Annotated in this window: 44 protein-coding genes and 2 pseudogenes (1 of these 46 running past the window's edge); 12 read left to right on the top strand and 34 right to left on the bottom strand. The window is 74.8% G+C overall.

Annotated features, from left to right (window positions below; translation table 11 throughout):
* Window positions 1-2,396: the 5' portion of a LuxR C-terminal-related transcriptional regulator gene (locus tag OF117_RS16560; protein WP_263553944.1), read on the bottom strand. It extends 313 nt beyond the left edge of the window; 2,396 of the gene's 2,709 nt are visible here — the first part of the coding sequence; its start codon is at window positions 2,394-2,396; its stop codon lies off the left edge, out of view.
* 467 nt (window positions 2,397-2,863) lie between these two features.
* On the opposite strand from OF117_RS16560, the gene OF117_RS16555 reads away from it, so the two are divergent.
* On the top strand, window positions 2,864-3,325 hold the full coding sequence (locus tag OF117_RS16555) for a hypothetical protein (protein WP_263553943.1): 462 nt from the start codon (window positions 2,864-2,866) through the stop codon (window positions 3,323-3,325).
* A 67-nt stretch (window positions 3,326-3,392) separates the two neighbouring features.
* Here OF117_RS16555 and OF117_RS16550 read toward each other — a convergent pair whose 3' ends face one another.
* The 3 genes from OF117_RS16550 to OF117_RS16540 all read right to left on the bottom strand — a co-directional run bounded on the left by OF117_RS16550 (window position 3,393) and on the right by OF117_RS16540 (window position 7,238).
* A complete protein-coding gene (locus OF117_RS16550) occupies window positions 3,393-4,361 on the bottom strand; it encodes a LysR family transcriptional regulator (RefSeq protein ID WP_263553942.1) in 969 nt (322 codons plus the stop codon).
* Entirely contained in the window at window positions 4,361-5,890 is a 1,530-nt protein-coding gene (locus OF117_RS16545; protein WP_263553941.1) for an aldehyde dehydrogenase family protein, read from the bottom strand. Before OF117_RS16545 ends, OF117_RS16550 begins: the two co-directional genes overlap by 1 nt.
* A 184-nt stretch (window positions 5,891-6,074) precedes the next feature.
* Window positions 6,075-7,238: an NAD(P)/FAD-dependent oxidoreductase gene (locus OF117_RS16540; RefSeq protein WP_263553940.1), complete on the bottom strand. Its 1,164-nt coding sequence runs from the start codon at window positions 7,236-7,238 to the stop codon at window positions 6,075-6,077.
* A 105-nt stretch (window positions 7,239-7,343) separates the two neighbouring features.
* On the opposite strand from OF117_RS16540, the gene OF117_RS16535 reads away from it, so the two are divergent.
* Window positions 7,344-8,258 (top strand): LysR family transcriptional regulator, encoded by a 915-nt coding sequence (locus tag OF117_RS16535; RefSeq protein WP_263553939.1) that lies wholly within the window; start codon window positions 7,344-7,346, stop codon window positions 8,256-8,258.
* A gap of 44 nt (window positions 8,259-8,302) precedes the next feature.
* On the opposite strand, the gene OF117_RS16530 is transcribed toward OF117_RS16535, so the two are convergent.
* The 8 genes from OF117_RS16530 to OF117_RS16495 all read right to left on the bottom strand — a co-directional run bounded on the left by OF117_RS16530 (window position 8,303) and on the right by OF117_RS16495 (window position 18,553).
* Window positions 8,303-9,745, bottom strand: coding sequence for a VOC family protein (locus tag OF117_RS16530; protein ID WP_263553938.1), 1,443 nt, complete (start codon window positions 9,743-9,745; stop codon window positions 8,303-8,305).
* On the bottom strand, window positions 9,742-10,908 hold the full coding sequence (locus OF117_RS16525) for a Glu/Leu/Phe/Val family dehydrogenase (protein WP_263553937.1): 1,167 nt from the start codon (window positions 10,906-10,908) through the stop codon (window positions 9,742-9,744). The genes OF117_RS16530 and OF117_RS16525 overlap by 4 nt, the downstream gene beginning before the upstream one ends.
* Before the next feature lie 217 nt (window positions 10,909-11,125).
* A complete protein-coding gene (locus OF117_RS16520; RefSeq protein ID WP_263553936.1) occupies window positions 11,126-12,421 on the bottom strand; it encodes an MFS transporter in 1,296 nt (431 codons plus the stop codon).
* 54 nt (window positions 12,422-12,475) lie between these two features.
* The gene (locus OF117_RS16515) at window positions 12,476-13,072 is read right to left on the bottom strand and encodes a TetR/AcrR family transcriptional regulator (RefSeq protein WP_263553935.1); all 597 of its coding nucleotides are present in this window, start codon (window positions 13,070-13,072) and stop codon (window positions 12,476-12,478) included.
* Window positions 13,073-13,103: 31 nt separating this feature from the next.
* Window positions 13,104-13,730, bottom strand: a complete 627-nt coding sequence (locus tag OF117_RS16510) for a sugar O-acetyltransferase (RefSeq protein ID WP_263553934.1) — start codon at window positions 13,728-13,730, stop codon at window positions 13,104-13,106.
* Between the two features lie 74 nt (window positions 13,731-13,804).
* Entirely contained in the window at window positions 13,805-13,999 is a 195-nt protein-coding gene (locus tag OF117_RS16505; protein WP_263553933.1) for a hypothetical protein, read from the bottom strand.
* Between the two features lie 152 nt (window positions 14,000-14,151).
* Window positions 14,152-14,883: an alpha/beta fold hydrolase gene (locus OF117_RS16500; protein ID WP_263553932.1), complete on the bottom strand. Its 732-nt coding sequence runs from the start codon at window positions 14,881-14,883 to the stop codon at window positions 14,152-14,154.
* Between the two features lie 829 nt (window positions 14,884-15,712).
* Entirely contained in the window at window positions 15,713-18,553 is a 2,841-nt protein-coding gene (locus tag OF117_RS16495; protein WP_263553931.1) for an ATP-binding protein, read from the bottom strand.
* A gap of 199 nt (window positions 18,554-18,752) precedes the next feature.
* Here OF117_RS16495 and OF117_RS16490 point away from each other — a divergent pair, with 199 nt between their 5' ends.
* Both OF117_RS16490 and OF117_RS16485 read left to right on the top strand, forming a co-directional pair.
* The gene (locus OF117_RS16490; protein WP_263553930.1) at window positions 18,753-19,511 is read left to right on the top strand and encodes an SDR family oxidoreductase; all 759 of its coding nucleotides are present in this window, start codon (window positions 18,753-18,755) and stop codon (window positions 19,509-19,511) included.
* Between the two features lie 94 nt (window positions 19,512-19,605).
* The gene (locus tag OF117_RS16485) at window positions 19,606-21,000 is read left to right on the top strand and encodes a helix-turn-helix domain-containing protein (protein ID WP_263553929.1); all 1,395 of its coding nucleotides are present in this window, start codon (window positions 19,606-19,608) and stop codon (window positions 20,998-21,000) included.
* A gap of 75 nt (window positions 21,001-21,075) precedes the next feature.
* On the opposite strand, the gene OF117_RS16480 is transcribed toward OF117_RS16485, so the two are convergent.
* From OF117_RS16480 to OF117_RS22160, 6 genes and pseudogenes are all read right to left on the bottom strand, one after another.
* The gene (locus OF117_RS16480) at window positions 21,076-22,023 is read right to left on the bottom strand and encodes an alpha/beta hydrolase (protein WP_263553928.1); all 948 of its coding nucleotides are present in this window, start codon (window positions 22,021-22,023) and stop codon (window positions 21,076-21,078) included.
* A gap of 40 nt (window positions 22,024-22,063) precedes the next feature.
* Window positions 22,064-23,014 (bottom strand): alpha/beta hydrolase, encoded by a 951-nt coding sequence (locus tag OF117_RS16475; protein ID WP_263553927.1) that lies wholly within the window; start codon window positions 23,012-23,014, stop codon window positions 22,064-22,066.
* Between the two features lie 298 nt (window positions 23,015-23,312).
* The gene (locus tag OF117_RS22295) at window positions 23,313-23,483 is read right to left on the bottom strand and encodes an aldo/keto reductase (RefSeq protein WP_411969463.1); all 171 of its coding nucleotides are present in this window, start codon (window positions 23,481-23,483) and stop codon (window positions 23,313-23,315) included.
* Between the two features lie 182 nt (window positions 23,484-23,665).
* The gene (locus OF117_RS16470) at window positions 23,666-24,685 is read right to left on the bottom strand and encodes a zinc-binding dehydrogenase (protein WP_263553926.1); all 1,020 of its coding nucleotides are present in this window, start codon (window positions 24,683-24,685) and stop codon (window positions 23,666-23,668) included.
* A 173-nt stretch (window positions 24,686-24,858) separates the two neighbouring features.
* On the bottom strand, window positions 24,859-25,344 hold the full coding sequence (locus tag OF117_RS22165; RefSeq protein WP_318014265.1) for an aldo/keto reductase: 486 nt from the start codon (window positions 25,342-25,344) through the stop codon (window positions 24,859-24,861).
* 130 nt (window positions 25,345-25,474) lie between these two features.
* Window positions 25,475-25,744, bottom strand: a pseudogene (locus tag OF117_RS22160) (aldo/keto reductase); the annotation flags it as partial.
* 102 nt (window positions 25,745-25,846) lie between these two features.
* On the opposite strand from OF117_RS22160, the gene OF117_RS16460 reads away from it, so the two are divergent.
* On the top strand, window positions 25,847-26,743 hold the full coding sequence (locus OF117_RS16460; protein ID WP_263553925.1) for a helix-turn-helix transcriptional regulator: 897 nt from the start codon (window positions 25,847-25,849) through the stop codon (window positions 26,741-26,743).
* Between the two features lie 55 nt (window positions 26,744-26,798).
* Here the strand turns inward: OF117_RS16460 and helR are convergent, their stop codons facing one another.
* The 9 genes and pseudogenes from helR to OF117_RS16415 form a co-directional block, all read right to left on the bottom strand.
* The gene (helR, locus tag OF117_RS16455) at window positions 26,799-28,958 is read right to left on the bottom strand and encodes an RNA polymerase recycling motor ATPase HelR (RefSeq protein ID WP_263553924.1); all 2,160 of its coding nucleotides are present in this window, start codon (window positions 28,956-28,958) and stop codon (window positions 26,799-26,801) included.
* A 272-nt stretch (window positions 28,959-29,230) separates the two neighbouring features.
* Window positions 29,231-29,365 (bottom strand): hypothetical protein, encoded by a 135-nt coding sequence (locus OF117_RS16450; RefSeq protein ID WP_263553923.1) that lies wholly within the window; start codon window positions 29,363-29,365, stop codon window positions 29,231-29,233.
* 129 nt (window positions 29,366-29,494) lie between these two features.
* A complete protein-coding gene (locus OF117_RS16445) occupies window positions 29,495-31,882 on the bottom strand; it encodes an excinuclease ABC subunit UvrA (protein ID WP_263553922.1) in 2,388 nt (795 codons plus the stop codon).
* 191 nt (window positions 31,883-32,073) lie between these two features.
* A complete protein-coding gene (locus OF117_RS16440) occupies window positions 32,074-32,484 on the bottom strand; it encodes a VOC family protein (protein ID WP_263553921.1) in 411 nt (136 codons plus the stop codon).
* Window positions 32,485-32,489: 5 nt separating this feature from the next.
* On the bottom strand, window positions 32,490-32,939 hold the full coding sequence (locus OF117_RS16435) for a helix-turn-helix transcriptional regulator (RefSeq protein ID WP_263553920.1): 450 nt from the start codon (window positions 32,937-32,939) through the stop codon (window positions 32,490-32,492).
* Window positions 32,940-33,032: 93 nt separating this feature from the next.
* Window positions 33,033-35,333 (bottom strand): M28 family peptidase, encoded by a 2,301-nt coding sequence (locus OF117_RS16430; protein ID WP_263553919.1) that lies wholly within the window; start codon window positions 35,331-35,333, stop codon window positions 33,033-33,035.
* A gap of 550 nt (window positions 35,334-35,883) precedes the next feature.
* Window positions 35,884-36,768: pseudogene (locus OF117_RS22290) on the bottom strand (flavin-containing monooxygenase); the annotation flags it as partial.
* A gap of 40 nt (window positions 36,769-36,808) precedes the next feature.
* The gene (locus OF117_RS16420) at window positions 36,809-37,921 is read right to left on the bottom strand and encodes a class I SAM-dependent methyltransferase (RefSeq protein WP_263553917.1); all 1,113 of its coding nucleotides are present in this window, start codon (window positions 37,919-37,921) and stop codon (window positions 36,809-36,811) included.
* A 34-nt stretch (window positions 37,922-37,955) separates the two neighbouring features.
* Window positions 37,956-40,865 (bottom strand): ATP-binding protein, encoded by a 2,910-nt coding sequence (locus OF117_RS16415; RefSeq protein WP_263553916.1) that lies wholly within the window; start codon window positions 40,863-40,865, stop codon window positions 37,956-37,958.
* A gap of 179 nt (window positions 40,866-41,044) precedes the next feature.
* On the opposite strand from OF117_RS16415, the gene OF117_RS16410 reads away from it, so the two are divergent.
* The 3 genes from OF117_RS16410 (at window position 41,045) to OF117_RS16400 (ending at window position 43,998) form a co-directional block, all read left to right on the top strand.
* Window positions 41,045-42,076: a hypothetical protein gene (locus OF117_RS16410; protein WP_263553915.1), complete on the top strand. Its 1,032-nt coding sequence runs from the start codon at window positions 41,045-41,047 to the stop codon at window positions 42,074-42,076.
* 114 nt (window positions 42,077-42,190) lie between these two features.
* Window positions 42,191-43,054 carry an MEDS domain-containing protein gene (locus OF117_RS16405; protein WP_263553914.1) on the top strand — a complete coding sequence of 288 codons (864 nt, stop codon included), beginning with the start codon at window positions 42,191-42,193 and terminating at the stop codon, window positions 43,052-43,054.
* Window positions 43,051-43,998, top strand: a complete 948-nt coding sequence (locus OF117_RS16400; RefSeq protein ID WP_263553913.1) for a sensor histidine kinase — start codon at window positions 43,051-43,053, stop codon at window positions 43,996-43,998. Before OF117_RS16405 ends, OF117_RS16400 begins: the two co-directional genes overlap by 4 nt.
* Before the next feature lie 21 nt (window positions 43,999-44,019).
* Here OF117_RS16400 and OF117_RS16395 read toward each other — a convergent pair whose 3' ends face one another.
* The 3 genes from OF117_RS16395 to OF117_RS16385 all read right to left on the bottom strand — a co-directional run bounded on the left by OF117_RS16395 (window position 44,020) and on the right by OF117_RS16385 (window position 46,040).
* Complete coding sequence (locus tag OF117_RS16395; protein ID WP_263553912.1) at window positions 44,020-44,460, bottom strand: hypothetical protein; 441 nt, start codon at window positions 44,458-44,460, stop codon at window positions 44,020-44,022.
* A 143-nt stretch (window positions 44,461-44,603) separates the two neighbouring features.
* A complete protein-coding gene (locus OF117_RS16390; protein WP_263553911.1) occupies window positions 44,604-44,984 on the bottom strand; it encodes a VOC family protein in 381 nt (126 codons plus the stop codon).
* 57 nt (window positions 44,985-45,041) lie between these two features.
* Window positions 45,042-46,040 carry a sigma-70 family RNA polymerase sigma factor gene (locus OF117_RS16385; protein ID WP_263553910.1) on the bottom strand — a complete coding sequence of 333 codons (999 nt, stop codon included), beginning with the start codon at window positions 46,038-46,040 and terminating at the stop codon, window positions 45,042-45,044.
* Window positions 46,041-46,278: 238 nt separating this feature from the next.
* Between OF117_RS16385 and OF117_RS16380 the strand changes: the two genes are divergently transcribed.
* Window positions 46,279-47,679 carry an FAD-binding oxidoreductase gene (locus OF117_RS16380; RefSeq protein ID WP_263553909.1) on the top strand — a complete coding sequence of 467 codons (1,401 nt, stop codon included), beginning with the start codon at window positions 46,279-46,281 and terminating at the stop codon, window positions 47,677-47,679.
* Here OF117_RS16380 and OF117_RS16375 read toward each other — a convergent pair.
* Window positions 47,666-49,435, bottom strand: a complete 1,770-nt coding sequence (locus OF117_RS16375) for a hypothetical protein (protein WP_263553908.1) — start codon at window positions 49,433-49,435, stop codon at window positions 47,666-47,668. The two genes, OF117_RS16380 and OF117_RS16375, sit on opposite strands and share 14 nt — an antisense overlap.
* 223 nt (window positions 49,436-49,658) lie before the next feature.
* Here OF117_RS16375 and OF117_RS16370 point away from each other — a divergent pair, with 223 nt between their 5' ends.
* Window positions 49,659-50,900 carry a GNAT family N-acetyltransferase gene (locus tag OF117_RS16370; RefSeq protein ID WP_263553907.1) on the top strand — a complete coding sequence of 414 codons (1,242 nt, stop codon included), beginning with the start codon at window positions 49,659-49,661 and terminating at the stop codon, window positions 50,898-50,900.
* A gap of 241 nt (window positions 50,901-51,141) precedes the next feature.
* Here OF117_RS16370 and OF117_RS16365 read toward each other — a convergent pair whose 3' ends face one another.
* Window positions 51,142-51,636 carry a ribose-5-phosphate isomerase gene (locus OF117_RS16365; protein ID WP_263553906.1) on the bottom strand — a complete coding sequence of 165 codons (495 nt, stop codon included), beginning with the start codon at window positions 51,634-51,636 and terminating at the stop codon, window positions 51,142-51,144.
* A gap of 26 nt (window positions 51,637-51,662) precedes the next feature.
* Between OF117_RS16365 and OF117_RS16360 the strand changes: the two genes are divergently transcribed.
* Complete coding sequence (locus tag OF117_RS16360) at window positions 51,663-52,340, top strand: DUF429 domain-containing protein (protein ID WP_263553905.1); 678 nt, start codon at window positions 51,663-51,665, stop codon at window positions 52,338-52,340.
* 39 nt (window positions 52,341-52,379) lie between these two features.
* On the opposite strand, the gene OF117_RS16355 is transcribed toward OF117_RS16360, so the two are convergent.
* Together OF117_RS16355 and OF117_RS16350 are read right to left on the bottom strand one after the other, a co-directional pair.
* Window positions 52,380-54,146, bottom strand: coding sequence for a glycoside hydrolase family 13 protein (locus tag OF117_RS16355; protein ID WP_263553904.1), 1,767 nt, complete (start codon window positions 54,144-54,146; stop codon window positions 52,380-52,382).
* A complete protein-coding gene (locus OF117_RS16350; RefSeq protein ID WP_263553903.1) occupies window positions 54,143-54,808 on the bottom strand; it encodes a DsbA family protein in 666 nt (221 codons plus the stop codon). Before OF117_RS16350 ends, OF117_RS16355 begins: the two co-directional genes overlap by 4 nt.
* Window positions 54,809-55,058: 250 nt before the next feature.
* Here OF117_RS16350 and pepN point away from each other — a divergent pair, with 250 nt between their 5' ends.
* Window positions 55,059-57,611 (top strand): aminopeptidase N, encoded by a 2,553-nt coding sequence (pepN, locus tag OF117_RS16345; protein ID WP_263553902.1) that lies wholly within the window; start codon window positions 55,059-55,061, stop codon window positions 57,609-57,611.
* Window positions 57,612-57,671: the final 60 nt, after the last annotated feature.

The raw sequence follows: 57,671 nt of genomic DNA, 5'->3' as shown, positions 1-57,671 counted from the left end.
CGGAGCAGGGAGGCCATGGGCAGGCCCTCGTCGACGAAGATCCGGACGTAGCCCTCCGGCTCCGCCAACGTCAGAGCGCGTCGCAGGGCCGCCTCTGCGGCTGGGACGTCGGCCAGGGCTTGGCAGGCGAGCGCCTGCAGCACCAGGATCTCGAGGACGCTGCCTGTCCGGCCACCGTCCTGCGCCGCGTGCAGGAGTCGCTCCAGAAGTCCGGTCGCCTGATCGACCGGGTCGAGGTCGCGTGACGCAGCGTGCTGCGCCAGGAGCGCCCGGGCCAGGGTGATGTGCTCGTACTCGCCCACGTAGTCGAGGTCGTCGTCGGCGGACAAGCCATGCTCACGCGCCCAGTGGAGAGCGCTCTCGAGCCTGCCGTGGGCGATCCACATCCGTGCTCTGACCGCGGGGATGGGCTGAACATCCGGAGAGAAGTCGCTGTTGTACCAGCGCTCCGCCTCATCGAGCAGCTCCAGCGCACCCTCGATGTCGCCGTCCAGCTGGTGAAGCCGGGCCATGGCGAGGCGGCGGCGGTAGGGGTTCTTCGGCAGGCCGCCGTGATCGCCCAGTTCCTGGCTCCGCCGCAGATGGTGCCGGGCGGCCTCGAGATCGTTGCGCTCCAGAAGCAGCTGGCTCATGCCGACGTGCATGTCCGCCGCTCCCCTCAGCGGCGGGTCGCACTGCTGGGCGCGCTGCAATCCCTGCTGGTAGGTGCGCATGGCCTCGCGCAGCCGACCCTGGGCGATGCGGATGTCGGCCAGAGTGATGGCGCCGCCGATCACGTCCGAGCGGTACCCACCCTCGTCCAGGCTCGCCATGCCCTCGGCGTACCAGCGATGCGCCGCATCGAGGTCCCCGGTCGTCCAGTACGCCAGGCCCAGGATGGCGGCCGGTCCTCCGCGCCCGAGATGGTCGTCCGGGCCGGCGAGTTCGAGCGCCCGTCGGGCGTGCCCCATGCTGCCGGCCACGTCTCCGTGGACCAGCGCGTGCCCGGCGCGGTACATGGCGATCTGAGCGGGCAGGCGGCCCCAGGCCTCGTCATCCGCGACGATCATGTCCGCGGAGGGTGCTGTCCTGTCCAGCCACCGCTCGGCGTCTCGCAGCCGCGCCTCGACGCCTTCCACGTCTCCCGTGGACATGAGGGCCCCGACGTACCCGGCGCTCAACACGGGTCGGGCCTCGAACAGTTCCTCGGGGAGGGCCTCCATCCAGCGGCGCAGCGTGGCTTCCTGGCGCCCCTGGCCCAGCTCGGGGATGGCCAGCTCGACGAGGTCGGCTGCGCGCGCGTGGTCAGCGGCGGCCAGCGCGTGCCGGATGGCCTCGGACCGTTCGCCGTTCCGTTCGAACCACGCGCTCGCCCGCCGGTGGAGGTCCGCGATCTGATCGGGCCACTCGTCCCGTAGATGGGCCTGCAAGACGTCGGCGAACAGGTGGTGGTAGCGGTACCAGTGGCGGCGATCGTCGAGCCGGACCAGGAACAGGTTCTCCCCGTCGAGGGCCTGCAGGGTGGCCTTGCCGCCGTCCCCGCCCGTGACGGCGTCGCACAGCGACCCGCTGAGCCGTTCCAGGACGGAGGTCTGCAACAGGAAGCGCCGGACGTGCTCGGGCTGACGCTGCAGGACCTCCTGGATCAGGTAGTCGACGATGTACCGGTCGTCACCGGCGAAGCCGGCGATGAAGCCCGCGACGTCGTCCCGGCCCTTCAGCGAGAGCGCCGCCAGCTGCAGCGCGGCGATCCAGCCCTCCGTGCGCGCCTCCAGCGCGACGACCTGTTCGGCCGTCAGCGCCAGCCCCATCGCCTCGTTCAGGTACGCCGCGGCCTCGTCGGCCGTGAAGCGCAGGTCATCGGCACGGACCTCGACGAGCTCGCCACGTGCCCGCAACCGGCTCAACGGCAGCGCCGGATCGGCGCGGGTGGCGATCACCAGGTGCATCCGGGAAGGCGAGTGCTCGAGCAGGAAGGTCATCGCTTCGTGCACGTCGCGCGCCGAGACGACGTGGTAGTCGTCCAGGACCAGGACGATGTCGTCCTCGAGGGCGTCGAGCTCGTTGACCAGGATCGCCAGCACCTCGTCGATCGACGCGTGGGGCTCCTGCAGGCGGGTCAGGGCCTTTCCACCCACCTCCTGCGCCGCCCTCTGCAGCGCGGAGAGGAGGTAGGTCAAGAACAGGACCGGGTCGTCGTCCCGCTGGTCGAGCGCGAGCCAGGCCGTCGACGGTCTCCCAGCGGCGGCCAGCCACTCCGTCAGCAGAGTGGTCTTCCCGAACCCAGCAGGCGCCGAGACCAGTGTCAGGACCGCCTCGTCGCCGCGGCTGAGCTGCTCGAGGAGCCGGGCGCGGGCCACCAGGCCGCGCCGCCGCCGGGGCGCATGCAGCTTGGTCGTGAGCAGAGGCCCCACCACGACCACCTCCCTGGAGGGGCCAGGCCCCGGCGTCGACGACTCTCGTCACCGGCCACACCGTCGGCTCCGGAGACGCATCGTGGCAGCCGCGCCGCGCGGTGTCGACGGCCCGTGGCGCCGGCTACCTGTGTGGTCAGGTGCTGTCGGCGGTGCGGCGGGGCGCGGCACGGACGCGGATGCGTTCGCCCTGCGGGCCCAGCAAGCTGAGGATCCCTCGTGGGTGCGCAGTTCCGGGTCACCGGGCTCGGGCGAGATGATCGTCTTCCAGGCCTGGATGCCTCCGGGGTTGCGGGTCAGGTCATCGGCGCGCCAGCCCACCCGGTGATCTCCGACGGGACGCCTGCCCCGCGCCGGGCGACGTCACCACCCCGATCACATCCTCTGGTGATCTCCGGTCACCACGTCGCTTCCTATCGTCAGCCCCAGCCGCGGCGCCGCCGCAGCCACCGGGAACGAGGGACACCGCCATGACCGTCCACAGCACTCATCTCGCCCCCACCGCCGATCGTGGCGTTTCGGAGGATCTGCCGCTCTGGCGGCTGAACCTGATGCGGATCGGATACGCCGTGATGGGAATCGGTCTCGCGGTGGTGCGGTGGCCGGACGTCATCGCCTACGACCGATCCATGCCGCTGTACGAGGGAGTCGTCGCCGTCCTGCTCACCGCCATGTCCGTTCTGGCGTTCCTCGGGCTGCGCTACCCCGTTCGACTGCTGCCGATCCTGCTCTTCGAGTCCCTGTGGAAGCTGATCTGGCTGTCCGTCGTCGCCCTACCCGCGGGGTTGGCCGGTGCAGTGGACGCCGCCATGAGCGAGATCATCGTCAACTGCTCCCTGGTCGTCATCATTCTGGCGGTCGTTCCGTGGCGATACGTCCGGGCGCGGTACGTCACCGCGCAGGGCGAGCGCTGGCGCGGAGCAGCTGCCTGACCGATCACGGCGATGCCCCCGTCGGGCGACGGGCTGTAGGTGCCCCGAGGGGCGATCGGGGCCCTCGTCACCCCGAGACCGCCCGTCCCGTACCGGTCGAGGCAGCGGACGCCTCCAGGACCACGCTCGCCGCCGGGTCGTGCAGGGCGCGGGCGGAGCGGTGCAGGGCGGTGACGACCCGGTGCACGGCCGGGTCGTGGCGGCCGGTGCGGGTCAGCACCTCGACGTGCCGGTGGGCCTCGACACCCACGAGCCGCGCCGGAACCACCCCGGTATCGGGGACGTGCGCCAGGGCCGGCACGATCGCGATGCCCAGGCCGGAGCGGACGAAGCCGCGGACGACGTCGTAGTCGTTGCTGCGGTACGACACCCGCGGCTCGAAGTCCGCCTCGGCGCACATCCGCCGGAGGCAGGTGGCGCCGTCGGTGCCGTGGCGGGTGCCGACCCACGTCGCGTCCGCCAGCTCGTCGAGCCGCACCTCCCCCGCTCCGGCCAGCCGGTGTCCGGCGGGCAGCAGCAGGACCAGGTCCTCGCGGAGCAGGGGGGTCACCGACAGGGCGCTCGGTGGCCGCCGGGGCACCCGGCTGTAGCGGTGGACCAGCGCGGCGTCGAGGTCGCCGTCCCGGACCCGTGGCGCGAGCTCGTCGGGTTCCCCCTCGTCGAGGACGATCTCCACGGCGGGAGACGCGGAGCCGAGCGCGGCCAGCGCTGCGGGCAGCAGGCGCCGGCCGGCCGTCGGGAAGCTGCCGAGCCGGACCGTCCCGACGATCCCGTCGGCCCACGCGCGGAGGTCGTCCTGCAGGAAACCGAGCGCGCTCAGCACCTCCTGGCCGCGGGTGGCCAGGAACGCCGCGGCCGGCGTGGGGCGGATGCTGCGGGCGTCCCGCTCGAACAGCGGCAGGCGCACCGCTCGTTCGAGGGTGGCGATCTGCTGGGACACGGCCGAGGGGGTGTACCCCAGCTGCCGCGCGGCCACGGCGAAGGACCCGGTCTCCAGCACCCTGCCCAGGGTGCGCAGGTGCAGGGGGTTGAGCATCAGACGGAGAACTCGACGCCCTGGGCCAGGGGCAGCTCGCCGGAGTAGTTGATCGTGTTGGTGGCGCGGCGCATGTAGCCGCGCCAGGCGTCCGAGCCGGATTCCCGCCCGCCCCCGGTCTGCTTCTCCCCGCCGAAGGCGCCGCCGATCTCGGCCCCCGACGTCCCGATGTTGACGTTGGCGATGCCGCAGTCGGAGCCGTCGGCGGCGAGGAAGCGCTCGGCCTCGGCCTGGTCGGAGGTGAAGATGCTCGACGACAGCCCCTGGGGGACGTCGTTGTTCAGCGCGATCGCCTCCTCCAGCGTCCGGTAGGGCAGCACGTAGAGGACCGGCGCGAAGGTCTCCTGGCGCACGATGTCGGTCTGCTCCGGCATCCGCACGATCGCCGGCTCGACGTAGTAGGCGTCCGGCGCCTCGTCGGCGAGCCGGCGCTGCCCGCCCACGACGAGCTCGCCGCCCTGCTGCCGCGCGGCCGCCAACGCGTCCTGCATCGCCTTGAAGGCGGCGTCGTGGATCAGCGGGCCCACCAGCGTCCCCTCCGCGATCGGCGAACCGATGGGCAGCCGGCGGTAGGCGGCGGTGAGCCGGTCGGTGAGCTCGTCGACGACGTCGACGGAGGCGATGACCCGGCGCATCGTGGTGCAGCGCTGGCCGGCGGTGCCGGCGGCGGAGAAGACGATGCCGCGGGTGGCGAGGTCGAGGTCCGCCGACGGGGTCACGATCGCGGCGTTGTTGCCGCCGAGCTCGAGCAGGGAGCGGCCGAAGCGATCGGCCACCCGCGGGCCCACCGCCCGACCCATGCGGGTCGACCCGGTGGCGCTGAGCAGTGCGACGCCCGGGTGGTCCACGAGGGCCTCCCCCACGTCGCCGCCGCCGAGCACCACCTGGCTCAGGTCGGCCGGAGCGCCGGTCTCCGCGACGGCGCGGTCGAGCAGGGCGGTCGAGGCGAGGGCCGACAGCGGCGCGAGCTCGGAGGGCTTCCACACCACCGGGTCGCCGCAGACGAGGGCGATCGCGGTGTTCCACGACCACACCGCCACCGGGAAGTTGAAGGCGCTGATCACCCCGACGACGCCGAGCGGGTGCCAGGTCTCCATGAGCCGGTGGCCGGGTCGTTCGGAGCTGATCGTCCGCCCGTGGAGCTGCCGCGACAGCCCCACGGCGAACTCGCAGATGTCGATCATCTCCTGGACCTCCCCCCGGGCCTCCGAGGTGATCTTGCCGACCTCGAGGCTGACCAGGGTGGCCAGGTCGTCCTGGTGCTCGCGCAGCAGTTCGCCGAGGCGGCGCACGAGGCCGCCGCGGACCGGCGCGGGCACCGTCCGCCAGACCCGGAACGCCTCGCCGGCGCGGGTGACCGCGTCGTGCACGTCGGCCGCCTGTTGCCACCGCACGGAGGCGATCGGCCGGCCGTTGACCGGGGACGTGACAGGGCGGTCCCCGGCGACGGAGTCGAGGTCGACACCGCAGCGGGCGGCGGCCTCCCGCGCCGAGCGGGCCAGGTCGTCGGCGGTGGGCAGGGTGGTCACGAGCGGCTCCTCGGGATAGCAACGGCGGCCCCCGTGCGGGACCCGCCGCCGGCCCCGTCCCGGGCACCGCCCCGAGCGTGCGAGGGGCGGGGAGGACAGGGTCCTTTCACGGTGGGGGGCAGGTGGCCCTCCTGCAGGGTCCCGCCGCGAGCGTGCGAGTGGCGGGGGGCAGGAGGGTCCTTCATCAGACGATGTTGAGTTCGGGGCGGGCGTCCGCGCGGGCGAAGCGCGCGGCGCCCAGGCCGGAGACGTCCACGAAGGGCTCGTCCCCGATGTACAGGTCACGCACCACCTCGCCCACGGCGGGTCCCATGAGGAAGCCGTGCCCGGAGAAGCCGGTGGCGTACAGGAATCCCTCCACGGTGTCGGCGCGGCCGATCAGGGCGTTGTGATCGGGGCTCATCTCGTACAGCCCGGCCCATCCGCTCGCGATGCCGACCTCGGCCAGCGCCGGGGTGCGCCGCTCGATCGCCGCGCCCAGGCGCGGCAGCCACCCGTCGGACCGGGCCTGCTCGAAGCCGGGGACCTCGTCGGGATCGGACAGGCCGAGCAGCAGCCCCTCCCCCTCCCGGTGGAAGTAGAACGACGTCTCGAAGTCGATGGTGAAGGGGGTGTGCGGGTCGAGGCCGGCGACCGGCTCGGTGACCAGGATCTGCCGCCGCAGCGGCGTGACGGGCAGGTCGACCCCGGCCCAGGAGCCGACCTCGGCCGACCAGGCACCGGCGGCGCAGACGACGGTGTCGGTCCGGATCGTGCCGCCCTCGGTGCGCACCCCGTCGATCCGTCCGTCCCGGACGTCGATGCTGGTGGCCGCGCAGTGCGGCAGCAGCGTGGCCCCGGCCCGGCGGGCGGCCGACGCGTAGCCGGCCACGACCGACTCGGGGGTGCAGTGCCCGTCGGTCGGCGAGTACGCCGCGGCGAGCAGCCCCTCGGGAGAGACGAGCGGCGACAGGCGCCGGGCCTCGTCCACGTCGATCATGCGGCTGGGGACGCCGAGGTCGTTCTGCAGGGCGACGTTGGCCTCGAAGGCCGCCACGGATCCCGGCGTCCCGAGCAGGAACAGGTACCCGACCTGGGCGAAGTCGATCTCCTGGCCGAAGAGCCGCGGGAAGTCGCGGAAGGTCTCCAGGCTGCGCGCCCCGAGCGCGATGTTGACCGGATCGGAGAACTGCGCCCGGACACCGCCGGCCGCCTTGCAGGTCGAGCCGGACCCGAGGGTGCCCCTGTCCAGCAGGACGACGTCCCGCACACCGTGCCGGGCGAGGTGGTAGGCCGAGCTGAGGCCGACCACACCGCCGCCGATGACGACGACCGAGGCGGAGGACGGGAGGTGTCGGGAGGTGGTCATCGCGGTCCTCGGGGCTGGCGGGGCGCTGGACGTGCTGTCATCGTGGTCGCGACGACCGTGCAGCACAATCGACGTCCAGGCAGCTGTTCTGTTTAGCTCTGCTGCATGGACGTGGATCTGGACCTGGTCAAGCTGCGGACCCTGGTCGAGATCCGGGCCACGGGCAGCATGACCGCGGCAGCGGCGGCCCTTGGGTACACGACCGGCGCGGTGTCCCAGCAGATGGCCGCCCTGCAGCGGTCGGTCCGGGTCGAGCTCGTCGCCCAGGTCGGGCGCCACGTGCGGCTGACCGACGCCGGCCATCTCCTCGCCGACCACGCAGCGGGCCTGCTGTCGCTGGCCCGGCAGGCGGAACAGGCGCTGGCGGGCCTGCCCGGGCGCCCGCAGGCGCGCGTCGTGGTGGGCGTGTTCGGCACGGCCGCCGCCGCGTTGCTGCCCCCGGCCCTGGTGCGGGTGCGCGAGCAGACCCCCGGGGTCACGCTGCGGTCGGTCGAGGTCGACGTGGACGACGCCACGTCCGCCGTCGCCGCCGGGCGGGTCGACCTCGCCTTCGGCGTGGACTACCCGCAGGCCCCCATCCCCCGGGCGTCGGACGTCGCACTCGTCGCGCTCGGCACCGAGCGGTTCTCGATCGCCACGCCCGCCGGTTCCACGGCACGGGAGGGCCCGTCCTCGCTGCTCGACTTCGCCGGCGAGCCGTGGATCCTCCCCCCGGAGCACACCTCCTACGGCCGCGCCGTCCGCATGGCCTGCCGCAGGCTGGGCTTCGAGCCGCGGGTCGACCACACCGTCACCGACACCGCCTCGACGCTGTCCCTGGTCGCCGCCGGCCTCGGTGTCGCGCCGGTCACCGACCTCATGCTCGAGCTGCGGCGGGCGGGCCTGGTCGCGGTGCCGCTGACCGACCGCGTCGAGCGGACGCTGGTGCTGGCCCACCGGCGCGAGCCGGCGCCGCAGCCCGGGGTCCGCGCGGTCGTCGACGCCATCCGGGCCTCGGTGCCGGGCGGCCGGCCCGGCTGACCGAGCCGCGGCGGTGCGACCGGCGCACCGGCGGTGGTCCCGCGTCAGCGGACGCCGCCGCCGGCCACCGCCCCGACGGCCGGTTCCGGGCCGAGGACGATGCCCCCGGTGATGCCCAGCGCGGCCGCGGCACGGGCCAGCGACTCCGCCCGCTGCTCGGCGTACAGCTGCTCGGGAACCCGGATCCGACGGCCGATCGCCTCGGACAGCCACTCGGCGTCGCGGGGTGCCCCGCCCTGCGCCGCGTCCATCTCTCCCCGGCCGCTGAGGTTGGAGGCGAAGATGCCGGCCGCCGACCGGGGCAGGAAATCCTCGTAGACGATCGGCTCGGCCGACAGCCAGCCGCCGGCCAGCAGATCGGGCAGGTGCCGCGGCGGCTCGGTCCCGTCCGGGACGCGCTCCGCTGGTGCGAAGGTGAAGAACACCAGGTCCCGGCGCGCCAGTTCCGCCTCCGAGTCGGGCAGCCCGGCGGCCCACACCTCGGCGGCGACCTCCTGCCGCGGCCGGCCGGGGGCCCCGGCCGCGCGCCGGTCGACCTCGGCGACGAGCCGGTCGTAGAGCTCCCGCCCCCGGGGGGTCAGGGCTATGCCGCGCGCCTCCACCTCGCCGAAGCGCACCCGGAGCTCGCCCTGCGCGATGCCGCCGTCCGCCTCGCGGAAGGTCCGCGGTTCGGCGAGGGCCCGGAAGGAGGTCTGGCGCAGCAGGACGTCGGGCCCGTGCCACCGGGGCGGGCCCTGGATCTCGTCGATCATCCGGACGCCGCGGGCCGTCATGCTGGCGTAGAGGTCGTCGATGTCCAGGACGCGAGGCGTCAGGTGGTTGACGTGCGTGGTCGTCGTGCCGCCGATGTCGGCGGCCACCGCGGAGACGCGCTCCAGCTCGGTGTACCAGGCGCGGTCCACCGGGTCGGCGGACAGCGCGAAGGCGCCGGCGGCGAGGTCGAGGAACCGGGCGGCGTCGACCTCGCCCGGCTGCCCCTCCTGCTCGGCCCGGTCGGCGAGGCCGAGCAGCTCGTCGGGGAAGAGCCGGCGGGCGGCGAGGAAACGGGCGAGCCGCGCCTCGAGGTCCTCGTCGAAGAAGCGGCGGTCCTGCGGCACGAGCATCGAGGTGAAGCCCCGGAACGGGTTGCGGGCCAGCTCGGCGCGGTCGACCGGCCGGAACGCGGTGGAGACCACGGGGATCGGTTGGGGGTGGGCGTCGCGCAGGTCGTAGAAGCCCGTCGGGTGCATGCCCAGGGCACCGAAGACCCGGGCCACCTGGGCCAGCTCCTCCGGCGTCCCGATCCGGATGGCCGCGTGCCGCTCGGCGGTCACCCGGTCCACGGAGCCCAGGCGCTCGGCGGCCGCACCGTCGCGCTCCAGCACCCGCCGGTTCACCTCGTGCGACACCTCGACCAGCGTGGTGTAGGCGGGGACCTCCCGGCCGTAGAGCTCGGAGAGGCGGGCGGCGAAGCGTGCCCGGAGCTCGGGGGTGGCGACGGCGGTCATGGCAGCGGCTCCGGGGTGGGGTGGGCGGGCAGTCGCCGGCGCAGCCGCATCGCGGCCAGCACGCGGCGCTGGGCCAGCTGCCGGGCGGCCGCGTGCGGGGTCTCCTCCGTGCGCTCCGCCTCGGCCAGCACGGCGCCCGCGTTGGCCCGCAGCTTGGCCGAGATCATCGTGAAGACGTCGTCCGGGTCGACGCGGAACGGGGAGCGGCGCATGTCCATCGAGTGCGCCGCGGCGACGATCCCCCCGGCGTTGGCGATGAAGTCGGGCACGACCGGGATCCCGCGCTTCGCCAGGATCTCGCGGGCGCCGGCGGTGGTCGGCAGGTTGGCGCCCTCGACGACCAGCCGGGCGGTGGTGGCCAGCGCGACGCCGTCGTCGATGACGTCCTCCCGGGCGGCGGGCACCAGGACATCGGTGGGCACGGCGAGCGCGATGTCCGCGGGCTGCATCCCCCCGTATCCGCGCACGCAGTCGTCCCCCACGTCGTCCCGCAGCCGGGACAGCCGGGCGACGTCGAGACCGTCCGGGTCCGCCACGGCGCCGACGGCGGTGGAGACGGCGACCACGACCGCGCCCAGCTCGACGAACCGCCGCGCGGCCGCCTCCCCCACCGCACCGAACCCCTGGACCACCACGCGTGCACCCGCGAGCGGCCACCCCGACTCGGTCGCCGCGGCGTCCGCGGCCTCGGCGACGCCGAAGCCGGTCACGCCCAGCTCGTCGTAGGGCAGGCCGCCCAGCGCCCGGGGCAGTCCGACGGCCGCGCCGCGGTCCCCCAGCTCGTCCAGGAGGACGGCCGCGTCCTGCTCGGTCAGGCCCATGTCCAGCCCGAAGACGTACTCGGCCGGGACCTCGTTGCGCAGCGCCCGGGCGAAGGCCCGCAGCACCGCCTCCTTGTCCGGCGCGGTGGGGTCGCCCAGGATCCCCGCCTTCGCTCCTCCGTGGAACAGGTCGACCGCCGCCCACTTCCACGTCATGGTGCGGGCGAGCCGCGCGACCTCCCGCACGGTGAGCGTCGGGCTCATCCGGGTGCCGCCCTTGCCCATCCCCCGGGCCGTGTTGTCCAGCACCAGGACGCCGCGCATGCCGGACCGACGGTCCGACACGCAGACGACCTTCTCCGGGCCCCACTCGTCCACGAGCGAGAACAGGTCCTCCGTCACGACCGCCCCTCCTTCCGTGCTCCGGGGACGACGGCACCCGAGTCTGGGCTGCCGCACGCGCGGCAGGGAGCGCTGGAGCACAGGCACTCCTCGCCCTGGCACCAGCACTTCTGGTGCTCCCCTCGCCGGCGCCACGTCGGGGTGATCGGCCGCTATGACCCCATCCCGGCCGCCCGGCTCGCACTGCGGGCGCCCCGGGTCGCCGGACGGGGCGTGCTCACGGCTGGGTCGTCCCCGGGGCGGCCGCCGGCGTGCCGGGCGTGATCACGTCTCCGGCGCCGGCCTCGGGCTCGGGCGTGTGGGTGGGGGCCAGGACGCGCCCGAGCAACAGGACGACGACCCCGGCCAGGACGACGCCGACCAGCGCGACGCGCAGGCTGCTCGCGTCCGCGACGATGCCGATGACCGACGGGGAGACCAGGAAGCCCACGCGCAGCAGCCAGGTGACGACGGTCAGGCCGACACCGTGCGGCAGACCGGGCAGCTCGTCGGCGGTGTGCATGACCGCCGGGACGAGCGTCGCGACGCCGAGGCCGGCCAGGGCGAAGCCGACGATCGCGGTGCCGACGGACGGGACCGCGAGGGCGAGGCCCATGCCGGCCGCCGTGACGACTCCGCCGACGCGGACGACGCGGCGCTGCCCGAAGCGGTCGACGACCCGGTCGCCGACGAGCCGGCCGGCGGTCATCGCGACCTGCAGGGCTACGAAGGCGAGGCCGCCGACGGCGGCGCCGGCGCCGACCTCGCCGCGCATGTAGAGCGCGCCCCAGGTCGAGCCGGCGTCCTGGACGAACGCCTCGCACGAGGCGAGCAGGCCCAGCACGCCGAGCAGCACGAGGGTGCGGCCGGAGACGTGCCCGAGCAGTCGGCGGCGAGGGGCGGCCGGGTCGGGCTCGATGTCGACCGGGCTGGTGCGCTCGGCGTCCTCCGGGCCCGGGAGGAGGAACCGGTAGGCCACCACCGCGAGGACGCTGAACACGGCCGCGGACGCGGCCAGGTGCACGCCCAGCGGTACGGACAGCCCGGCGGCGGCGGACCCGAGCAGCCCACCGACCACCGCGCCGATGCTCCACAGCGCGTGGAAGGCGTTGACGATCGAGCGACCGTAGGCCCGCTGCACCCGGAAACCGTGCGCGTTCTGCGCGACGTCGACGACCGCGTCGAGCGCTCCGACGACGAGCATCAGTGCCGCGAACACGATCCACGCGGGGGCCAGTGGTAGGCCGGCCACGGCCACCGCCAGCACGACCAGTCCGAGCGCGGCGACCTTCGCCGAGCCCAGGCGCTGGATGAGCACCGGCGCGAGCAGCCCGGCCAGCAGCGCCCCGAGCGGCATGGCGGCGATGGCGCTGCCGAGCGCGGCGTTGCTCAGGTCCAGCCGGTCCTTGATGTCGGGCAACCGCGGGACCAGGTTGGCGTACAGGACCGCGTTGAGGAAGAACACCGCCGACACCGCCGCGCGGGCGCGGCGGAGACGCGGCTCGACGGCAGGAGCAGCGGACGAGGACGGCATGACGGAGGGCTCCTGGACGGTCGGGCGCAGGGGCGCGAGGCGACGACGGTCGCGTCAGCGGGTGATGCGGAACAGCGCGTGGCGGACCTGCTCCGGCGTCATGGGATCCGTCGAGAGGAACTGGTGCAGGACGAGCCCCTCGACGAGGGCGTCGAGCTCGCGGGCGGTCACCGGATCGAAGTGCAGTTCCAGCGCCCGCCGGCTGCGCAGCATCCAGTCCTGGGTCACCGCGCGCAGCGCCGGGCGCCGCGCAGCGGCGAGGTACAGCTCCACCGCCAGCACCAGTGCTCGCTCGTTGCCCAGGAGGTCGTCGGCCAGGTGCCGGGCGAGCGCGTCCAGGGCGGCCCGCTGGTCCGGCACGTCCCGCATCCACCCCTCGAGCGCCCCGGCGACGCGCTCGGCGTGCACGGTGAAGGCGGCCGCCAGCAGCTCGTCGAGCGAGGAGAAGTGGTAGGTCGTCGACCCCAGCGGCACGTCGGCGGCTGCCGCGATGGCGCGATGGGTGGCGCCGGCGACACCGTGCTCGGCGATGACGTCCAACGCCGTGGCGACGAGCCGCTCGCGCCGGTCGGGGTCGTAGCGGCGCGGACGGCGAGCCGGCTCGCCGGCCGGCGGGACGCCGAGGGCCTCCCCGGCCGCCTCGGCGCTCACGGCGGGTCCCGCTGCGCGGCACGGACCACCGTCAGGCCTCCTCGACGCCGGCGACGGCCTCGTCGCGCGCGGCGGGCTCCTCGATCGTGCGGACCACGCGGGCCGGGTTGCCGACGGCCACGACGTTCGCCGGCAGGTCCCTGCTGACGACCGCCCCCGCGCCGACGACGGTGTTCTCCCCGATGGTCACGCCGGGGAGCACGATGACGCCGCCGCCGAGCCAGACGTTGTCGCCGATGGTGATCGGTTCGGCCGCCTCCCACTTGTCGCGGCGGGGGCCGGCCTCGACCGGGTGGGTGGGGGTCAGCAGCTGCACGTTGGGACCGATCTGCACGTCGTCGCCGATGGTGATCGCGGCCACGTCGAGCGCGACGAGCCCGTAGTTGGCGAAGCAGCGTGCCCCGATGCTGATGTGGACCCCGTAGTCGACGTGCAGCGGCGGTCTGATCGCCGTGTCCTCGCCGACGGCGCCGAGCAACCGCTCCAGGAGCGCGCGGCGCAGCGGCTCCTGCCGCACGGTCGTCGCGTTGTACGCCGCCGTCAGGTCCAACGCCGCGGCGTTGGCCTCGGCCAGCTCCGGGTCGTCGGCGATATACAGGTCTCCGGCCAGCATCCGTTCACGCATCGAGCGCGGGTCTGCGTCCTGCTGCGGTATCACGTGGACAAGCGTACACATCGTCTGCCGGGCGGCCCGGCGCTGAGCTGCTCGTCGCCCGGCAGGCCGGCCGTCGGTCAGGGGCTCCCACCCATCCGGTCGGTGAGCGTGTCCAACTCGACGCCGACGGATTCGAAGGCGGCGGCGGCCTCGTTGAACGCGACCGGATAGTGGAGAGCGAGCAACCGCGCTTCCTGCTCCGGGCTCAGTCCCATGATCGGCAGCAGGTCCACGACGTGCTGGCGGGTGATCAGCAACCGGGTCAGGTCCATCGGTGAGCCTCCTCGAGGGCTCGTCTGCGGATGGTTGCCGTCCAGAGTCTGCAGGCCCGCCCCGTACCACCATGAGGAACACACGCAGGAGTGCAGTTCCTCGCCATCGCGGCGATCGAGCCGGCCACAAGGCAGGCCGCCTCACACCGCTGTCAGGCCGGGATCGACGTGACCGCCTCCACCGCCGCCAGGATCGTGGCGGCGACCTCGTCGGGCTGCGAGACCGAGAGCGCGTGCGAGCCCCCGGGGAGCACACGGACCTCGCGGGCACCGGCCCGTTCGGCCATGAACCGCTGGAGGACGGCGGGGATGTTCAGGTCGGCGTCCCCGTACACGAACCACGTCGGTCGCTCGCGCCACGCCGGCACCCCCGCGGGCAGTCCTTCTCCCAGGGCACGGTCGGTGACGGGACGCTGCGTCGCGGCCATCACGACGGCCGTGCGGACCGGGACGTCGGCGGCGAACTGCGAGGGGAAGGCGTCCTGCGCGATCCGCAGGTCGGTGCCGCCGTCGGACAGGAGGGTGCCGACGAGCGTCTCGGCCAGGGTGCTGCCCGGGAACCTCGTGGACAGGGTCAGGGCGGACTCCCCCGGTTCGGGACAGAAGGCGCCCACGTAGACCAGCGCCACGACGGCGTCGTTGCCGGACGCGGCCGCGGTGACCACCATCCCGCCGTAGGAGTGGCCGACGAGGACGACCGGACCACCGACGCCCGCGAGCACGTCCCGCAGGTAGGTCGCATCGCCGGAGAGGCCGCGCAACGGGTTGGCGGCGGCGATCACCTCGACCGGGTGCGCATGCAGCCGCTCGATCACGCCGTTCCAGCTCGCCGACTCGGCGAAGGCGCCGTGGACGAGGACGACGGTGAGCCTCTCGTCGGCCATGGTGGACCTCTCTCCGTCTCGGACGGCCTCCAGCGCCGTGCGCAGGAGCCCGGACTCCTCGTGTCGGGCGCATCGGAGCTGCTCGTCCAGCGTCGGCTCGGTCCTCCCCGGGACGCCACGAAGAAGCCACGCAGATCTGCACTTCCTCCTTCTCGGCGGCCCGCCGCAGGCCGACGATCGCGGCGGAGCACGTCGATCCCATAGCGCGCGACGGAGGAGGAAGCCGTGAGGACGACGTCCGGTCACCGGCTCGAGAACCAGACCGAGCCGGCCGCCCGTGCGGGTCACCGAGCACCCCCGATCACGGCGGCGGCCCTGCTCCGCCAGCTCGGTGACGTCATCGCCGACGTGCCCCTCTTCCTCACCGCGCCGCTGCTGCGGCACTGGCACCGCACGTGGGGTGCCACGGAGGAGGAGGTCGCGTCGACGATGCCGGGTGACGATCTGCTCTCCCGCGCCCAGTACCGCTGCACCCGCGCCATCACGATCGCCGCCACACCCGACGAGGTGTGGCCCTGGCTGGTCCAGGTCGGCGTCCGGCGCGGCGGCTTCTACGCCGACGACCTGCTCGACAACTTCGCCCGCCCGAGCGCCCGGGTGATCGTCCCCGAGCTGCAGGACATCCACATCGGTCAGTGGCTGGCGATGGTGCCGAGCCCGTCGGAGCGGACGGCGTTCCGCGTCGACGGCTTCATCGCCCCGGAGTGGCTGCTGTGGCGGACGCCGAACCGCACGTTCGCGTGGCGCCTCCGGCCGCTCCCCGGGGGGCGGACCCGGCTGGTCACCCGCCTGCAGACCGTCTACGAGTGGTCGCGCCCGTTGGTCCTGCTCACGGTGCTGCTGATGGAGGTCGGGGACTTCCCGATGATGCGGCGGATGTTGCGCGGGATTCGAGATCGTGCCGAGGCCGAGCACCGGCGCCGAGCGGCGGGAAGTCGGGGAGCACTCGCTGGAGGTCCCGGCGGGAGCTGATGTCCAGCTTCACGAACACCTTGCGCAGATGCCATTCGACCGTGCGTGAACTCAGGTACAGCTGAGCGGCGATCTCCGGGTTGGTGAGCCCGGCGCACGCCAGGCGGGCGACCTGTGCCTCCTGGGCGGTGAGCTCGGGACGCCCGATCCCCGACCGTCCGCGCACCGTCTCCCCGGTCGCGAACAGCTCGCGTCCGGCTCGCTCGGCGAACGCGTGCGCTCCCATGCGGGTGAACGCGTCGTGGGCGGTGCGGAGGTGCTCGCGAGCGTCCGCGCGTCGCCCTTCGCGCCGGAGCCACTCGCCGTACAGCAGGTGGGCTCTGGCCAGCTGCGCGACAGCGGAACTGCGCGACAGCCGCTCGATGCCCTCCCGGTACAGCGCGTCCGCCACGTCGCCGTCGCTGAGGAGAGCACGCGAGCGCGCCTCGATGCCGCGGGCCCAGTCGGTGTCGCTGAGGCCGGATCGCGCGGCGAGCCGCCCGCAGGCGGCCTCGGCGAGGTCCCGGTGGCCGCTGCGGACCGCGGCCTCGACCATCTCGACCAGCGCCCACCCCGGGACGACCAGCTCGTCGTGCTCCGCTGCCGACTCCGCCGCGGCCAGCGCCGCCTCGTAGTGGCCGAGCCCGTTCTCCAGCACCGCCGTCGCGTACTCGGCCATGGTGAGCGCCCGTCCCTCACCCCTCCTCGTCGCGGCGGCGCCGAGGGCTGCGATCAGCGGGACCGCCTCCTCGTCTCCTCGCCATGCGGCCAGGACGAGTGCTGTGTGGACGATGGGCGCGCTGCCCGTGAGCTCCGCGATCACGTCCTCCTCGTCGAGCAGGGCGGCCGCGGCGACGAAGTCCCCCCTGTGCACCTGCACGTACGCCAGGGAGTTGATCGCGACCGCGAGGAGGGTGAGCGAGCCGGCCTGCCGGGCCAGGTCCGTCTGGCGGGTGGCGAGCCGGAACCACGCGGCGTCGTCCCACACCTCCGGGGCAGCCCGGGAGGCCAGCCACAGCCAGCGCCGGGCGCTCTCCCCGTCGTCCTGGCGGAAGCCGTCGAGGGCGCGACGGATCACGGGCGCCCCGGCGGCGAAGCCCTCGGTCACGCGGGTCGCCAGAGCACTCAGCATCAGGTCCGGTGCACGCACCGGACCTGCCCTCGGCGCCGCGGACCGAGCCGCCTCGGCCACGGCCCGCCGCTGGCGGGGGTCGAGGAAGCGGCCGGCGAACACGGTCGCAGCGATGGCCTCCAGGTACGTCTCCCGGGCCAGGTCGGCGTCCAGCCGCTCCAGCCGCCGCGCTGCCCCGAGCAGCGGGAACACCGCATCGACACCGCGGGAACGGGAGAAGGCGATCTGCGCGCGCAACCGCTCCGTGCCGGCGAGCTCCAGCTCGTCGAGGGGGCCCAGCGCGGCCGTGGCGAGCAGCTCCGTGGCGCGGTCCGCGGCCCCGGCCTGATAGGCGGCGCGGGCAGCGGCCAGCGCCCGCCGCCCTCGACACCGTGGGTCGGGCGTCAACTCGGTGGCGCGCTCCAGGAAGGCGGCTGCCGCCGCCATCCCGCCGCGGCGCTGCGCTCGGGCAGCCGAGCTCTCCAGCTCCTCCGCGACGTCCTCGTCGGGTCCCGCTGCGGCGTACGCCCGGTGCCAGCCACGCCGGTCGGGGTCGAGGGCCGGATCCGTCACGTCGGCCAGGGCGCGGTGCACGAGGTGGCGTTCCCCGGGGAGCGCCGTTCCGTAGATCGCCGAGCGCACCAGCGGGTGGCGGAACCGCACTCGTGCGCCGAGCTCGACCAGCCCGTCGTCGACGGCGGGACCGGCGGCACCGGTCTCGATGCCCATCCGCGCCGCGGCCCGCCACAGCAGGCTCGCGTCGCCGGTCGGCTCGGCGGCCGCTGTGAGCAGCAGGCGCTGCGTCACGCCGGGCATCGCCCGGTACCGGCTGACGAACCCCTGCTCGATCCGGCTCGTGAGGTGTCCCCTGGCCGGCGCCGCGAACCCGTCCGCCAGTTCGGCCGGGCTGGCGCTCCTGGGGACCTCCAGCACCGCGAGCGGGTTGCCGCGGGTCTCCGCGATGATCCGGTCCCGCACCCGCGGATCGAGCCATCCGGGCATCACGGAAGCCAGCAACCGCCGGGCGTCGTCGTCCCCGATCCCCTCGACCGCCAGGTCCGGCAACCCGTCGAGCCGGCGTTCCTCGCTGGGCTCACGGCCGGCGAAGACCATCGCGACCGGATCGGCGTGCAGGCGCCGCGCCGCGAAAGCCATGGCCTCGCCGGAGGCACGATCGAGCCACTGCACGTCGTCGACGAGGCAGACCAACGGCCGGTCGGACGCCGCCTCGGACAGCAACGTCAGGACGGCCAGCCCGACCAGGAACCTCTCGGGGACCGCCAGGTCGCGCAGGCCGAGCACGGTCCGCAGCGCATCCCGCTGGGAGGGCGGCAGGCGCTCGAGTGCGCGGAGCAGGGGCGCGCAGAGCTGGTGGAGACCGGCGTAGGGGATCTCCATCTCGGACTGGACACCGGCGGCCCGGAGCACACAGCAGTCCGAGGCCTCCTCCGCGACGTGGTCCAGCAGCGCGGTCTTGCCGATCCCGGGTGCTCCGCGCAGCACCAGCACGGCGCTGGAACCTGCCCGCACATCGGCGACCAGGCGCTCCAGACGAGCGGTCTCCCTGCCACGCCCCAGCAGCGGGGAACGGCCACCGCGGATGGCCACGATCCGAGCCTGGCAGCGCGTGATCGGCTGGGCCAAGAGCCGTTGGTCCGTCGTCCCGGCCGCCGTACTCGCGCCCGGCACCGGGCCCCGGGGGTCCCGGGACCCGTGTCCCCACAGGGGTGTCGACCGGCGCGGTCCCCGTGGTCCCGGGACGAGGGTCGACCACCGCACAGCACCCGCTGCGCTTCGGAGGTCCACCATGAAGATCGTCGTCATCGGCGGGACGGGACGGATCGGGTCCAGAGTCGTCGCCAAGCTGGCCGAACACGGCAACGAGGCGGTCGCCGCCTCCCCGGCCACGGGCGTCGACACCCTGACGGGCCAGGGACTGGACGGCGTCCTCGTCGGCGCCTCGGTGGTCGTCGACGTGTCGAACTCCCCCTCCTTCGAGGACGCCGCGGCACGGTCGTTCTTCACCACCTCGACCCGCAACCTCCTGGCCGCCGAGGCTGCCGCCGGCGTCGGCCACCACGTGGCCCTGTCCGTGGTCGGCACGCGGCGCACGCCGGAGATCGGGTACTTCCGCGCGAAGGCCGCCCAGGAGGAGCTCATCGAGGCCTCGCCGGTCCCCTGGTCGATCATCCACGCGACACAGTTCTTCGAGTTCACCGCAGGGATCGCCGACGGTGCCACCGTGGACGGGACCGTCCACCTGCCCCCGGTGCTCTACCAGCCGATGGCGGCCGAAGACGTGGCGACCGCCGTCGCGCGGACCGCGGTCGGCCCGCCGACGAACAACCACGTCGAGGTCGCCGGGCCGCAGCGGTACCGATTCGACGAGTTCGTCGAGCTGGCCCTCCACGCGGTCGGCGACCCCCGTCCCGTGGTGGCCGACCCTCACGCGCGGTACTTCGGCGCGGAGCTGGGCGAGCGCACGCTCGTCCCCGAGGACGACGCCCTCCTCGGCAGCACCCGGTTCGAGGACTGGGTGCGCCGTCCCGCGGACGTGCGGCGATGACACGCCCGTCGAGCGACAGGATCACCGCCGGCCCGGCGGTCGGCGAGCTGAGGCGGCCGGCCGCCGGACCGGCCGCACCCTGACGGGAGGACCCGTGGACGCCGAACCCCTCGGTCAGGTGGTCCGCGGCCTCCGCCTCGCGGCCGACCTCACGCTGGAGGGGCTGTCGGAGGCATCGGGGATCAGCGCCCGCGCCCTCAGCGACATCGAGCGCGGGGCCGCGCGGGCCCCCCAGCACCGGACCATGCTCGCCATCGCGCAGGCCCTGGACCTGCCCGAGGCCGACCGTGCGGCGCTGCTCCAGGCGGCACGAGACGGGCGTCGCCGCCCCCAGCGCGCGCCGTCCTGGCGACTCCCGCTCCCGCGGGACACCGCGGACTTCACCGGCCGCGAAGCGGAGCTGGCGTCGGTCACGGCGGCGCTGACCGGCGCCCGGGCCGCGCGGTCGCCGCTCGTGGTCGTGACCGGTCCCCCCGGCTACGGCAAGACCAGCGTGGCGGTCCGGGCATCGGCCCGGCTGCGAAGCGCGTTCCCCGACCAGCTCTTCGTCGACCTGGGCGGTGTGACGCACGAACCGCCGTCGCCGCGAGCCGTCGCCGACCGCGTGCTGGGCGCGCTCCTCGGCCGGGAGAGCACGGGTCACGACACGGGGTACGTGCGGGAGCTGCTGGCCGAGCGCCAGCGCCTGCTGGTCCTCGACGACGCCGCCAGCGAATCGCAGATCAGGGCGCTGCGGCCGACGACGGGCCCGACCGCCCTCCTGGTCACCAGCAGGCGGTCGTTGGCCGGGCTGGACGAGGCCGGGCGCGTCCCGCTGGACCGGCTGCCGAGCTCGGACGCCCGTCAGGTGCTGGCCGCGATCATCCCGGCCGAGCAGGCCGCGCAGACGGATCTCGCCCGATTGGCACGGCTGTGCGACCACGTCCCCCTGGCATTGCGCATCGCGGGCAACCGCGTGGCCAGCCGACCCGGGTGGACGGCGGCCGGGCTGGTGGAACGCCTGGCGGTGCGGGAGCACCGGCTGGACGCGCTGACCGCCGGGGATCTGCAGATCCGCGCGGCCATCAGGTCGTCCGTCGACCAACTCGGACCGGCCGCCCGGCGGCTCTTCCGGCGGCTGGCGCTGGTCGACGAGCCGACGGTCCCTGCCGGCCTCGCCGCTGCGCTGGTGGGGGAACCGCGTTGGCGCGCGGAGGACGTGCTCGACGAGCTCGCCGACCTGAACCTCGTCCAGCCCGCACCAGGCGACCGCTACGCCCTCCGCGGTCTTCTCCGGCTCTACGCCGAAGCGGAACTCGCCACGCACGAGTCACGGGCGGCTCGTGCGGCGGCGCGCGCGGCTGCGGACCAGTGGCGTCGCACGTCGTCGGGCTCCCCGGGACAGCCGGGTCCGGGGGTCCGCCGGGAAGGCCGGCACGGCGCGTCCCCGAGACCCCCGGTCCGCCTCGGGCGTCGACACGGGAGGCGGCAGCTGGTGGCACGCAGCTGAGGTGCAGGTGGCCGTGTCCCGTCGGGGCGAGGGTCACCCACCCGGGCAGCGCCCCCGGTCAGGACGACGTCGGCCTCAGGACGACGTCGTCGTCGGCGCGACGGAGTCCCCGCTGCCGAGCCCGGAGGTCGCCGAGGCGTCGCGCGCCTTCGGTACGGATGTCGTCGTCGCGTGACCACCCGAGGTGAACCGCTGGACGAAGTCGAGCGCCGTCTGGGCGACCTCGCGCCAGCCGTGGTCGATCGTGAGGGAGTGGCCTCGATCCGGGATCTTCACGATCACCGTCACGGCGGCGTTGCGCCTCTGCCGCTTGTAGGCAGCGTTGGCGATCGCCCACGGCACCGTGTGGTCCTTCTCGCCCTCGATGATGAGCAGGGGCCCGCGGTCGGGGTTGTTCGTGTCGACCTTCGCCTCCGTCCACGGGTTGAGGTTCGCGTTGCCCATCTGCACGAGCGAGATCCCGGAGCCGGCGACGTGGTAGCCGTCGTAGAGCTCCCTGGCCTCCTTCTCGTCCAGCGCGTTCGCCCAGCTGTACGTGAACTGGTCGAACGTGAGCGTGAGCGCGCGGCCGCGCGTGCGCGGGTCGATCCGGAACGGGCCCGCCGACCTGAGCGTGGAGACCGGCAGCGGCAGGACGCCGCGGAAGATCCCAGGATCGATCGCCACCGTGGCGGCCGAGAGGCCCCGGCCCGCCAGCATCTGCGCCAGCAGGCCCCCTGTCGAGTGCCCCATGACCACCGGCTTCTCGTCCAGGGCCTTGATGATCTCGGTGGTGTGAGCGGCGACCTGCTCCAAGGTCTTGCCCGCGAGGACCTCCGGCTCCGCCCGGGCGGCTTCGATCGATCCGGGATCGTCTGGCCAGTCCGGCGTCAGCGGCGCGTAGCCGGCCTGCTCGAAGAAGTCCACCCAGTTGGCCCAACTGCTCGGCAGCAGCCAGAGTCCGTGGATGAGGACCACCGGGGTGTTGCCGGAGGCGTTGGCCGCCTGGATCTCCCGGCTCTCCCGCTCGGAGATCGACGCCATGACGAACTCTCCTTCGGTCGGGTGGAGCAGTCCTGGAGCGCTAGGGGGTGCCGAGGGCCTTGCGGAGGACGTGGACGGCCTGCTCCACGGCGGCGGTCGTGGCCTGTGTCCGCCGGAGCGGATCGAGCATCATGAAGTCGTGGATGATGGCGTTGCAGCGCACGGTCGTGACCGGGACGCCGGCCTCCAGCAGGCGCCGGGCGTACGCCTCTCCCTCGTCGCGGAGCACGTCGTTCTCGTCCACGATCAGGAACGCCGGCGGGGGGCCGGCGAGCTCCTCGCGCGAGGCACGCAGCGGTGATGCAGTCACCTCCGATCGGCGCTGCTGGTCCGGGGCGTAGCAGTCCCAGAACCAGGCCATTCCCTTGGCCGTCAGGAACGGCCCGTCGGCGAACTCGGAATAGCTGGCGGTGTCCTGGGCGGCGTCGGTGACCGGGTAGTACATCGACTGGTGCACGAAGGTCACGTCGCCACGCTGCTTGGCCAGGATGGCCAGGACGGCCGTCATGTTCCCGCCGACGGAGTCACCGGCCACGGCCATGCGGGCGGCGTCCAGACCCTCGGACGCGCCGTCGCCGGTGATCCAGCGAGCGACCGCGTAGGCCTGCTCGATCGCGACCGGGCACCGCGCCTCGGGCAAACGGTCGTACTCGACGAACACCACCGCGGCGTCCGCCCCGGCGGCGAGCTCGCACACGAGTCGGTCATGGGTAGCGGCGTTGCCCAGCACCCAGCCGCCGCCGTGCACGTACAGCACGACGGGGAGCTCGCCGATCGCACCCGCGGGCCGCACGATGCGAACCCGCACGTCCCCCACCTCTGCGGGGACGGTCGTCCACTTCTCCTCGACGGCCGGCCTGTCGGCGGGCGCGGCCTGCACGTCGTCCAGGACCTTGCGCGCTCCTTCGGGTCCCAGCTCGTAGAGGAACGGCGGCGCGGCGGTCGCCTCGGCGAACGCCTGGGCCTCCGGCTCCAGAACGTGCTTGCCCATGGTGCGACTCCTCGTCTGCGCGGCGGGTGACGGCGTCTCGACGAGCGTCACCGCGCTGCGCAGGGAGGACCACGCAGACGCCACGCAGAACTCCGCTTCTGCGTCTCCGACGCGGGTGCTGCCGCGGCCCCGGAACACGACGGCGACGCGTTCGAGCCGTCAGCGACGACGCGCCCCGGCCGTCAGGGAGTGGTCGCCGTAGCTGTCGTCGTCGGGGTTGACCGTCACCCCGGGGGCGACGAGTTCGTCGATGCGGTCGAGCACGTCGGTCGACAGGGCGGCGTGCGCGGCCGGGAGGTTAGGACTCGAGCTGCTCCATCGTGCGCGGCCCGACGATCGCCGACGTGACGCCGGGGTGGGTGATCACGAAGGCGATCGCCAGCTCGATGAGCGAGAGGCCTGCCTGGTCGGCGAGCCGGGCGAGGTCCTCGACGACGTCGAGCTTGCGCTGGTTGGCCGGGCGGCTCAGGTCGAACCGCGCCCTCGGCCGGGCGCTCGACGCCGGCGCGCCGGCGGCGCCCTGGGCGGGGACGCGTGGCGGGCGAGCTGCCGGCGGCGCTCCCAGCGGTGACGTGCGCGCCCCACCCGGTCTCCGGGCCGGCCCCGCCGTCGGCGAGGCCGGCCCGGATGGCCAGGTGCGTCATGACGGGGTCAGGGACGGACGAGGACCTTCAGCGACTCGCGGTCGTCCATCGCTCGGTAGCCCTCCGGCACGCCGTCGATGCCGACCGTGCGGTCGAACACCCTGCCCGGCTCGATGCGGCCGTCGAGGACCTCGGGCAGCAGCTCCTCGATGTACCGACGCTGGGCGCCGGGGCCGCCGGTGAGGGTGATGTTGCGGCCGAAGAGCGTGCCCATGCCGACCGCCGCCTCCTCGTACTGCGGCACGCCGACCCGGCTGATGATCCCGCCGGCCCGTACGGTGCCGACGGCCTGCTCGTAGGCCGGCATGTGCCCGACGCACTCGAGCACCGCGTGCGTGCCGTGCCCGCCGGTCAGCTCGCGCACCTTCGCGATGCCCTCCTCACCGCGCTCGGCGACGACGTCGGTCGCGCCGAACTCGACGCCGAGGTCGGTCCGGGTCTTGTGCCGCCCCATCAGGACGATCTGCTCGGCGCCGAGCCGCTTGGCCGCCAGCACGGCCAGGAGCCCGACGGCGCCGTCGCCGATGACCGTGACCGACGTGCCGGGGCCGACCTTGCCCTGCACCGCCGCGTGCTGGCCGGTGATCATCACGTCGGACAGCGTCAGCAGCGAGGGCAGCAGCGCGGAGTCCTCGCCCACCGGGGCCTTGACCAGCGTGCCGTCGGCCAGCGGCACGCGGACCGCCTCCGCCTGCGCGGTGGAGAAGAACCCGCCGTGCTCGCACGAGGTGGTCAGCCCCTCGCGGCAGAACACGCAGGTGCCGTCGAAGTAGGCGAACGGCGCGATGACGAAGTCCCCCCGCTGCACCGCCGACACCTCCGAGCCGGTTTCCTCGACGACGCCGACGAACTCGTGGCCCATCTGCGTGCCCTGCCCGGCCGGCATCGAGTGGTACGGGTGCAGGTCGCTGCCGCAGACGCAGGCGCGCACCACGCGCACCAGCGCGTCGGTGGGAGCCTCCAGCGTCGGGTCGGGAACCTCCTCGACCCGGACGTCGCCGGCGCCGTACATCAGTGCTGCTCGCACGTTGCTGTCCCATCTGTCGTGATGTCGTTCGCACGCTGTCGACCTCCACGGAACCCCCCGAACGGGTCGCCGTGGCAGTGCCTGTCGTTCCAGGTACTGGCAGGGCCCCTCTGCCGAGTTGCGGGTGCCCTGCCGACCGGAGTGGCCGGCGCCCTGCTCGCCTGCGTGCCTCGTCAGGCCTCGGGGATCTGCAGGCCGAAGGTCTCGCGGGTGATCGCCGCCGGGTCGGGACCACCGCGGACGCCGGTGTCGAGGGCGTCGATGGCGCCCGACTGGTCACCGGTGAGCTCGAAGTCGAAGACGTCGAAGTTCTCGGCGATCCGCGACGGCGTGACCGACTTCGGGATGACCTGGCGGCCCTGCTGGAGGTGCCAGCGCAGCATGACCTGGGCCGGCGTCCGGCCGTGCGCGGCCGCGATCTTCCCGATGGTGGCGTCCTCGAGGGTGCTGCCGTGCGAACCGGCGCGGTAGAAGGTGATGCCGCCGATCGGCGACCACGCCTGGGTGAGGATCCCGTGCTCCGCGTCGACCGCGAGCAGGTCGGACTGCCGGAAGTAGGGGTGCACCTCGATCTGGTTGACCGCGGGCACCACCGACGACTCCGCCAGCAGGCGGCCGAGGTGCTCGGGCCTGAAGTTGCTGACCCCGACCGCCCGCACCGCCCCGTCGGCGAGCAGCCGCTCCAGCGCCCGGTAGGCGTCCAGCGCGAGGTCGAACTCCGAGGGGCAGCGGCTGGTGAAGGATCAGCAGGTCGATCTGCTCGATCCCCAGCTTGCGTGCGCTCTTGTCGAAGGCGTGCAGCGTCGCGTCGTAGCCGTAGTCGGTGATCCAGACCTTCGTCTCGACGAACACCTCGGCACGGTCGAGCCCTGCGCGGCGGATGCCCTCCCCCACCTCGCGCTCGTTGAGGTAGGCCGCGGCGGTGTCGATGTGCCGGTAGCCGGTCGCGAGGGCGGTCTGCACGGCGGCGACCGTCTCGTCCGGGGGTGTCTGGAAGACGCCGAACCCGATGGCCGGGATCTCGACGCCGTTGTTCAGGGTGAACGAGGGACTGGTCATGCGGACGACGCTAGGTCCGGCCTCCCGGGGCTCGGGAGGACCTGTCGAGCCAGGGACTGCCAGTGCCTCCCAGGTCGGACGGCGGCTACCTACCGTTGAGCCATGCCTCCATCCGACCTGGCCGGGGAGATCCGCGAGTTCCTCAGCTCGCGCCGGGCGCGCATCACGCCCGACCAGGCGGGCCTGCCGGCCTACGGCGGCAACCGCCGGGTGAAGGGTCTGCGCCGCGAGGAGGTGGCGATGCTCGCCGGCGTCTCGGTCGACTACTACGTCCGCATGGAACGCGGCAGCCTGGCCGGCGCCTCGGAGAGCGTGCTCGACGCGGTGGCCGACGCGCTCCGGCTCGACGAGGCCGAGCGGACCCACCTGTACGCCCTCGCCCGGCAGAGCGGCCCCCGCCGGGCAAAGCGCAGGCGGACCACGCCGGCCACCGTCCGACCCGCGATCCAGCAGATGCTCGACGCCATGACCGACGCCCCCGCATGGGTGCGCAACGGCCGCCACGACATCGTGGCGATGAACGGCCTGGCACGGGCGCTCTACTCCCCCGTGCTGGCCGCACCGCGGCGTCCGGCCAACACGACGCGCTTCATCTACCTCGAACCCGACGCTGCGCAGCAGTTCTTCGTCGACTACGACCGCACCGCCAACGACGCCGCCGCGATGCTCCGCCTGGAGGCCGGCCGCAATCCGCACGACAAGGAGCTGATCGAGCTGGTCGGTGAGCTGTCCACCCGGTCGGAGGTGTTCCGGCGGCGCTGGGCCAGCCACGACGTTCAGTTCCACCGCAGTGGGCAGAAGCGGCTGCGGCATCCGGTCGTCGGCCAGCTCGACCTGGACTTCGAAGGCATGGAGATCGCCTCCGCCCCGGGCCTGCACCTCAACGTCTACACCGCCGCCGCCGGCACCCCGACCGCCGATGCGCTCAGGCTGCTCGCGTCCTGGGCGGCCTCCCAGGAGGAGCTGCCCACCGAGACGGCGTCACCGGCCGCGCACTGACCGGCGCCCCGGGCGCTTGCCGTCCGCCCGGGAGAAGGTGTCCTGGCGTCGTTCCTCAGGTGCTCGTCAGGATCACGAGTTGCTGCGTCGCCCGCGTCATCGCGACATAGCGGTCGACGGCTCCTTCGATGCCCGCGCCGAACGCCCCGGGATCGACGAGGACCACCAGGTCGAACTCGAGCCCCTTGGCCAGCTCCGGGGTCAGCGACCGGACGCGGGGCCCCGCCCGGAACCCTGCCCGGACCGTGGGATCGCCGATGACGCAGGCGGTTCCCTCGGCGTGCGCGGCCAGCCAGGTGTCGAGGATCGGGCCCAGCTCCGACACCGACCCGTGCACCACGGGGACGCCGCTGCTGCGGATCGACGTCGGCACGTTGGCGTCCGGCAGCACGGCTCGGATGACCGGCTCGGCCTCGGCCATGACCTCCGCCGGCGTCCGGTAGTTGGTGCCGAGCGAGGCCAGACCGATCCGGTCGAGCCCGATCCGCTCGAGCCGCGCCTGCCACGACTCGGTGAACCCGTGCCGGGCCTGGGCGCGGTCCCCGACGACGGTGAAGCTGCGGGACGGGCAGCGGAGCAGCAGCATCTGCCACTCCGCGTCGGTCAGCTCCTGCGCCTCGTCCACGACGACGTGCGCGAACGGGCCGGCCAGCCGGTCCGGGTCGGCACCGGGCAGCGCGGCCTGGTCGACCAGGGCGTCCCGCAGGTCGTGGTGGCGCAGGGTGGTCATCAGCAGCAGCTCGGAGTCGTCGGCCTCGATCAGGCGGTCGATGACGTCGGCCATGCGCTCGCGCTCGGCGGCGACGGTGGCCTCCTGCCGACGCCTGCGCCGGGACGCCTCCGGGTCGCCGAGCCGCTGCCGCGCCGCGTCCAGCAGCGGCAGGTCCGACACCGTCCACGCCTGGGCGTCCGCGCGCTGCAGCTTCCGGACGTCGTCGACGCCGAGCCACGGGGCGCACCTGCGCAGGTAGGCCGGCACCGACCACAGGTCCCCCACCAGGTCGGGGGCCTCGAGCAGCGGCCACGCCCGGTTGAAGGCGCTGACCAGGTCCGGGTTCCGCGACAGCGACGTGCGGAGCGCGGCGGACGGGACGTCGGCGTCGTGCTTGTCGACCAGGATCGTGACCAGCTGCTCCCAGACCTGGTCGCGCGCCTCGTTGTGCGGCGTACCGGGCTCGTGCGCCTGGAAGGCCTCGGCCCAGTCGTCGGCGGACAGCCGGACGTCGTCCCAGTGCGTCTCGACGGTCATCCCCGTGGTCGGCGGCTCCTCGTAGAAGCCGACGGCCGACTCGATCGCCTCCACCAGGGCCGCCGACGACTTCAGCCGGGCCACCTCCGGGTCGGTCTCGGCCGCTGCCGCCGTCCCCTCGGGGACGAGATCCCGCAGCGTGCAGATCTGCACGCCCTCCTCCCCCAGGCTCGGCAGCACGTCGGCGACGTATGCCAGGTACGGCTGGTGCGGTCCGACGAACAGCACGCCGCCCCGGTGGTGGCCCAGGCGCGGGTCGGAGTACAGCAGGTAGGCCGAGCGGTGCAGGGCGACGACGGTCTTGCCCGTGCCCGGACCGCCGTCGACGACGAGCGCGCCGTCGGATCCCGCGCGGATGATCGCGTCCTGGTCGGCCTGGATGGTGCCGAGCACGTCGCGCATCCGGGGCGACCGGCTGCCACCCAGGCTGGCGATGAACGCGGACTGGTCGTCGAGCGCGGCGTGCCCCTCCAGCCCGTCCGGGGTGAACACCTCGTCCCAGTAGTCGCTGATCCGGCCCCGGGTCCAGCGGTACCTGCGCCGGCTGGCCAGACCCATCGGGTGGGCGTGGGTCGCTCCGAAGAACGGCTCGGCCGCGGAGGAGCGCCAGTCGACCAGCAGCCGACGTCCCGCGCTGTCGCTGAGTCCCAGGCGGCCGACGTACACCGGCTCGGCGCCGTCCGCGGCGACCATGCGGCCCAGGCACAGGTCCAGCCCGTGACGCCGGAGGGTGCGCAGCCGGGCGGTCAGCCGGTGGATCTCCAGGTCCCGGTCCAGCGCCTCCTGCCCCGAGCCGCCGGGCTCCCTGCGCTCGGCGTCGAGACGGTCGGACAGGTCGGCGATCGACCGCTCGAGGCTGGCCGCGATGGCGGCGAACTGCTCCTCGTCGGCAGCGATCAGGATCGGGTCGGCCTTCGGAGCGAGGTGCTCGGGAAGGTCGAACGCGGTGGTGGTCAGGGGATTCACGTCATCGGTTCCCATCCGAGGTCCGCACTTTCCGGCCTGCCATGTCCGGCGCTCCCGAGCGGCTCGACGTCGCGCTTTCCGGGAGCCGTTTCCGCAGGTGGTGGCCTCGGCCGGCGATTCTGCGGCACGACCGGGGTCTTGCCGCAAGCCCCCGGGTGCGCTATACGTTGGAAGTGGCAGGGAGCGGGTGCTCCCTGCCTTTTCGTCGCCCTGACGGCGGCCCGCCTGCGGTGGAGCGCCGGACCTCCCGTTGCGCGGGATCGTGCGCACGCCTAGCCGGTCGTCGCGGCGAGCCGCTGCTGCACGTCCAGGGTGAGCTCCAGCGCCGGCAGGGCGCTGGCCGGTTCGAGGAGGTTGTCGGTGGAGGTGGCCCGCCAGCCGCCGCGGACCCCGTACGGGGCGGGCATCGGCGCCGAGCTGGCGCACCACGCCACGGCGCCCGGGTAGCCGAAGACGACCTCGACGGCCCAGCCGCGGCCGGCCGGGCCGCCGACGACGCCCGCCGCGTGGACCCCCAGCCGGCGCGAGCGCCTCGATCAGGCGCCGACGTAGTCCGCGAGGTGCTCGCCGGTGAGCGTGGTGCGGGCGGCGACGAGGTCGGCGGGGGTGCCCTGGAAGACGATCCGGCCGCCGTCGTGGCCGGCGCCCGGGCCGAGGTCGACGAGCCAGTCGGCGTGCGCCATGACCGCCTGGTGGTGCTCGATGACGATGACCGACTTGCCGGAGTCGACGAGCCGGTCGAGCAGGCCGAGCAGCTGCTCGACGTCGGCGAGGTGCAGGCCGGTGGTCGGCTCGTCGAGCACGTAGACGTCGCCCTTCTCGGCCATCTGCGCGGCCAGCTTGAGCCGCTGCCGCTCGCCGCCGGACAGCGTGGTCAGCGGCTGGCCCAGGGTGAGGTAGCCGAGCCCGACGTCCTCGAGCCGGTCCAGGATCGCGTGGGCGGCCGGCGTGCGCGCCTCGCCGTCGGCGAAGAACTCCTCGGCCTCGGCGACCGGCATCGCGAGCACCTCGGCGATGCTGCGGCCGCCCAGCGTGTACTCCAGCACCGCCGGCTGGAACCGCTTGCCCTCGCACACCTCGCAGGTGGACTCGACGGTGGCCATGACGCCCAGCTCGGTGTAGATGACGCCGGCGCCGTTGCAGGCGGGGCAGGCGCCCTCGGAGTTGGAGCTGAACAGGGCCGGCTTCACGCCGTTGGCCTTGGCGAACGCCTTGCGGATCGGGTCGAGCAGGCCGGTGTAGGTCGCCGGGTTGCTCCGCCGCGAACCCCGGATGGCGCCCTGGTCGATCACCACGACACCCTCGCGGCCGGCGACCGAGCCGTCGACCAGCGAGCTTTTGCCGGACCCGGCCACGCCGGTGAGCACGACCAGCACGCCGAGGGGGATGTCGACGTCGACGTCCCGGAGGTTGTTCGTGGACGCACCGCGGACCTCGAGCGCGCCGGACGGCGTGCGCACCGTTTCCTTGAGCCTCGCCCGGTCGTCGAGGTGGCGGCCGGTCGTGGTGTCGCTCCCCCGCAGCCGGTCGACGGTGCCCTCGAACACCACCTCGCCGCCGGCGGTGCCGGCGCCGGGGCCGAGGTCGACGACGTGGTCGGCGATCGCGATCGTCTCCGGCTTGTGCTCCACGACCAGCACGGTGTTGCCCTTGTCCCGCAGCCGCAGCAGCAGGCCGTTCATCCGCTGGATGTCGTGCGGGTGCAGGCCGATCGTCGGCTCGTCGAAGACGTAGGTGACGTCGGTGAGCGCCGAACCGAGGTGGCGGATCATCCGGGTGCGCTGCGCTTCCCCGCCGGAGAGGGTGCCGGCCGGCCGGTCCAGGGAGAGGTAGCCGAGCCCGATCCCGTCGAAGGAGTCGAACAGGTGCTGCAGGCCGCCGAGCAGCGGCGCCACGGATGGCTCGTCGAGCTCGCGCAACCAGTCGGCCAGGTCGCTGATCTGCATGGCGCACAGGTCGGCGATGTTCTTGCCCGCGATCCGCGACGACCGGGCCTCCGGGGCCAGGCGGGTGCCCGCGCAGTCGGGGCAGGTGGTGAAGGTGACGGCCCGCTCGACGAACCGCCGGACGTGCGGCTGCATCGCCTCGACGTCCTTGGCGAGCATCGACTTCTGGATCCTCGAGATCACGCCTTCGTAGGTGAGGTTGACGCCCTCGACCTTGATCTTGGTCGGTTCCTTGTAGAGGAGGGCGTGCATCTCCTTCTTCGTGTAGTCGCGGATCGGCTTGTCCATGTCGAGCCCGGCGCCCTGGAAGAGGCGGCCGTACCAGCCGTCCATGCTGTAGCCGGGGATGGTGAGGGCACCCTCGTTCAGGGACTTCGAGTCGTCGTACAGCGCGGTGAGGTCGATGTCGTTGATCGAGCCCATGCCCTCGCAGCGCGGGCACATGCCGCCGAGCCGGGTGAAGGTCGCCTTCTCGGACGTCGTCCTGGCGCCGCGCTCGACGGTGATCGCGCCGCTGGCCCGCACCGAGGGCGTGTTGAAGGAGAACGCGCTCGGCGGGCCGATCTGCGGCTGCCCGAGCCGGCTGAACAGGATGCGCAGCATGGCATGGGCGTCGGTGGCGGTGCCGACGGTGGAGCGCGGATTGGCGCCCATGCGCTCCTGGTCGACGATGATCGCCGTCGTCAGCCCCTCGAGGACGTCGACGTCCGGCCGGGACAGCGTCGGCATGAAGCCCTGCACGAAGGCGCTGTAGGTCTCGTTGATCATCCGCTGCGACTCCGCGGCGATCGTGTCGAAGACCAGGGAGCTCTTGCCCGAGCCGGAGACCCCGGTGAACACGGTCAGCCGGCGCTTGGGGATCTCGACGCTGACGTCCTTGAGGTTGTTCTCGCGCGCGCCGTGCACCCGGATCCACTCGTGGCTGTCGGCGGCGTGCAGCCCGGGGGACGCCGCGTCCGTCGTGGTGGCCGTGCTCATCGTGTCTCCATCCGTCGGACGGGCCGCCCTCGCGATCTCCGTCGTCCTCGCCCGGCCCGGTCCGACCGGCCCGGGCGCTGCGTCCGGTTCCTCCGTCGGCGCGGTCGCCGCACCCCTCCGTTGTCTACCCGATCGGCGCGATCGGCCGGCGAGCGACGCCCGTCCGGGTGACGGGGCGGTCGCCGGACGGCTCAGCGGCGCTCCTGGATGCGGATCTCGTTGCCCGCGGGGTCGCGGAAGGCGCAGTCGCGCACGCCGTAGGGCTGGTCGACCGGCTCCTGGGCGACCTCGGCGCCCCGCGACTCCAGCGTCGCGAAGGCGTCGTCGAGGTCGGGGGTGGCGAGGTTGACGCCGAAGTAGCTGCCCTTGGCGACGATCTCGGCGAGCATGCGCTTCTCGTCGTCGGTGAGGCCTGGACTGGCCGCGGGCGGGTGCAGCACGATCGAGGTGTCCGGCTGACCGGGCGGGCCGACGGTGATCCACCGCATGCCGCCGTAGCCGACGTCGTTGCGGATCTCGAAGCCGAGGGTGTCGCGGTAGAAGGCCAGGGCGGCGTCGGGGTCGGTCTGGGGCAGGAAGCTCGCGTGGATGGTGAGGTCCATGGCCGTCACGCTAGGGACGGCGCCGCGGCGGACGCTTCTCGATTCCTGACCGGTCGGGTCACCCGCTTGGCCACGCACGGGGGCATCCCCGCCGTCGCGCTCGCCGCCCGTTCCCGGTAGACGCTGGGCGGGACGCCGACGAGTTCGGTGAAACGGGTGCTGAAGGTGCCCAGCGACGAGCAGCCGACCGCGAAGCAGACCTCCGTGACGCTCAGGTCACCGCGGCGCAGCAGCGCCATCGCCCGCTCGATGCGCCGCGTCATCAGGTACGCGTAGGGCGACTCGCCGTAGGCGCGGCGGAACTCGCGGCTGAGGTGCCCGGCCGACACGTGCGCGCCGCGGGCGAGGGCTGCCACGTCCAGCGGTTGCGCGTACTCGCGGTCGATCCGGTCGCGGACGCGGCGCAACCGCGCGAGGTCGCGCAGGTGCTCCGTCTCGGCGGGGCGGCCGGTCACCCGCGAGATCGTGCCACGGTGCACCGACGTCCTGGGGCAGCCCCGGATCCCCGCGGTCGACGACCGCGTCCGCGGCACCCCCACGTCCGGGCCTCACAGCGCCACGGCCCGGCTGACGAACACCTGCGGCGTGACGAGCACCCGCCCCGCCGGCGGGTCGAGCCGGGGCGCGTCGGTCAGGTCGTCGCTGCGGTCGGCGATCCGCACCGTGAGCGGTCTACCGCCGGGATCCACGGCGAGCCGGACGACGACGCCGTCCGGCGCCGCTCCCGTGAACTGGAAGCCGAAGTCCCACGGCCCGCTGGGGCCGTGGACCGGCACCCGACGGCCGGCCACGACCGCCTCGCGGACCGTGGCGCCGCCGGCCGCCACCCACAGGCCGAGGCCCGGTGCCGCGCGCCGGGAGGACAGCCGGAGCGTCAGCTCGCGGACGCCGTCGCCGGTCCGGTCGCCGAGCACCTCCAGGTCGGGCCCGGGCAGGTCCGTGCCGGCCGCCGGACCGTGCGCGATCCGGTCGCCGTCCGTCCACGGCATCGCCTGCCGCAGCGGCTCCGGCCCGTCCGGCAGGAGCGTCCGGCTCCACCGGGACGACGGCGGTCGCAGGGAGATCCAGCGTCCCTCCCCGGTGTCCGCGTCCAGCGCGTACCGGAGCGACTCCTGCCGGGGCGGCGTCGCCCCCTCCCGGTTGAGCACCAGGCCCGACGCGGTGAGGGAGACCGCGAGCACGAGGGCCAGCCCGGGGGGCAGCAGCAGGCGCCGCCGCGGAACTCCCGGCCGGGCCGGCCAGGCGGCGTCGGCCACCGGGAGCGCGAGCAGCAGCAGGACGGCGAGGAGCGCCGCGCTCGCCGGCCCGCCCACCCCCAGCCCGACGTCGAAGCCGGTCCAGACCGCCGGCGCGAGCAGGACCGCCGCGGGCACGAGGCCGGCGACCACCGGGATCCCCCGCCACCGGGCCGGGAGCACCGCCGCGACGAGGGCACCGAGCGAGGCAGCCAGCGTCGGGAGCACGAGCGTCATCGACGTGCCCGGCAGCGCGACGGCGAGCAGCACCCCGCAGGCGGCGAGGAGGACCGCGGACCCGGTGGCCAGGGCGTCCGGGCCGAGCCGCCGGCGGAGCGGGCCGAGCACGGCGAGCGCTACGGCGAGGGCGGCGAGCAGCACCGCGACCTGGTACGGCACCGGCCGGTACGGCTCGCCGACCACCGCCGACGCCTGGCCGGGGTCGATCGCGAGCGCGGCCTGCCACAGCGCGTAGCCGGCGAGGCCCGCGACGACGACCACGACCGCGGCGGCGCCGGCGGCCAGCGCCGTCCGCGGGAGCGTGAGCGCGCGGCGCCGGCGCGCGACCACGACCGGCGCGACCGCGACCGCGACGGTCCCGGCCGCCAGCGGCACCTCCCAGGACGCCGGGTAGCGGAGCAGCCCCGACGGCAGCGCGGTGACGAGGTCCTCGCCGCCGTCCGGGAGCGAGGTGAGGTCGCGGTCGGCGAGATCGCGCGCCAAGGCCAGGCTCGCCCGTCCCATCTGCTGCAGCGACCCGGCGTCGAGGTGCTCGAGATCGTCCAGCGGTGAGTGGTAGTAGGCGCCACCGGCGACCAGCGCGGTGTCGTAGCCGTGCATGCCCGCCGCGTCGAAGTGCCGGAAGTCGCTGTCGTTCGGCAGCGCCTCGAACACCGCCTCGGAGCCGGAGTCCACGAGGACGCCCGGCGCGGAGGACAGGGCGTCGAGCAGGCCGTCGTTCGGCGAGGTCATCCGGAAGGTCACCGGTGGCCCGGTGACGCCGCGCGCCTCGTGGTTGAGCACCACCGTGGTGCCCGGCGCCCCGGCCCGCGTCCGGACGAAGGCCTCGGCACCGAGCAGCCCGTCCTCCTCGCCGTCGGTCAGCAGGACGACGACGTCGTTGCGGCGGTCGACGGCGCTCAGCGCCCTGGCGGTCTCCAGCACCGTCGCGACACCGACCCCGTCGTCGCCGGCGCCGGGTGATCCCGCCACGGTGTCGTAGTGCGCGGCGAGCAGCACCGTGCCCGTGGGAGCCGAGCCCGGCAGCGTCCCCACCACGTTGGCGACGGCGGCCAGCCGCTGCGTCCCCGGCGCGCCCCGGTCCGTCAGCCCGACGTCCTGCTGCACCTCCGTGGCCAGCCCCCAGGACCGGAGACGCTCGACGAGGTGGTCTCGTGCCTCGGCGTGGGCCGCCGAGCCGGGCGGCCTCGGGGCCTCGGCGATCCGGTCGAGGTGGCGGATCGCCCGCTCCGCGCTGAACGCGCCCTCGGGGGCGTCGGCGGGGACCGGCGCCGGCGGCACCAGCGCCAGGACCGACGCAAGCCCGACGGCCAGCAGGACGGCGACGCCCAGGAGCGCCACCGGCCGGACCGGCGCGCGCCATCCACTCGTCACGGGGCCTCCCGGGAGCCGCGGCGGCCGCCAGGCGCCCGGCCGGGCCCACGCTAGTGACGTCGACGCCACGGAAGTGCCCGCCGGCTCCCACGACCTGCGCGGCGACGGCCTCGGGCTGCTGGACGCCCAGGTCGCGCGCTCGGAACGGGATCTCGCACCGCCGCACGAGCCGATCGGCATCCGCGCGGGGCAGCAGCGGGCTGCCGACGTCGAGCGCCGGCGGGGTCATGCCCCGCCGCCTCGCGAGGGGGCCGGCGGGACCGGCACGCGGGCCCGACGGCGGCACGGCCCCGGCGACGACCCGAGCGAGGGCGCGCGCCAGGGCGCGCGCCTCGGGGCCCCGGCCGTGCAGGTTGCCGTGGAAGGGCGGCCGGTGCCCGGTGAACCACAGGCCCGGTGCCTGCGGCAGCGCGGCACCGCCGACGGCGAGGGGCCGGCCGCGGCCGTCGAGCACGCCGAGGTGGCCCACCAGCGGTTCCAGGCCGGTGCGGTAGCCCGTGGCGCAGACGACGACGTCCGGATCGAGCCGCCGCCCGTCGACCAGCCGCACCCCGGCGGGCTCGAACGCCTCGACCTCGGGGACGACCGCCGCGTCCCCGCGGGCGAGCGCGGCGACGAAGCCGTCGTCGGCCGCCGGGCTCACCCCGGACGAGTGGAACCGGGTGGCCGCGCCGGCGGGCGGCCGGGGCACGCCGACGCGGGTGAGGTCCCCGAACGCCAGGCGCGAGACGGCCGTCGTCGACGCGTCCTGGAACCGCACCGGCGCCCAGCGGGTCAGCACCGACACCGGGTGCAGCGGCAGCCCGGCCAGCCGGCGCGGCACCACGGTGACGCCGGACCGCGCCGACACCCACAGCCGGGCGACGTCCGCACCGACCAGCGCGCCGGCCAGGTCCACGCCCGAGTTGCCGAGGCCGACGACGAGCACGCGGTGACCGGCCAGGTCGGCCGGCCGGCGCACCTGCGCCGCGTGCACCACGACCCCGCCGAACTGCTCCTCCCCCGGCCAGTGCGGCCGCACGGGCACCCGGTCGGGTCCGGTGGCGAGGACGACGTGGGCGGCGTCCAGGTCACCGCGCGGGGTGCTCGCGCACCAGCCGGCATCGGAGCGCTCGACCCGCCGGACCGGCACGCCCCACTCGACCGGCAGGTCCAGCCGCCGCTCGTACTCCTCCAGGTAGGCCACGACGTCGTCGCGGTGCGGGAAGGCACCGGCCGAGCGCGGGAAGCGCAGCCCGGGCAGCTCGGAGAACCGCCGGTGGGTGTTCAGCCGCAGCCGGTCGTGGCGATCGCGCCACGGCTGGGCGACCCGCGGAGCGCCGTCGACCACGCGGGGCCGGATGCCCTGCCGGAGCAGGGCGTGCGCCGTGGCCAGGCCGGCCGGGCCGGCACCGACGACGAGCACGCGGGCCGGAGCCGCAGCGCAGAGGGTCATGTCCTCGCCTCCTCGGACGTCGTCGCGCGTGGTGCCGGGCTCACCGGACCGCGGTGAGCACGAGGTTCACGCCGTCGTCGACGGCGAGCCGCGCGTCGCGGAAGCCGGCCTCGGTGAGCAGCGCCAGCCGGCGCGCCGGGCCGCCCTGGGTGCCCAGCCCGTAGCGGCCGGGCTGGCCCAGCGAGCCGGGCGTGCACACCGACGTGGAGCAGGAGTAGTCGATGCGGACCGACGGGTTGCCGATGCCGTCCTCCAGCCGGTCGAGCGACCAGGGCTCGACGGCGACGACGATGCCGCCGTCGACGAGCCGCTCGCGCGCCCGGCGCAGCGCCGCGGGCGGGTCGCCCATGTCGTGCAGGGCGTCGAAGAAGACGACGACGTCGAAGGGGCCGGGGCCGATCACGGTGGCGTCGGCGGTGCGGAAGGCGACGTCCGTCCGGCCGGCCTCGATCGCCTTGGCGCGGGCGGCGACCACCGACGGGTGGTGGATGTCGAAGCCGGTGACGGTGCACGCCGGCCAGTGCGCGGCGATCTGCAGGGTCGACTCGCCGCGCCCGCAGCCGACGTCGGCGACGCGCGCGCCCGCCTCGAGCCGGTCCACCAGGCCGTCGACCGCCGGGAACCAGGTGGTCGCGAGCTGGTGGGTGTAGGCCGTGCGGAAGAACCGCTCGACCCCGCCGAACATCGACGGGGGGAAGACGTCGTAGTCGATGCCGCCGTCGCCGCGGAACGCCTCCTCCAGCGCGGCGAGGGTCGCGTACTGCCCCGCGACGATCTCCGCCGCGCCGACGACGTAGGCGGGCGAGCCGGGGAGCGACAGCACCATGGCGTGCTCGGCCGGGAGCTCGTACGTGCCGGCGTCCGGGTGGTGGGTGACGTAGGAGGACACCGTCATCGCGGCCAGCCACTTGGTCACCAGCCGGGGGTGCAGGCGCGTGGACGCGGCCAGCTCGGCTGCGGTCAGGGGACCGGCGCCGGTCATGGCCGCGAACAGCCCGAGGCGGTCACCGATCACCGTCATCACGGTCGTCGCGGCGCCGGCGAGGTCGGTGAGCAGCGCCCCGGCGAAGGCCTCGACGCGGGTCTCGTCGACGCGGGCGGCGTCCGGGATCGTGCTGTCGGGGGTTCGGAGGTCGGTCGTCGTGGTGGTCATGCCGCCACGGTGGCGCTGCCCCCTTGCCGGACGGTTACCGCGCGCTGACCGGACGCTGGTCGGCGGCGCGGGCCAGTGCGGCCAGCACCCCGGCCACCACCGCCGCCCTCCCGCCGACCGGCCGCCGCACGGCGGCGACGCCGTCGACATCGGCGGCGTCGGCGGCGTCGGCGTCGGCGTCGGCGTCGGCGAGGCGGTTCCGCAGCTCCGCCAGGCGCTCCCGATCGGGGCCCAGCACCGCGGGCGCGAGCGGGTCGGCGTCGGCCGCGTCGAGCACCGCGGCGGCCGGCCCCGGATCGTCGAGGGCCACCAGCAGCTCCGCGGTCAGCCGCAGGACCGTCCACAGCTGCGGCCACATGCCGAGGGCGCGCAGGTCGAGGATCGACCGCCGGCACGCGGCCAGGGCCTCGGCGTGCCGGCCGAGCCGGACCAGGACGGCGGCGCGGCCGACGCCGGCGACCTCGCGGTTGTAGGTGTGCCCGCGCTCCGCGCACAGGCGGTGCGCGCGCTCGAAGCGGGCCAGCGCGCCCTCCGGGTCGTCCGGGGCCATCAGTTCCGCGCGCGTGCAGTCGACGAACCCGTCCACGGCACCGACCCGGGTCAGGAGGTCCTCGTGCCGGGAGGTCCACCGCTCCGCGGCCGCTCGGTCACCGCTGAACGACTCGACGAGCGCCGTGCAGCAGACGGCGGTCGCCCGCACCCACTCCGGCGCCTCGTCCCGGGCCAGCAGCTCGGCCGTGTCCTCGGCGACCCCGGCGCGGTGCCCGGGGTACATGCGGTCCATGAGCCGGAAGAAGCGGGCGGCCCACTGCCACGGGTGCCCGCCCGCGAGGCCCTCCACCGCGGCGGTCAGCAGGTCCTCGGCCGGCACGGCGTCGCCCTGCGACCAGGCGGCCGCTCCCGCGGCGGTGCGGCACAGCGCCCCGGCCTCGCCGTCGACGGGGACGGCCTCCAGGCGCCGCAACCGGGCCAGGAGGTCGAGCGACGGGTCGTCGGACACGGCCAGGGCCACCGGGACCGCCAGGCGCCCGGCGTCCAGCCAGTTGCCGGCCTCCGCGTACCGGGCCAGCGCGTCGCGGAGGTTCGCCGACTCCCGGCGCAGGAGCGCGGTGGCGTGGGGCGACCGCTCGCACTGCCACCCGTGGACGACCCGGGCGTGCGCCTGCATCCACCGGCCGTGCGCGGCGCGCGCCTCGGCGGTGCCGTCCCGCCCGAGGTGGCCGAGGGCGACGCTGCGGACGGTGTCCAGCAACCGGTACCGGGGCGGGTCGACGGCGAGATCGGCCGCCACCGTCGAGCTCTCGACCAGCTCGGCCAGCAGGGCGACCGGGTTGCCGCCGTCCTGGGGAGCCAGGTGGGGGACGGCGTCCGGACCGAAGCCACCGGAGCAGACGGCCAGCCGGTCGAGGAGCGTGCGGGCCTCCGGCTCGAGCAGCCGGTAGGACCACTCGACGGTCGCACCCAGCGCGGTCGACCGGTCGGCGTCCCGGGCCGGGTCGAGCACGTGCAGCCCGGCCGCGAGGAGCTCGCGCAGCTGGTGCACGCCGAGGACCGCCTCGCGGCGGGCGGCGAGCTCCACGCCCAGCGGCAGGCCGTCGACCAGGCCGCAGACCTCGGCGACGACCCCGCGCACGCGGTCGGAGGCGACGAAGCCGTCCCGCAGGGCCGCGGCCCGGTCGCAGAACAGCTCCACCCGCTCGGCCGGGGCGAGCGGGGCCACCCGCACCACCCTCTCGCCCGGGACGCCCAGCCGCTGCCGGGAGGTCGCCACCACGCACAGGCGCGGGCAGCTGTCGAGCAGGCGCGTGGCGAGCCGGCCGGCCGCGGTCAGGAGGTGCTCGCAGGTGTCGAGGACCAGCACGGCGGGGTCGGCGGCCAGCCGGTCGGCCACCGCGGTCGCGGCTCCCTGCGGTGCCGCTCGCAGGCCCAGCGCGGCGGCCACCGCGGTGACGAGGTCCGCCGGTGCGCTGAGATCGCCGAGCGGGGCGAGGAAGGCCGGGCGGCCGTCGTCGTCCCGGTCCAGCAGTTCCTGCACCAGCCGGGTCTTGCCGACCCCACCCGGGCCGACGACGGTGACCAGGCCCGGCCCCGCCGTGGCCGCCCGCAGCCGGTCCAGCTCGGCCCGCCGGCCCACGAAGCGGTCGCGCGGGCCGAACCTCGGCCGCACGGGCGGGTCGGTCCGCGGCGGCGCCGGATCGGTGCTCAGGCCGGGGTCGCCGGCCAGGATCCGCTGCCGCAGCTCGACCAGCTGCGGGCCCGGGTCCAGGCCGGACTCCTCGGCGAGCCGGCGACGGTGGTCGTCGGCGACGCGCAGCGCCTCGGCGGTCCGGCCGTCCCGGTGCAGGCCGCGCATGAGCAGCAGGTGCAGCCGCTCGCGCGACGGGTCTTCCCGCACGGCGCGTTCCAGGTCCGGCAGGACCTCCGCGGCCGGTCCCGTTCCGAGGCGCAGCTCCAGCCACTCGGCGACGAGGTGCGCACGCCACTCCACGAGACGGGCCACGTCCGGCGCGAACGCGAGGTGGTCGGCCAGGTCGGACAGCGGCTCACCGCGCCAGGTGCCGAGCGCGTCGGCCAGCAGCGCCACCGCCGCGGCGGGGCGTCGCTCCGCCTCGAGCCGGGCGGCCGCCACGCAGCGCTCGACGCGGCCGACGTCCACGTCGTCGGGACGCGCGTGCAGCCGGTAGCCGCCCCCCTCGTGCGGGATGCGGCCGCGGCCGACCACCCGGCGGAGCCGGGAGACGTAGCTGTGCAGGTTCTGCGCCGCCCCGCTCGGCGGGTCGTCCGCCCAGAGCAGGTCGACCAGCTCGGCGACCGGCACCACGCGCCCGGGCGGGAGCGCCAGCCGGGCCAGCAGGAGCCGCTGGGTCCGCGGCAGCGGGACCACGCTGCCGTCGGCCCGGAGCTCGACCGGGCCCAGGAGCCCGACGTCGAGGCTCGCGGCCACGCGGCCATCGTGCCACGGTGCCGTCCACCGGAGCTCCGCCTCGACGGCGTCACCGGGCGTGCCGGGCCGGCGCCGCGCCGCGCGCGCCACGCTCGGTCCGGCGTCCGGTCGCGCGGCGGCGGAGCCGCGTCGAGCGCACCGTGGGAGTTCCCGCCGAGCCTCACCGTCGAGGAGCTCCGATGCGCCGTCCCGCCCGCACCACCGCCGGCCTGCTGGTCGTCCCCCCGTTGCTGCTGACCGGCGCGGTCGCCACCGCCGGCGACACCGGCACCGGCACCGGCACCGGCACCGGCACCGGCACCGGCACGACGCTGCCGGACACCTACGCGCTGCAGGGGGACGCCGACGGCTCCACCTTCGAGGGCATCGACGTGCACTGGTACGACAGCCTCTTCTACGTCACCGAGCGCACCGGCGGGGAGATCCACCGCGGCCTGGTCTGGGACCCGACCACCGAGGTGTGGCTGGACGAGCACGTCGCCCGGCGCGACGGGCGCACCACCGCCGTCGGCATCGCCACCGACTCCGCAGGCAGGGTGTACGTCGCGGGCGGGGACAACCGATCGGCGGCCGACCAGCCGCCGGACGCGCCCGACCTCTGGGTCTACGACCAGGACGGCGCGCTGCTCGCGGCGCTGCGCGTCGACGCCGCCGACGTCTTCCTCAACGACGTCGCGATCGGCCCGGACGGCGCCGCCTACGTCACCAACTCCCGGGTGCCGCAGGTCTTCCGCGTCAGCGAGGCGGACGGCGCGTGGCGGGCCGAGCTGTTCGTCGACGCCGGCACCGAGGCCGGCGGACCGATCGAGCAGACCGACGGCTTCGGCCTCAACGGCATCGAGGGAACGCCGGACGGCGAGGCGCTGGTCGTGGCCCAGAGCGATCCCGGCGTCCTGTGGCGCATCGACCTGGCGACCGCCGAGGTCACCCGGATCGACACCGGTGACGTCGACCTGTCCGGCAGCGACGGGCTCGTCGTCGAGGGCTCCACGCTGGTCGCCGTCCGGAACTTCCCGCGCACGGTGACGGTGCTCGAATGGGCCGACGACGGCCGTTCGGCCACGCTGGTCGAGGAGATCGCGACCGATCCCGAGCGCGTCCTCACCACCGGGTCCTTCGCCGACGACCGCCTGCTGCTGGTCGACAGCCAGTTCGAGGAGGACCCGCCGTCGCCGACGTCGGAGGTCGTGGTGCTCCGGCTCGGCGGCTGAACGCACCCCACCCGCGGTCTCCGCGCGGGCCCCGGCGGGGCCTGCGGGTCCGCACGGGCGGGCCGTCCCGGCTCGGGCCTGTCCACAGGACTCGGCAGCGCCTACGGTGGACGGGTGCGTGCCCAGGGACTGCTGAGCGAGCCCGGGGCCGTGCAGCCCGCCGACCACGTCTGCTGGACCTACGAGGACGTCGACTCCTTCGCGCCGGTGGCCCGGCAGTTCCTCGCCGGCGGCCTGGCCCGCGGGGAGCGTCTCCTGTGCGTCGGGGACGACGTCGTCGACCGCATCCGTCGAGGCGTCGAGCCGCTCGCCGACGTCGACGCCCTCCTGGACCGGGGCGCGCTCGAGCTGCTGCCGCTCGGCGACGCCTACGACTCCACGGCGGGCTTCGCCCCCGAGCAGCAGCTGACGTTCTACGAGGCGGCGACCCGCCGCGCCCGCGCCGATGGCCACCGCGGGATCCGCGTCGTCGCCGACGTCACCGCCCTGGCGGCCGACCCGGGGCGACGGGCGGACCTCCTCCGGTGGGAACACCTCGCCGACGACTTCATGGCCTCCGGCTCCGGGATGTCGGCGATGTGCGCGTACCGGAGCAGCGTGCTGGACGCCGGGGTCGTCGTGGACGCAGCATCGGTGCACCCCGTGGTCCACGCACCCGGTGGCGCGCCACCCTTCCGCGTCTTCTTCGACGACGGGCGGGTCGCCGTGGCCGGGGAGGTCGACGCGGTCGGCGCCGCCCGGTTGCGGCGGGTGCTCGCGACGTCCTGCGCGGACCGCTCGGCGGTGACCCTGGACCTCAGCCGTGTCGAGTTCGTCGACGTCGCCGGTTGCCGGCTCGTCGCGGAGTGGGCCCGGGGCCTGCGGGACCGCTCCGCGGAGCCCCGGCTGACGGGCACCTCGCCGCTCTTCCGGCGGATGTGGCGGCTGCTCCGCTTCGACGAACTGACCGGCGTCTCCCCGGAGGGGCGGCACGCATGACCGCGCACCTGCTCGAGGCCGCACCGGTCGGCGGTTTCTCCCACGAGGTCGTCTTCTACCGGGACGAGGACGACTTCCTCGCCCGGGTCCTGCCGTTCGTGCGCGAGGGGCTCGAGGGCGACGAAGAGGTCGTGGTCGCCGAGCCGGAGCCGCGGTTGGACCTGCTCCGCGACGCCCTGGCCGACGACGCCCGGGCGGTGACGCTGCTCGACATGGCCGACATCGGCGCCAACCCGGCCCGGATCATCGCCGTGTGGGAGGCCGCGGTCGACGAGCACATCGGTGCGGGCCGCGGCCTGCGGGGTGTGGGCGAGCCGGCCTACGTCGGACGCAGCGACGTCGAGCTCGCCGAGTGCCAGCTGCACGAGGTGCTGCTCAACCCGGCCTTCTCCTCCGGCCCCGGTTGGCGGCTGCTGTGCCCGTACGACGAGCAGCTGCCCCCCGCCGTGCGGGCCGGTGCCCTGACCTCCCACCCGGTGCGGCTGACGCCGACCGGGGGGCTGTCCAGCGACGCCCACGACCCGGCCGCCCACGTCGGCGCCTTCGCCGCGCTCCTGCCCGCGCCGCCGGGCACGGCGCTGCGCAGCCGCTACCGGGACGGCGACGTCCCCGCCGTCCGGCGGGCGGTCGCGGGCTTCGCGACGGGCTGCGGGCTCTCCCGCGAGCGGATGGAGGACCTGGAGCTGGCCGCCTCCGAGCTCGCGACGAACAGCATCCGCCACGGTGGCGGGTCGGGCAGCCTCGTCATGTGGGCCGAGCCCGGTGCCGCGGTCGTGGAGTTCACCGACGGGGGCCGGGTCGCCGATCCGCTGACCGGACGCCGCCGGCCGTCGCTGGACCAGATCGGGGGCCGCGGCCTGTACCTGGTCAACCAGCTCACCGACCTGGTGCAGCTGCGCTCCGGCCCCGACGGGACGACGGTCCGCCTCACCACCTGGCGCTAGCCGGGGTCTGCCGGCGGGCGGTCAGGCGATCGGTGCCGTCGCGAGCGGTGCCGGCGTGCCCGACCGCGCCAGGGAGGCCGGCGAGGCGGACGCCGGGCGGCCCGCGCGGGCGGCCTTCCGCACCGCCCAGCCGGTCACCGCCGACGCCGCGCGCCGCCAGGCCGGGGTCCGCAGCCGGTGCTCGACGGCGGCGAGCCGCAGCTCCAGCTCGTGCATGCGCCCGGCCGACGCGTCCGCGCCGGCCCCGGGCCGGGCGAGCTCGGTCAGCCCCTCCCCGATGCCGCTGACCAGGCGGGCCGCCTCGTCCGGCGACAGCCGGGCCGTCCCGATGCAGCTGTCGTCGCGCCAGAGGCTGAGCACCAGCAGCCCGGCCTCGGCGTGCGCCGAGATGCGGACGGCCCGGCCGTCGCCGCGCACGTCCCAGATCCACCGCCCGCGCCGGGGCATCCGCACCGCCGTCATCGCCCCAGGCTCACCGCCACGTCCGCGCGGGTCAAGCCGGCGCGGAACGGGCTCACCCCAGGTCCGGCGCTGCCGGCAGGTCCGGACCGGCGGCGCCGGCTGGGTCCTGCCCGCGGTGGAGCGGGCGACGCCGTACGGCTGGGTCAGCCTTCGAGCACCGAGAGGATGTTGCCCGCCGGGTCGGTGAACCACGCGATCGGTGGCCCCTCCGGACCGCGGGCGATGCCCTTCTCGTCCTGGTCGAAGCCGTCGTACCGCTGGAAGCGGACGCCGCGGGCGGTGAGCTCGTCGACGGCCTTCTCGACGTCGGGCACCGGGAAGTTCAGCACGGTGAACGTCGCCGGCGCGTAGTCGGGCTTGGGGTAGACGAGCACATCGGTGCCGCCGCCCAGGTGCAGGGTCAGCAGCCCGCCCATCCCGGTGTCGACCTCGACCCGCAGGCCGAGGGTCTCGCCGTAGAACTGGCGGGCGGCGTCGACGTCCGGTACGGCGAAACCGCTGAAGGCAGGACTGTCGGTGAGCACGGTGGGCTCCTCTCCGTTCGGTGGTCCTGCAGGTCCGACCGGGCGGGGGCCCCGGACTCATCGGCCGGCGGCGGGCTCCGGGGTCGCCGGCAGGCCGAGCCGGGCGAAGAGCTGGTTGTCGAACTCCAGGAAGCTGGAGATGTGCCCGACCCGGCCGGCGTCGACCTCCAGGACGTGCAGCGCCCACGGTTCGAAGCCCCCGTCGGCGCGGGGCCGCCACTGGGCGACCGCCGGCGAGCCGTTGGCCGTGGTGGCCACCACCCGCGAACCGCGGCAGCCCGCCCCCGGCCCGAGCATCCAGGCGCCGATGTCGCCGGCACCGCGCAGCCACATCTCGAACGGCGGCATGTGCTGCGTGGCGTCGTCGCGGAGCAGCCGGACGAAGGCGTCGATGTCGTAGCGCTCGAAGGCGTCGACGTAGCGGGCCAGCAGGTCGGCGGTGTCGTCGTCGAGCGGCCGCGGCTCGGGCCGGCCGCCGGCGTCGGCGAGCGTCGCCCGGGCGCGCTGCAGCGCGCTGTTCACCGCGGCGACGGTCGTGTCGAGCAGCGAGGCGACCTCCTCCGCCCGCCACCGGAGCACCTCGCGCAGCAGCAGGACCGCCCGCTGCTTGGGCGGCAGCAGCTGCAGCGCGCTGACGAAGGCCAGCCGGATCGACTCCCGCAGCACCGCCCGCTCCGCGGGGTCGCCGTCCTCGGGCAGCACCTGCCGGTCGAGCACCGGCTCGACCCAGGCCGTGCCCGGGCGCCGGCCGGCCAGCGACGACTCGACCGGCGGGGAGGGGGTGCCCGAGAGGTCCATCGGCAGCGCCCGGCGCTGCCGGCCGGAGAGCGCGTCGAGGCAGACGTTGGTGGCGATCCGGTACAGCCACGACCGCAGCGCCGAGCGGCCCTCGAAGCCGCCGATCGAGCGCCAGGCCCGGACCATCGTCTCCTGCACCGCGTCCTCGGCGTCGAAGGCCGAGCCGAGCATCCGGTAGCAGTAGCCGGTCAGCTCCCGCCGGTGCTCGAGCAGCCGCGGGTCGAGCTGGTCGGCCCGACCGATCGCGAGTGTGGTCACCGTGTTCCGTCCCTCCGGTCGACGTCGGGCGACAGCACACCACAGGGCACCGACAGGACGGGACCCCTTTCCCGGGCCCGGCGGCGACCGGACGGGGTGCACGGGATCGACACCGGGCGGTCACCGGCACGCCCGGTGGCGCGGCCGCAAGGGCCGGCGGGCCTGCCCTCCGCGGCCGCACCCGAGGACCCTCGGACCGTCCCGCGCCGCGGGGCCGCGACCGCCGACGGAGGTGCCCATGGCCGCTCCGACGCTGCACCGGGACATCGAGGGCTTCCGCGGCGAGGTGCTGCGGCCGGGCGACGCCGGCTACGACGACGCCCGCCGGATCTTCAACGGCATGGTCGACCGCTCCCCCGCCGTGATCGCCCGGTGCACCGGGACCGACGACGTGGTCGCGGCCGTGCGGCACGCCGTCGCCGCCGGGATGCCGCTGGCGGTGCACGGCGGCGGGCACGGCGTCGTCGGCCACGCCGTCTGCGAGGGCGGGCTGATGCTCGACCTGCGCCCGATGAACCGCGTCGAGGTGCGGGTCTCCGACCGCACGGTGAGCTGCGGCGGCGGCACGAACTGGGGCCAGTTCGACGCCGCCACGCAGGAGCACGGGCTGGCCGTCACCGGCGGCCGCGTGCCGTCGACCGGGGTGGCCGGCCTGACCCTCGGCAGCGGCAGCGGGTGGCTCGAGCGGAAGCTCGGCTTCACCTGCGACAGCCTGCTGGCCGCCGAGGTGGTCACCGCGGCCGGGGAGGTGGTCACCGCCGGCACCGACGGGGACGAGGAGCTGCTCTGGGGCCTGCGCGGTGGCGGGGGCAACTTCGGCGTGGTCACCCGCTTAGACTTCCGCGCCCACCCGGTGGAGCCGCTGCTCCACGCCGGCCTGCTGCTGTACCCGCACGAGGCGGCCGCCGAGGTGATCGGGCACTTCCGCGACTTCATGGCCGGAGCACCCGACGAGGTCGGTGGCGCCGCGACGCTGATCACCGCACCCGCGGCGCCGTTCGTGCCCGAAGCGGCACGCGGCCGCCCGGCGGTGGGCATGGTCGTCCTCTACGTCGGCGACCCCGATGAGGGCGCGCGCGTCCTCCGCCCGCTGGTCGAGTTCGGGCCGCCGGCCGTCGCGATGGTGCAGCCGATGCCGTACTCCGCACTGCAGCGGCTGCTCGAGGCCGGCAACCCGCCGGGCCTGCGCAACTGGTGGACGGCGGACTTCCTCACCGGGCTGCCCGACGAGCTGGTGGACGTCCTCGCCGAGCACACGGCGCGGGTGCCCTCGCCGACCACCCAGGTCGCGATCATCGCCGGCGGCGGGGCACCGGCCCGCGTGCCGGACGAGGCGACAGCGCTCGGCACGCGCACGGCTCCCTGGAACGTGCACTTCCTCAGCATCTGGGCCGACGCCGACGACGACGAGCGCAACATCGCCTGGACCCGCGCCCTCTCCGCGGCGGCGAAGCCCTGGGCCACGGGCGGTGCCTACCTCAACTTCATCGGCGACGAGGGGCACGACCGGGTCCGCGCCGCCTTCGGCCCGGAGAAGTACGCGCGGCTGGTGGCGCTCAAGGACCGCTACGACCCGGACAACGTGTTCTGCCTGAACCAGAACGTCCCGCCGTCCCGGTCGGTCGCTACTGGTAGGTGACCAGCTGCGGGAGCGGCGCCACCTGCTCCACCGTCTGCTGCGGGGTGAGCACCGGCCGGTCCTCGTCGTAGAAGTTCTTCCAGCCCCAGGCGATGCCCTCCGGACCGATCCCGCGCAGCGTCCGCCAGGTCTCCTGCTTGGCCGGCTGCGTCCCCTGGCCGTCGACGTGCACCACCAGCGCGAGCTCGTCGCGGGAGGTGTCCAGCCGGTCCCGCCCGGGGATCATCCGCACCTGGAACTGGTGCAGCACCAGCAGCTTCTGCGGCAGCCGGTTCCCACGCGTCAGGTCGGCCAGCCAGGTGACCACCCGGTTGACCTCGTCGATGCCGACCGACCCGATCTGCCTCAGGTGCACCTGGTCCGGCCCGAGCCGCCACTCGGGGTCCAGCGCCAGGCCCACGTGCGGCAGCTCGAGCAGCGGGCGGTACCGCTCCGCCTGGGTGACGAAGTCCGTGCGACCCGGCTGCAGGTCCAGGACGACGTAGAGCCCGGCCTCCCCGGCCCCCTCCACCCAGGGCCGGAGCGCCTCGACCTCGGACTCGGCGGAGTAGTCGCCGTCGGGCCCGGCGGCGGCGGAGGCGACGGTCGCGATGATCTCGAAGGCGGGGACGACGGTGGCGTCGACCAGCGGCTCGTAGTCCGCGGCGTGCGCGCGGGCCCGCTCGATGCTGGCCGGCAGGTCCTGCTCCCCGAGCACGCCCAGCGCGCCGCTGCCCGGCGTCCCGTACAGGGCGACGAGGAAGGACGCGGGGAAGAGCAGCTGCCCGCCGGCGGGCAGCTGGGTGCCGGTGACCGCGGTGGCCAGCTTCCAGTCCAGCCCGTCCTCGGCGGCGAAGCCGGCACCCAGGACGACGACCGACTCCGGCGGGTCCTCGCCCATGGCGGCGACCACGTCCGGGACGCCGCGGGGGTCGGTCGCGCCGCCGGTGACCTGGACGCGCGCGCCGGCCGCGCGGGCCGTGGCCACGCCGGCCACCGTCTCGGCCCCGCCGGTGGCGAGCAGGAGCGTGCCGGCCCGCGGCTCGGTGCGGGTCACCCCGGGGAGCACCCGCGCCTCCCCGGTGCCGTCCCCGGATGCGGGCGCGCCGGCCCCCGCCGGGCGCAGCGCCACCGGGTCGTCGGCGTCGAGCGCGGCGACGGCGGCCGCCGCCCCGCCGTCCGGAACCTCCACCACGTCGGCCCAGTCCAGGCCGGTCGCGGCGGCGACCGCGCCGGGGTCGGCCGGGACGGCGACCTCCTCCGGTCCCTCACCGTCCCGGGCGCCGGACGTGGACGGTGTCCCGTCCGGCGCCGCGGCCCCGGAGACGCCGTCCTCCGCAGCGCCGTCCGCCGGAGCACCGCCCGCCGGAGCGTCGCCCTTCGCCCCGCCCACCGCGAGCACCGTCGTCGTCCCGAGCCGGTCCAGCTCCTCGGCCAGCGCGGCGGCCGGCGTCCCGTCACCGGGTTCGAGGAGCAGGGGCACGCCGAGCCCGGCCGCGGCCGACGCGCCGAGCAGGACGCCGGCCGCGTCGCCGTCCCGGGCGACGACGGCCACCTCGGCGCGGGCGAACAGCGCCCGGCTCGCCGACGCCGCCGCCTCGACCGCTCCCGGGTCGGCCACCACGGTCAGCGGCTCGCCGGGAGGCGCGGTGCGCACCTCGGCCGGGACGGCGGCGTCCCCGGACGTGCCCGCGGCGACCTCCGCGGAGGGCGCGGACGTGCAGCCGGCCAGGAGCAGCACGGCGCTCAGCACCACCGGCAGCGCGCTCGTGCGCACGCGTCCTCCGTCCCCCGGCGCGGATCGGCGGCGGCCGCCCCGGCGGCCCGAGGGTAGGAGCGCCGGTCGTCGACGCGGTCGCGGCGACGCCGAACGGACACCGGATCGTCCGGGTGGACGGGTCCGTCGACCGGTGTCGGCCACCATGAGTGCGCGCCCGATCACCCCGCGTTTCCTGGCTGGAGGTTAGCGCCGTGTCGGCCCCAGCCGGTAGACACCAGACGTGGCCGATCTCGCCTCCGCCCTGCGCCCGGTGACCGAAGAGGAGTGGCCGGCCTTCGCCCGCGCGCTCTTCGCCGCCTTCGCCGAGGAGCCCCCCGGGACCTTCGCCGAGACGCCGCCGGCGGTCGCCGAGCTCGACCGCTCCCTCGGCTTGTTCGAGAACGGTCGGGTGGCCGCCACGTCCGGGATCTACTCACGCGTGCTCACCGTGCCGGGCGCGCTCGTGCCGTGCGCGGGCGTCACCTGGGTGACCGTCGCGCCGACGCACCGCCGCCGCGGCGTGCTGACCGCGGTCATGCGCCGCCAGCTCGACGGGCTGCACGAGCAGCAGCGCGAACCGGTGGCCGCGCTGTGGGCGTCCGAGGCGTCGATCTACGGCCGGTTCGGCTACGCACCCGCGGCGGAGCGGAGCGGGCTGACCGGCGGCACCGAGCGGCTGCGTCTGCGACCCGGCGCTCCCGCGGGCACCGGCCGGGTCGACGTCGTCGACCTCGACGCCTACCGGGGCGCCGCCGTCGGCCTGCACGACCGCGTGCGCCGGGCCGTCCCCGGCAACCTCGACCGCGACGGCCGGTGGTGGGACCGGCAGCTGGAGGACGACCCCGCGCGCCGGCACGGCGCCAGTGCCCGGCGGTACCTGCTGCACACCGAGGCCGACGGCGCCGTCACCGGTTACGCCGCCTACCGGGTGAAGGGCGGGTGGTCGGACGCCGGCGAGCCCGACGCCACGCTCACCGTCGAGGAGGTCCGGGCGTCGACCCCGGCGGGGTACGCGGCGCTGTGGCGCTTCCTGCTGTCGGTCGACCTGGTGCGCACGGTGCGCTACCGCAGCGGCCCGGTCGACGACCCGCTGCGGCACCTGGTCGCCGATCCGCGCGCGCTGCACGTCGCTCCGGTCGACACGCTGTGGGTGCGGCTGGTCGACGTCGACCGGGCGCTGGCCGCGCGGCGCTACCCGACGCCGATCGACCTGGTGCTCGAGGTCCGCGACGATTTCTGCCACTGGAACGCCGGCCGGTGGCGGCTGTCCGGGCACCCGGCCGGTGGATACTGCGGCCGTACCGACCGCGATCCCGACCTGGTGCTCGGTGTGGAGGACCTGGCGGCCGCGTACCTGGGGGGCGTCTCGCTGGCCACCCTGCAGGGCGCCGGGCGGGTGACCGAGGTCAGCCCCGGCGCGGTGACCCTGGCGTCGACGGCGTTCGGCTGGCCCGTGCCGCCGTGGTGCCCCGACGACTTCTAGAAGGACCCCGCTGCCCCCACTCCTCGCTGGCGCTCGGCGCGGGCCCCTCGGCAGGGCCGTTCCATCAGCTCACCACGGGGCCCGGCCCGAGCGTGCGAGGGTCGGGGGGGAGCGGGTGCTTTCTCTCGCTGGCGCTCGGCGCGGGACCCTCAGCAGGGCCGCTCCATCAGCTCACCGCGCAGGACCCTCGGCAGGGCCGTTCCATCAGCTCACCCGAGGGCCCCTCAGCGGGAGCGGTGGATCAGCTCACCGGCTCGGGGCGGGTCGGCAGCCCACCCGCGGGCCGGTGCCGGTCGCGCTCGTAGTCGGTGATCAGTCCGATGCGCCGCGCGTGCCGCTCGTCGCCGCTGAACGGCGTGTCCAGGAAGCGCAGCACCAGCTCGGCGGCCTCGTCCCGGCCGTGCTGGCGGGCACCGATCGCGACCACGTTGGCGTCGTTGTGGGCGCGGGCGAGCTCCGCGGTGTCGTGGTTCCAGGCCAGCGCGGCCCGGACGCCGGGCACCTTGTTGGCAGCGATCTGCTCACCGTTGCCCGAGCCGCCGAGCACCACGCCCAGCGTGCCCGGCTCGGCGACCACCCGCTCCCCCACCGCGAAGCAGAACGGCGGGTAGTCGTCCCCGGCGTCGTACTCGGCCGCCCCGCAGTCGACCGGCTCGTGCCCGGCCCCGGCCAGCACCGTCTTCAGGTGCTCCTTGAGTTCGAAGGCGGCGTGGTCGCAGCCGAGGAAGACGCGCATGACGCGGAGTCTGTCAGGCTCCTCCGGTGGCGGTGCTGGGCGTGGACGGATGGCGCGGCGCGTGGGTCGGCGCGCTCCTCGACGGCCGCCGGGTCACCCTGCTCGCGCTGCTCGACGCGGCCGCCGTCCTGGCGGTGCCCGGCGTCGACGTCGTCGGCGTCGACATGCCGATCGGCCTCCCCGAGGACGGCCCCCGCCGCTGCGACGACGTGGCGCGGTTCCTGCTGCGCGGCTCCGGTGCCGCCCGGTCGGTCTTCCCCACCCCGGTCCGTGCGGTGCTCGCCGCCGGTGACTACGCCGAGGCGCGGGCGCTCTCCCGCGCGGTGACCTCGCCGCCGCGGGCGCCGTCGGCGCAGGCGTTCCACCTGGTCGCGGCCATCCGGGCGCTCGACGACGCGCTGGGCGACCCGCCCTGCGACCGGGTGCACGAGGTGCACCCCGAACTGTCGTTCCGGGCCCTCGACCCCGCCGTCCGCGACCGCAAGGGCACAGCTCGCGGATCGATGCAGCGACTGCACGCACTGCGCCCGGTGATGGACGTCGAGGACGCCCTGGCCGGAGCGCCGCGGGGCGTGCCGCTGGTCGACGCGCTGGACGCCTGCGCCGCGGCTTGGTCGGCCCGGCGGATCGCCGACGGCACCGCGACGGCGGTCGGGGGCGACGACCGCGACACCCGCGGCCGCCGGATGCGCATCACCTGGTGAAGCCGAGCGGAGTGAACGGTGACGGGTACCGCGCCCGTCCTACTCCGCTCGGGGGCGGAGGACGCGGGCCTCCCAGGGGCGCAGGACCGCGCCGTCGCCGATGCCGCCGCTGTCGTCCCCGTCGCCGCCGTCGTCGTCGACCGTCAGGTTGCCCAGCACCAGGTCGGCGTCCACCGCCTCGGGCAGCAGCTCGGCCAGCGGGTACGGCTTCCCGCTCACGTTGCACACCACCACCAGCGCGTCGTCGCCGAGCGTGCGTCGGAACGCGTACACGTGCTCGTGGTCGGGCAGCAGCATCTCGAAGTGGCCCAGCGCCACCACGGCGCTCTCGTGCCGCAGCGCGATCAGCCGCCGGTAGTGCGCGAGGACCGAGCCGGGGTCGTCGCGCTGCGCGTCGGCGTTCCACTCGGCGGCGTCCGGGTTGACCGGCAGCCACGGCCTGCCCGTGGTGAAGCCGGCGGACGGCGACCCGTCCCACTGCACCGGCGTGCGGGCGTTGTCGCGGCTCATCTTGCGCAGCCCGGCCAGGACGTCGTCCGGATCCTCGCCGTGCGCCACGGCCTGCGCGTAGTGGTTGACCGACTCGACGTCCAGGAACTCCTCGATGTCCGTGAAGGGGTAGTTCGCCATGCCGAGCTCCTCGCCCTGGTAGACGTAGGGCGTGCCGCGGTGCAGGTGCAGCAGCGTGGCCAGGCAGGTGGCGGAGTCCCGCCGGTGCTCCGGCGAGTCGTCACCGAAGCGGGAGACCGCGCGCGGCTGGTCGTGGTTGTCCCAGTAGAGGGAGTTCCAGCCGGTGTCGGCGAGCCCGGCCTGCCAGCGGCCGAAGGAGGCCTTGAGGTCGCGCAGGTCCAGCGGCGTCGGCCGGTACTTGCTGCCCTCGAAGTCGAGCTGCACGTGCTCGAACTGGAAGACCATGTCGACCTCGCGGCGGGCCGGATCGGTGAACAGCAGCGCGTCCTCGACGGTCGCACCGGGCGTCTCGCCGACCAGCAGCAGCTGCTCGGAGTGACCGGCGAACACCTCGCGGTGCATCTCCTGCAGGAACTCGTGGATGCGCGGGCCGCAGATGTAGGACGCCGACCCGTCGCCGTAGGGCAGCCCGGGCAACGGAGGCCCGTCGTGCAGGGCGCCGTCCGGTCCGACGTCCTTGCTGATCATGTTGATGACGTCCATGCGGAAGCCGTCGACCCCGCGGTCGAGCCACCACCGCATCATGTCGTAGACCGCCCGCCGGACCCGCGGGTTCTCCCAGTTCAGGTCGGGCTGCTTGCGGTCGAACAGGTGCAGGTAGTACTCGCCGGTGGCCTCGTCGAGCTGCCAGGCCGACCCGGAGAAGATCGAGTGCCAGTTGGTCGGCTCGGCGCCGGGCGCGCCCGGCGCCATGCCCGCTCGCGGCGGCCGCCACCAGTACCAGTCCCGCTTGGCGGACGTCCGGCTCGCTCGGCTGTCCTGGAACCACGGGTGCTCGTCGCTGGTGTGGTTGACCACCAGGTCCATGACCAGCTTCATGCCGTGCGCGTGCAGCGCCGCGATCAGCTCGTCGAGCTGCTCGAGGGAGCCGAACAGCGGGTCGACGTCGCGGTAGTCGCTGATGTCGTACCCGTTGTCGGCCTGCGGGGAGGGGTACACCGGGGACAGCCAGAGGACGTCGACGCCCAGGTCGGCCAGGTGGTCCAGCCGCCGCAGGACGCCGCCGAGGTCACCGACGCCGTCGTCGTCGGAGTCCTGGAACGAGCGCGGGTACACCTGGTAGACCACCGCGCTGGTCCACCAGGGCGCCTCCCCGCGCGGGCGGGCCCGCGTCACCGGCGGTCGGTGAGTTCCAGCGCGTCGGCCGGCACCGAGTCGAGGTCCGGACCGGACAGCCGGGTCCGCTTGAGCTCCCAGAAGTCCGGCAGGCCCGCCAGCAGGACGGCGCCGTCGAAGGCCCGGCCGGCCGCCTCACCGGTCGGGACCCGGCTGATGACCGGCCCGAAGAAGGCGACGCCGTCGATGTGCATGACCGGCGTGCCGACCTCGTCACCGACGGGGTCCATGCCTTCGCGGTGGCTCTTCTCCAGCGCCTGGTCGTACTCGTCGGTCTGCGCGGCGCCGGCGAGCTCGGCCGGCAGGCCGACCCGCTCGAGCGCGGGCGCGACGACGTCGGCGAGCTCCAGGCCCTCGTGGTGCCGCAGCGTGCCCATCGCCGTGTAGAGGTCGCCGAGCACCTCGTCGCCGAAGCGCTGCTGCGCGGCGATCGCGACGCGCACCGGTCCGAGGGCCTGGCGCATCAGCTCCTGGTAGTCCTCGGGGAGGTCCCGGCCGCGGTTCAGCACGCTCAGGCTCATCACGTGCCAGCGCAGGTCGATGTCGCGCACCTTGGCCGCCTCCAGCACCCACCGGCTGGTCAGCCACGCCCAGGGGCAGGCCGGGTCGAACCAGAAGTCCACCTGGGCACGCACCGGGGCGCTCTGCACGGCCTGGCTCATCGTCGCGTCTCCTCCGTCGGTCGATCGGTGGCCGCGCGGGACGAGTGCCCGCGCTCCTCACCGGGGGGCAAGGACGGCGCCCGGCGCCTTTGTTCCCGCTCCCGTCCTGTGCGGTCCCCGTACCCGCTCGGGTGACCGGTCACCCACCCGACCGCCGGTCGCCCTGATCGGTCGCCGCGCGGCTCCGTCCGGTCCGGCGTGTCGGCCGGTCCGGCACGGCGTGTCGCACCCGCATGGGAAGCTGCCGTCCGTGGCCGTCCCCAACCTGACCCGCACCGATGCCGCCGCCCGGGCCGAACTGCTCGCCGTGCGCGGCTACGACATCCGGCTCGACCTCACCGACGGCGCCGGTCACCCCGGGGAACGCACGTTCCGCTCCGTCACGACCATCGACTTCGACTGCCGCCGGCCCGGGGCCGGCACCTTCGTCGACCTGGTCGCCGAGCGGCTGCACTCGGCGACGCTGAACGGCACCGAGCTGGACGTGGCCACCTGGACGGAGGAGGGCGGGCTGCCGCTGCCCGACCTGGCCGGCCGCAACACGCTCGTGGTCGCCGCCGACTGCCGGTACTCGAACACCGGCGAGGGCCTGCACCGCTTCGTCGACCCCGAGGACGACCAGGTCTACCTCTACACCCAGTTCGAGCCGGCCGACGCCAAGCGCATGTTCGCCTGCTTCGACCAACCCGACCTCAAGGCGGTCTTCACCCTGCACGTCACCGCGCCCTTCGAGTGGCAGGTCGTCTCGAACACCGGCGACCGCGCCATCGAGGCCGGTGAGGGCGGCTCGCAGCTGGTGCGCTTCGCGCCCACCAAGCGGATCTCGACCTACCTGGTCGCGCTGGTCGCCGGCCCCTACGCGAGGGTGACCGACCTGCACGAGGGCATCCCCCTCGGCCTCTACTGCCGGGCGTCGCTGGCCGAGCACCTCGACGCCGACGAGCTGTTCCGGGTCACCAAGCAGGGCTTCGACTTCTACCACCTGGTGTTCGACTACCCGTACCCGTTCGACAAGTACGACCAGCTGTTCGTCCCCGAGTTCAACGCGGGCGCCATGGAGAACGCGGGGGCGGTGACCTTCCTGGAGGACTACGTCTTCCGCTCGAAGGAGAGCCGCGCCAAGTACGAGCGGCGCGCGGAGACGGTGCTGCACGAGCTCGGCCACATGTGGTTCGGCGACCTGGTCACCATGCGCTGGTGGGACGACCTGTGGCTCAACGAGTCGTTCGCCACCTACATCAGCACGCTGTGCCAGGCGGAGGCGACCGAGTACACGACGGCCTGGACCACCTTCGCCAACACCGAGAAGGCGTGGGCGTACGCGCAGGACCAGCTGCCCTCGACCCACCCCATCGCCGCCGACATCCCCGACGTGGCCGCCGTCGAGGTCAACTTCGACGGCATCACCTATGCGAAGGGCGCCTCGGTGCTCAAGCAGCTGGTCGCCTACGTCGGGCGGGAGCAGTTCCTCGCCGGCGTGCGGCGCTACTTCCGCACGCACGAGTACGCCAACACGACCCTCGCCGACCTGCTGGGGCCGTTGTCGGAGAGCTCCGGACGCGACCTCTCCGAGTGGGCCGACCAGTGGCTGCGCACCAGCCAGGTCAACACCCTGCGTCCGGTCCACGAGCTCACCGACGACGGCCGGTACGCCCGCTTCGCGATCGAGCAGACCGCGGTGGCCGAGCACCCGGTGCTGCGCAACCACCGGCTGGCGGTCGGCCTCTACAGCGAAGGGCCCGACGGGTTGACCCGCACGACGCGGGTGGAGACCGACGTCGCCGGCGCCCGCACCGAGGTGCCGGAGCTGGTCGGCCACCCCGCGGCCGACCTCGTGCTGGTCAACGACGACGACCTCACCTACGCCAAGCTGCGGCTCGACGACCGGTCCCTGACCACGCTGCGCGCGAGCATCGGCACCATGCCCGAGCCGCTGCCGCGGGCGCTGTGCTGGTCCGCGGCCTGGGACATGACCCGCGACGCCGAGCTGCCGGCCCGCGAGTGGGTGGAGCTGGTGCTGGCCGGCATCGGCGCCGAGACCGAGAGCAGCGTCGTCCAGTCGCTGCTGACGCGGGTGCAGGGCGCGCTGACCTCCTACGCCGACCCGGCGTGGGCACCGACCGGGTGGCGCCGGCTGGCCGACGCGGCCCTGGCCGCCCTGGAGGCCGCCGACCCGGGCAGCGACCAGCAGCTCATCTGGTCGCGCACCTTCGCCGCCGCTGCCCGCACCGACGAGCACGCCGCGGTGCTGCGCGGGTTGCTCGACGGGTCCCGCGGCGTCGACGGCCTGACCGTCGACGCCGACGCGCGCTGGGCGTTCCTGCACGGCCTGGTCGCCATCGGCGGGGCAGGCATCGCGGAGATCGAGGCGGAGGCCGCCCGCGACGCGACGGCCACCGGCGCCCGGAAGGCCGCGACCGCCCGGGCGCTGCGCCCGACGTCGGAGTCGAAGAAGGAGACCTGGCAGCGGGTCTTCCACGACGGCGAGGTGCCCAACGCGGTGCACGAGGCGCTTCTGCAAGGCTTCTGGCACCCCGCGCAGGCCGAGCTGACCGCCGGCTACGTCGACCGGTACTTCGAGGAGATCCGGCCGCTGTGGGACACCCGCCCCGGGGAGATCGCGAAGAACGCCGTCCGGTACCTGTTCCCGCCGGTCATCGAGCCGCGCACCATCGCCGCCGCCGACACCTGGCTCACCGACCCCGAGCAGCCGGCGCCGCTGCGCCGGCTGGTGTTCGAGGGGCGCGACGGCGTCGCGCGAGCGCTGCGCGCCCGCGAGCGGGACGCCGCCGCGCATACCTGAGCCCCGGCCCCGTCGTGGGCGGCCCCGTCCAGAGGCTCGCCGCGGCCCCGTCCCGGGTCC

The sequence above is a fragment of the Geodermatophilus sp. YIM 151500 genome, from assembly GCF_025716945.1.
Lineage (GTDB): Bacteria > Actinomycetota > Actinomycetes > Mycobacteriales > Geodermatophilaceae > YIM-151500.
Note: the sequence above shows the minus strand (reverse complement) of the source record. Positions and strands in the feature narration are given on the sequence as shown.

Coding starts and splice junctions, on each gene's coding strand:
- OF117_RS16450 (WP_263553923.1), bottom strand. CDS start 29,365: ATGCCCGCCCCGTACGGGGTCCGCGGCGGCTGGCGGGCCACCTCCACC.
- OF117_RS16520 (WP_263553936.1), bottom strand. CDS start 12,421: ATGCCGTCCTCGTCCGCTGCTCCTGCCGTCGAGCCGCGTCTCCGCCGC.
- OF117_RS16505 (WP_263553933.1), bottom strand. CDS start 13,999: ATGGACCTGACCCGGTTGCTGATCACCCGCCAGCACGTCGTGGACCTG.
- OF117_RS16410 (WP_263553915.1), top strand. CDS start 41,045: ATGCGCCGTCCCGCCCGCACCACCGCCGGCCTGCTGGTCGTCCCCCCG.
- OF117_RS16555 (WP_263553943.1), top strand. CDS start 2,864: ATGACCGTCCACAGCACTCATCTCGCCCCCACCGCCGATCGTGGCGTT.
- OF117_RS16550 (WP_263553942.1), bottom strand. CDS start 4,361: ATGCTCAACCCCCTGCACCTGCGCACCCTGGGCAGGGTGCTGGAGACC.
- OF117_RS16475 (WP_263553927.1), bottom strand. CDS start 23,014: ATGGGCAAGCACGTTCTGGAGCCGGAGGCCCAGGCGTTCGCCGAGGCG.
- OF117_RS16400 (WP_263553913.1), top strand. CDS start 43,051: ATGACCGCGCACCTGCTCGAGGCCGCACCGGTCGGCGGTTTCTCCCAC.
- OF117_RS16460 (WP_263553925.1), top strand. CDS start 25,847: ATGCCTCCATCCGACCTGGCCGGGGAGATCCGCGAGTTCCTCAGCTCG.
- OF117_RS16440 (WP_263553921.1), bottom strand. CDS start 32,484: ATGGACCTCACCATCCACGCGAGCTTCCTGCCCCAGACCGACCCCGAC.
- OF117_RS16535 (WP_263553939.1), top strand. CDS start 7,344: ATGGACGTGGATCTGGACCTGGTCAAGCTGCGGACCCTGGTCGAGATC.
- OF117_RS16365 (WP_263553906.1), bottom strand. CDS start 51,636: ATGCGCGTCTTCCTCGGCTGCGACCACGCCGCCTTCGAACTCAAGGAG.
- OF117_RS16480 (WP_263553928.1), bottom strand. CDS start 22,023: ATGGCGTCGATCTCCGAGCGGGAGAGCCGGGAGATCCAGGCGGCCAAC.
- OF117_RS16540 (WP_263553940.1), bottom strand. CDS start 7,238: ATGACCACCTCCCGACACCTCCCGTCCTCCGCCTCGGTCGTCGTCATC.
- OF117_RS16490 (WP_263553930.1), top strand. CDS start 18,753: ATGAAGATCGTCGTCATCGGCGGGACGGGACGGATCGGGTCCAGAGTC.
- OF117_RS16500 (WP_263553932.1), bottom strand. CDS start 14,883: ATGGCCGACGAGAGGCTCACCGTCGTCCTCGTCCACGGCGCCTTCGCC.
- OF117_RS16420 (WP_263553917.1), bottom strand. CDS start 37,921: ATGACCACCACGACGACCGACCTCCGAACCCCCGACAGCACGATCCCG.
- OF117_RS16530 (WP_263553938.1), bottom strand. CDS start 9,745: ATGACCGCCGTCGCCACCCCCGAGCTCCGGGCACGCTTCGCCGCCCGC.
- OF117_RS16350 (WP_263553903.1), bottom strand. CDS start 54,808: ATGAGCCAGGCCGTGCAGAGCGCCCCGGTGCGTGCCCAGGTGGACTTC.
- OF117_RS16395 (WP_263553912.1), bottom strand. CDS start 44,460: ATGACGGCGGTGCGGATGCCCCGGCGCGGGCGGTGGATCTGGGACGTG.
- OF117_RS16445 (WP_263553922.1), bottom strand. CDS start 31,882: ATGAGCACGGCCACCACGACGGACGCGGCGTCCCCCGGGCTGCACGCC.
- OF117_RS16380 (WP_263553909.1), top strand. CDS start 46,279: ATGGCCGCTCCGACGCTGCACCGGGACATCGAGGGCTTCCGCGGCGAG.